47 protein-coding genes and 1 tRNA gene (1 of these 48 running past the window's edge) are annotated in these 57,671 nt (G+C 35.4%); 27 read left to right on the forward strand and 21 right to left on the reverse strand.

The window, feature by feature from the left end:
* The first annotated feature begins 34 nt into the window (after positions 1–34).
* Positions 35–108, forward strand: a tRNA-Met gene (locus A8B35_RS07320).
* A gap of 136 nt (positions 109–244) precedes the next feature.
* Here A8B35_RS07320 and A8B35_RS07325 read toward each other — a convergent pair.
* A complete protein-coding gene (locus A8B35_RS07325) occupies positions 245–2,401 on the reverse strand; it encodes an elongation factor G (protein WP_068471969.1) in 2,157 nt (718 codons plus the stop codon).
* 401 nt (positions 2,402–2,802) lie between these two features.
* On the opposite strand from A8B35_RS07325, the gene A8B35_RS07330 reads away from it, so the two are divergent.
* From A8B35_RS07330 to A8B35_RS07345, 4 genes are all read left to right on the forward strand, one after another.
* Positions 2,803–3,177, forward strand: coding sequence for a DUF190 domain-containing protein (locus tag A8B35_RS07330; protein ID WP_068471971.1), 375 nt, complete (start codon positions 2,803–2,805; stop codon positions 3,175–3,177).
* Positions 3,178–3,266: 89 nt separating this feature from the next.
* Positions 3,267–4,871, forward strand: coding sequence for an alkaline phosphatase family protein (locus A8B35_RS07335; RefSeq protein WP_075602643.1), 1,605 nt, complete (start codon positions 3,267–3,269; stop codon positions 4,869–4,871).
* A 191-nt stretch (positions 4,872–5,062) separates the two neighbouring features.
* Positions 5,063–5,305 carry a Nif11 family protein gene (locus A8B35_RS07340; protein ID WP_075602644.1) on the forward strand — a complete coding sequence of 81 codons (243 nt, stop codon included), beginning with the start codon at positions 5,063–5,065 and terminating at the stop codon, positions 5,303–5,305.
* A 28-nt stretch (positions 5,306–5,333) separates the two neighbouring features.
* Entirely contained in the window at positions 5,334–5,642 is a 309-nt protein-coding gene (locus A8B35_RS07345) for a hypothetical protein (RefSeq protein WP_068471977.1), read from the forward strand.
* A gap of 64 nt (positions 5,643–5,706) precedes the next feature.
* On the opposite strand, the gene A8B35_RS07350 is transcribed toward A8B35_RS07345, so the two are convergent.
* From A8B35_RS07350 to A8B35_RS07365, 4 genes are all read right to left on the reverse strand, one after another.
* On the reverse strand, positions 5,707–7,050 hold the full coding sequence (locus A8B35_RS07350) for a deoxyguanosinetriphosphate triphosphohydrolase (RefSeq protein ID WP_068471979.1): 1,344 nt from the start codon (positions 7,048–7,050) through the stop codon (positions 5,707–5,709).
* A 120-nt stretch (positions 7,051–7,170) separates the two neighbouring features.
* Positions 7,171–7,971: a T9SS type A sorting domain-containing protein gene (locus tag A8B35_RS07355; RefSeq protein WP_068471981.1), complete on the reverse strand. Its 801-nt coding sequence runs from the start codon at positions 7,969–7,971 to the stop codon at positions 7,171–7,173.
* 107 nt (positions 7,972–8,078) lie between these two features.
* A complete protein-coding gene (locus A8B35_RS07360; protein WP_068471983.1) occupies positions 8,079–12,866 on the reverse strand; it encodes an Ig-like domain-containing protein in 4,788 nt (1,595 codons plus the stop codon).
* A 392-nt stretch (positions 12,867–13,258) separates the two neighbouring features.
* Positions 13,259–14,002: a M48 family metallopeptidase gene (locus A8B35_RS07365; RefSeq protein ID WP_245820775.1), complete on the reverse strand. Its 744-nt coding sequence runs from the start codon at positions 14,000–14,002 to the stop codon at positions 13,259–13,261.
* Between the two features lie 130 nt (positions 14,003–14,132).
* On the opposite strand from A8B35_RS07365, the gene A8B35_RS07370 reads away from it, so the two are divergent.
* From A8B35_RS07370 to A8B35_RS07380, 3 genes are all read left to right on the forward strand, one after another.
* Positions 14,133–16,583, forward strand: coding sequence for a CoA-disulfide reductase (locus A8B35_RS07370; protein WP_068471986.1), 2,451 nt, complete (start codon positions 14,133–14,135; stop codon positions 16,581–16,583).
* 407 nt (positions 16,584–16,990) lie between these two features.
* Positions 16,991–18,793: an MXAN_6640 family putative metalloprotease gene (locus tag A8B35_RS07375; protein ID WP_068471988.1), complete on the forward strand. Its 1,803-nt coding sequence runs from the start codon at positions 16,991–16,993 to the stop codon at positions 18,791–18,793.
* A gap of 50 nt (positions 18,794–18,843) precedes the next feature.
* Positions 18,844–19,302 carry a DUF6438 domain-containing protein gene (locus A8B35_RS07380; RefSeq protein WP_068471990.1) on the forward strand — a complete coding sequence of 153 codons (459 nt, stop codon included), beginning with the start codon at positions 18,844–18,846 and terminating at the stop codon, positions 19,300–19,302.
* Positions 19,303–19,364: 62 nt separating this feature from the next.
* Here the strand turns inward: A8B35_RS07380 and A8B35_RS07385 are convergent, their stop codons facing one another.
* The 3 genes from A8B35_RS07385 to A8B35_RS07395 all read right to left on the reverse strand — a co-directional run bounded on the left by A8B35_RS07385 (position 19,365) and on the right by A8B35_RS07395 (position 23,478).
* Positions 19,365–20,135 (reverse strand): TIGR00266 family protein, encoded by a 771-nt coding sequence (locus A8B35_RS07385; RefSeq protein WP_068471992.1) that lies wholly within the window; start codon positions 20,133–20,135, stop codon positions 19,365–19,367.
* 402 nt (positions 20,136–20,537) lie between these two features.
* Positions 20,538–21,785, reverse strand: coding sequence for a gliding motility-associated C-terminal domain-containing protein (locus tag A8B35_RS07390; protein WP_068471994.1), 1,248 nt, complete (start codon positions 21,783–21,785; stop codon positions 20,538–20,540).
* An 82-nt stretch (positions 21,786–21,867) separates the two neighbouring features.
* Complete coding sequence (locus A8B35_RS07395) at positions 21,868–23,478, reverse strand: helix-turn-helix transcriptional regulator (RefSeq protein WP_068471996.1); 1,611 nt, start codon at positions 23,476–23,478, stop codon at positions 21,868–21,870.
* 197 nt (positions 23,479–23,675) lie between these two features.
* Here A8B35_RS07395 and A8B35_RS07400 point away from each other — a divergent pair, with 197 nt between their 5' ends.
* From A8B35_RS07400 to A8B35_RS07445, 10 genes are all read left to right on the forward strand, one after another.
* Positions 23,676–25,697 carry a glycoside hydrolase family 127 protein gene (locus A8B35_RS07400; RefSeq protein WP_068471998.1) on the forward strand — a complete coding sequence of 674 codons (2,022 nt, stop codon included), beginning with the start codon at positions 23,676–23,678 and terminating at the stop codon, positions 25,695–25,697.
* A 427-nt stretch (positions 25,698–26,124) separates the two neighbouring features.
* A complete protein-coding gene (locus tag A8B35_RS07405; RefSeq protein ID WP_068472282.1) occupies positions 26,125–26,688 on the forward strand; it encodes a carboxymuconolactone decarboxylase family protein in 564 nt (187 codons plus the stop codon).
* 9 nt (positions 26,689–26,697) lie between these two features.
* On the forward strand, positions 26,698–27,120 hold the full coding sequence (locus A8B35_RS07410; protein WP_068472000.1) for a DoxX family protein: 423 nt from the start codon (positions 26,698–26,700) through the stop codon (positions 27,118–27,120).
* The gene (locus A8B35_RS07415) at positions 27,113–27,448 is read left to right on the forward strand and encodes a DsrE family protein (protein ID WP_068472002.1); all 336 of its coding nucleotides are present in this window, start codon (positions 27,113–27,115) and stop codon (positions 27,446–27,448) included. The genes A8B35_RS07410 and A8B35_RS07415 overlap by 8 nt, the downstream gene beginning before the upstream one ends.
* 233 nt (positions 27,449–27,681) lie before the next feature.
* A complete protein-coding gene (locus A8B35_RS07420; RefSeq protein ID WP_222844115.1) occupies positions 27,682–28,434 on the forward strand; it encodes a peroxiredoxin-like family protein in 753 nt (250 codons plus the stop codon).
* Between the two features lie 5 nt (positions 28,435–28,439).
* Complete coding sequence (locus A8B35_RS23810) at positions 28,440–29,285, forward strand: helix-turn-helix domain-containing protein (RefSeq protein ID WP_068472004.1); 846 nt, start codon at positions 28,440–28,442, stop codon at positions 29,283–29,285.
* A gap of 352 nt (positions 29,286–29,637) precedes the next feature.
* Positions 29,638–30,717: a bestrophin family protein gene (locus A8B35_RS07430; protein WP_068472006.1), complete on the forward strand. Its 1,080-nt coding sequence runs from the start codon at positions 29,638–29,640 to the stop codon at positions 30,715–30,717.
* A gap of 148 nt (positions 30,718–30,865) precedes the next feature.
* A complete protein-coding gene (locus A8B35_RS07435) occupies positions 30,866–31,816 on the forward strand; it encodes an SDR family oxidoreductase (RefSeq protein ID WP_068472008.1) in 951 nt (316 codons plus the stop codon).
* 46 nt (positions 31,817–31,862) lie between these two features.
* Complete coding sequence (locus A8B35_RS07440) at positions 31,863–32,375, forward strand: hypothetical protein (protein WP_068472010.1); 513 nt, start codon at positions 31,863–31,865, stop codon at positions 32,373–32,375.
* 14 nt (positions 32,376–32,389) lie between these two features.
* A complete protein-coding gene (locus A8B35_RS07445) occupies positions 32,390–33,313 on the forward strand; it encodes a helix-turn-helix domain-containing protein (RefSeq protein ID WP_068472011.1) in 924 nt (307 codons plus the stop codon).
* Positions 33,314–33,325: 12 nt separating this feature from the next.
* On the opposite strand, the gene A8B35_RS07450 is transcribed toward A8B35_RS07445, so the two are convergent.
* Entirely contained in the window at positions 33,326–35,098 is a 1,773-nt protein-coding gene (locus A8B35_RS07450) for an AMP-dependent synthetase/ligase (protein WP_068472013.1), read from the reverse strand.
* Positions 35,099–35,101: 3 nt separating this feature from the next.
* Positions 35,102–35,980 carry a lysophospholipid acyltransferase family protein gene (locus A8B35_RS07455; RefSeq protein ID WP_068472015.1) on the reverse strand — a complete coding sequence of 293 codons (879 nt, stop codon included), beginning with the start codon at positions 35,978–35,980 and terminating at the stop codon, positions 35,102–35,104.
* 545 nt (positions 35,981–36,525) lie between these two features.
* Between A8B35_RS07455 and A8B35_RS07460 the strand changes: the two genes are divergently transcribed.
* Positions 36,526–39,168, forward strand: a complete 2,643-nt coding sequence (locus A8B35_RS07460; RefSeq protein WP_083634361.1) for a T9SS type A sorting domain-containing protein — start codon at positions 36,526–36,528, stop codon at positions 39,166–39,168.
* Positions 39,169–39,413: 245 nt separating this feature from the next.
* Here A8B35_RS07460 and A8B35_RS07465 read toward each other — a convergent pair whose 3' ends face one another.
* From A8B35_RS07465 to A8B35_RS07515, 11 genes are all read right to left on the reverse strand, one after another.
* A complete protein-coding gene (locus A8B35_RS07465) occupies positions 39,414–41,549 on the reverse strand; it encodes a vWA domain-containing protein (RefSeq protein ID WP_068472017.1) in 2,136 nt (711 codons plus the stop codon).
* Positions 41,546–42,601: a vWA domain-containing protein gene (locus tag A8B35_RS07470; protein ID WP_071792526.1), complete on the reverse strand. Its 1,056-nt coding sequence runs from the start codon at positions 42,599–42,601 to the stop codon at positions 41,546–41,548. The genes A8B35_RS07465 and A8B35_RS07470 overlap by 4 nt, the downstream gene beginning before the upstream one ends.
* 216 nt (positions 42,602–42,817) lie before the next feature.
* Complete coding sequence (locus tag A8B35_RS07475) at positions 42,818–43,639, reverse strand: hypothetical protein (protein ID WP_068472019.1); 822 nt, start codon at positions 43,637–43,639, stop codon at positions 42,818–42,820.
* Positions 43,640–43,685: 46 nt separating this feature from the next.
* Complete coding sequence (locus tag A8B35_RS07480; RefSeq protein ID WP_139314841.1) at positions 43,686–44,585, reverse strand: DUF58 domain-containing protein; 900 nt, start codon at positions 44,583–44,585, stop codon at positions 43,686–43,688.
* A complete protein-coding gene (locus A8B35_RS07485) occupies positions 44,572–45,564 on the reverse strand; it encodes an AAA family ATPase (protein WP_068472022.1) in 993 nt (330 codons plus the stop codon). The genes A8B35_RS07480 and A8B35_RS07485 overlap by 14 nt, the downstream gene beginning before the upstream one ends.
* A gap of 29 nt (positions 45,565–45,593) precedes the next feature.
* Entirely contained in the window at positions 45,594–46,394 is an 801-nt protein-coding gene (locus A8B35_RS07490; RefSeq protein ID WP_068472024.1) for an SH3 domain-containing protein, read from the reverse strand.
* The gene (locus A8B35_RS07495; RefSeq protein WP_068472026.1) at positions 46,379–48,151 is read right to left on the reverse strand and encodes a BatD family protein; all 1,773 of its coding nucleotides are present in this window, start codon (positions 48,149–48,151) and stop codon (positions 46,379–46,381) included. Before A8B35_RS07495 ends, A8B35_RS07490 begins: the two co-directional genes overlap by 16 nt.
* Before the next feature lie 108 nt (positions 48,152–48,259).
* Positions 48,260–49,207: a helix-turn-helix transcriptional regulator gene (locus A8B35_RS07500; protein WP_068472028.1), complete on the reverse strand. Its 948-nt coding sequence runs from the start codon at positions 49,205–49,207 to the stop codon at positions 48,260–48,262.
* A gap of 53 nt (positions 49,208–49,260) precedes the next feature.
* Positions 49,261–49,713, reverse strand: a complete 453-nt coding sequence (locus A8B35_RS07505; RefSeq protein WP_068472030.1) for a GyrI-like domain-containing protein — start codon at positions 49,711–49,713, stop codon at positions 49,261–49,263.
* Positions 49,714–49,831: 118 nt separating this feature from the next.
* Entirely contained in the window at positions 49,832–51,382 is a 1,551-nt protein-coding gene (locus A8B35_RS07510; RefSeq protein WP_068472032.1) for an Rne/Rng family ribonuclease, read from the reverse strand.
* Between the two features lie 322 nt (positions 51,383–51,704).
* Positions 51,705–51,989 carry an HU family DNA-binding protein gene (locus tag A8B35_RS07515; protein ID WP_068472034.1) on the reverse strand — a complete coding sequence of 95 codons (285 nt, stop codon included), beginning with the start codon at positions 51,987–51,989 and terminating at the stop codon, positions 51,705–51,707.
* A gap of 123 nt (positions 51,990–52,112) precedes the next feature.
* On the opposite strand from A8B35_RS07515, the gene mutY reads away from it, so the two are divergent.
* The 8 genes from mutY to A8B35_RS07555 all read left to right on the forward strand — a co-directional run.
* Positions 52,113–53,165, forward strand: a complete 1,053-nt coding sequence (mutY, locus tag A8B35_RS07520) for an A/G-specific adenine glycosylase (RefSeq protein WP_068472290.1) — start codon at positions 52,113–52,115, stop codon at positions 53,163–53,165.
* Between the two features lie 80 nt (positions 53,166–53,245).
* Positions 53,246–53,734: a single-stranded DNA-binding protein gene (locus tag A8B35_RS07525; RefSeq protein WP_068472036.1), complete on the forward strand. Its 489-nt coding sequence runs from the start codon at positions 53,246–53,248 to the stop codon at positions 53,732–53,734.
* A 100-nt stretch (positions 53,735–53,834) separates the two neighbouring features.
* Entirely contained in the window at positions 53,835–55,094 is a 1,260-nt protein-coding gene (gene gldE, locus A8B35_RS07530; RefSeq protein ID WP_068472038.1) for a gliding motility-associated protein GldE, read from the forward strand.
* Between the two features lie 24 nt (positions 55,095–55,118).
* Positions 55,119–55,703 carry a gliding motility lipoprotein GldD gene (gene gldD / locus A8B35_RS07535; protein WP_068472040.1) on the forward strand — a complete coding sequence of 195 codons (585 nt, stop codon included), beginning with the start codon at positions 55,119–55,121 and terminating at the stop codon, positions 55,701–55,703.
* Between the two features lie 13 nt (positions 55,704–55,716).
* The gene (locus tag A8B35_RS07540) at positions 55,717–56,343 is read left to right on the forward strand and encodes a 4'-phosphopantetheinyl transferase family protein (RefSeq protein ID WP_068472042.1); all 627 of its coding nucleotides are present in this window, start codon (positions 55,717–55,719) and stop codon (positions 56,341–56,343) included.
* 11 nt (positions 56,344–56,354) lie between these two features.
* On the forward strand, positions 56,355–57,134 hold the full coding sequence (locus A8B35_RS07545; protein ID WP_245820776.1) for a phosphoglycerol geranylgeranyltransferase: 780 nt from the start codon (positions 56,355–56,357) through the stop codon (positions 57,132–57,134).
* 140 nt (positions 57,135–57,274) lie between these two features.
* A complete protein-coding gene (locus A8B35_RS07550) occupies positions 57,275–57,466 on the forward strand; it encodes a cold-shock protein (protein ID WP_068472046.1) in 192 nt (63 codons plus the stop codon).
* Between the two features lie 202 nt (positions 57,467–57,668).
* Positions 57,669–57,671 carry the 5' portion of a DUF6588 family protein gene (locus A8B35_RS07555; RefSeq protein WP_068472048.1) on the forward strand. Its footprint extends 951 nt past the window's final position, so only the first 3 of its 954 coding nucleotides appear in the window; its start codon is at positions 57,669–57,671; its stop codon lies beyond the right edge, outside the window.

Genomic DNA, 57,671 nt, shown 5'->3' on the forward strand with positions numbered 1-57,671 from the left:
TTACTTGATGCTTTTTACTTGATACTAAAAAAATGCCGAGGTAGCTCAGCTGGTTAGAGCGCATGATTCATAATCATGAGGTCGGCGGTTCAAGCCCGCCTCTCGGTACATAGAATACATCAATAATGGTAAAGCCTCACAGATACTCTGTGAGGCTTTTTTTGATTAAAAAAAGGCCCTAAGATAATATCATCCTAGGGCCCAAATTATACTTATTGTTATTTGATCTTACACAGATTCAGATTTAAGCTTCTTCTAGCTCCTTTTCATAGCTTTTTAAGAGCTCTTGCTGCACATCATGAGGTATAATGTCATATTTAGCAAATTTAAGTGTAAAATGAGCTCTTCCACCTGAAATAGAACTTAGTGAGGTTGAGTACTTATCCATTTCCTTTAGAGGAACTTTAGCTGTAATTACTTCAAAGCCTTTTTCACTACTCATACCTTCTATTATGGCTCGCCTACCTTGTAGGTCACTCATAACATCTCCCATTCTATCTGAAGGTACTTTAACCACTACTTCGTATATAGGTTCAAGTATTTTTGGACCTGCGGTTTTAAATGCTGCACTGAAGGCATTTCTGCCTGCTAGTTTAAACGAAATTTCATTTGAGTCTACTGCATGCATTTTACCATCATATACGCAAACTCTAATGTCACGCGCATATGACCCGGTTAACGGACCTTCTTCCATTTTCTCCATGATGCCTTTCATTATCGCTGGTAAGAAACGGGCATCTATTGCGCCACCAACAATACAGTTATAGAAAACCAATTTACCACCCCAAGGAAGCTCAACTTCCTCTTTACCTCGAATAGGCATTTTAAACTCATGCCCATTAAACTTATAGGTTGATGGTTCTGGCATTCCCTCAGTATAAGGCTCAATTACCATGTGTACCTCACCAAATTGTCCTGAACCACCAGATTGTTTTTTATGACGGTAATCTGCTTGTTCTGCTTTTGTGATGGTTTCGCGATAAGGAATTTTTGGACGCTCAAAACCAATGTTTATTTTGTCGTTGTGTTCAATTCTCCACTTTAGTGTATTTAAATGGAATTCACCTTGACCAAATACTAATATCTGTTTCAATTCTTTTGAATATTCAACTATAATTGTAGGATCTTCTTCGTGCATACGGTGAAGAACTTCTCCCAGTTTCTCATCGTCACTATCGTTTATAGGAAATATTGCTGTTCTGTATTTATAATCTGGATAGTGAATTGCCTCAAAAGCGAATTTGCAACCTTTTTCGTTAAGCGTATCGTTCGTTTTTGTTTCTTTTAGCTTTACAGTAGCCCCTATATCTCCTGCCACAAGTTCTGTAATTTTATGTCTATTATGACCAGCAACGCAGAATAATTGCGACAAACGCTCTTTTGTATCTTTCGTCATGTTTATAAGGTCAGAACCTTCCTTTACAGTACCTGAAATTACTTTGAAGAAAGAAACTTCACCTAAGTGTGGTTCTATACTCGTTTTAAATACAAAAACAGAAGCTGGTCCATTAGGATCTGGGTTTACCTCTACTAAGTCCTTAGTTATGGGTTTTGGCATTTCAGATACATAGGGAACGATGTTTCCTAAAAACTCCATCATGCGTCTAACACCCATATCTTTTTCTGCTGAAACACAAAAAACGGGATATAAATCCAATGCCAATAGCCCTTTATGAATGCCGCTTCTCATTTGATCTTCATCGAGAGTTCCTTTATCAAAGAATAGTTCCATCAAATCTTCATCATTCTCAGCGGCAGCCTCAACTAAAGTATTATGTAATTCGTTGGCTTTATCTTTTTCACTGTCAGGTATGTCAAGTATTTGAGGTTCGCCACCATCAGGTCCCCACTGATACATTTTCATTTTAAGTACATCAATCAAAGCATCAAAGCCATTACCAACTGTAATAGGGTATTGTACTATCACTACCTTACCTCCGAAACTATCTTTAGCTTGATCAATTGTTTGTTCAAAATTTGCCTTTTCGTGATCTAGTTTATTTACTATAAATATTACTGGTTTTTTGTATTCTTCAGTATATCTGAAAAGGTTTTGTGTTCCTACTTCAACGCCATGGGAAGCGTCTAAAACCATTAATGCAGTATCTGTAACATTAAGAGAAGTAATGGCTCCTGTTACGAAATCATCAGAGCCAGGGGTATCTATAAAATTAATCTTCTTCCCTAACCATTCTGTAAACATCACTGATGAGAATACTGAGTAACCGTATTCGTGTTCAACAGGATGGTAATCTGATACTGTGGTTTTACTTCCGATATCACCTCTACGGTTGATAACACCACCCTCAAATAACATAGCTTCGGCGAGGGTGGTTTTACCCGAGCCTGAACTTCCGAGAAGGGCTATGTTCTTGATCTCATTTGCTTGATATACCTTCATAAAACTAAATTTAATAGGCTTTCTCAATTACAAATAAGTCGATGACGCATAGCCAAAGGAAGGCTTTTAAGAGCAGTGTTGCGGCAGGAGTATTTGTTGAAGTGAGAGAACCATAAGTTAATAAATAAGGGATTTTATACTCCTAAGCCTAGTTTATAAATGAATTGGATATGACTAAGATTAAGGAGTGTTTCAAATTTAACAAAATTTAAGAAATTATCAAGTGATCAGTGTTTTGATTTACAACATTTTGCTTGTTTGTAAACATTATAAATTAGGTAACCAACTTATTCAAATTTTCAGATATAATAGGGTATTGAATGTGATAATTATTAGTTGTAATTTACCTAATGAGAGATTAACCTAGAAATGAATTTTTAATGCAACTAAAAGGCTAGGGTATGGTGTTAGAAGGAAATGAGAAGAAGTTGAAAATTATAATCTCTGAGTCAGAAGTAATTTATCAGAGAAATTTATATGAAGCCATAATATTTGCTGCTAAAAAGTATACTATGGCAGGTGTAACTGCAACAAAAGGATTTTTGGGATTTGGTGCTGATGGCCCAAAAAATGGAAATAGAGGCATAAATTTTAAAACTGAACCTCCAATTACTATTGAAATTGTAGATAGAGAAGAGCGTATAGAAGATTTTTCAAAGGTTGTATCTAGCTTATTAGATAAGGCCAATGCTTCAGGTATTGTTTATATTGAATCCGTAAATGTTGTATGTTTCAGGAAACAAGAGGATGCAAAGACTTCAGCAAATCACATCTAGCATCTAAGCTTACGCAAATATTTTATCGCACTTATTTCTTGTTGTTGATTTGAGTGTTAAGCTTATATTTGCGTAAACATTTTTTTCATATGATGCGTAACAAGCTTGTTTTACTATTTCTTTTAGTCGGAGTCAATATATTCGCTCAAACCACTTCTGTAAAAGTAGCTCCTAAATTGGTGTTATTTATTAATATTAATGAGTTACAAACGGATCATTTTTTAGCCTTAAAACATAAGTTTGGTAAAAACGGTTTTAATCGTTTATTAGATGAAGGAACCCTATATACTAATGCACAATATGGTACATTTTCTTCTTTTCATGGATCTAAACGAAGCACTTTACTCACCGGAGCTTACCCTTCCGACCATGGTATAATTAGCGATAAGTGGTATAATCGTTATGGAAAGGATTCTGAATCAGCTTTTCAATTTACAGGAACCGATAATATTGCCCATCCCGATTCTGGTGATTTTTCATCCAGTAAGAATAAACTAGCTACTATTTGTGATGAGTTGGAACTGTTTACCCGAAATCAATCAAAGATTGCCTCTATAGGTATTAACCCTGCTGATGTTGTTTTTAATACAGGACATAAATACTCTAATATGTTTTGGTTTGATAGAACAACAGGGGAGATGATTACTCAAGGTAAAGATACATTGCCCGAGTGGGCTAATAAATACAACTCGCATGGTTTTCCTGCAAAGAATATAAATAACTTGTGGGGGCCATCAACCGATATAAGATCCTACCATGAGTATTTAGGAGATCATAAAACTGAAATAAGACACTTTTTATATCAGCTCAAACAAGAAGGGAATACACCATTTGATCGTTTCTCAGGCTCACCTGAAATAAATACTGTTTTGAGAGACTTTTCTGTAGCCATGCTATTAAATGAAGCTTATGGTAAAGATGAATATACAGATTTTGTAAGCATCAATTTTACTTGTAAACCCAAGGTGTTAAAAGGTTCTAAGAATTCCTTATTATGTGCTGAACAAGAAGATATGTTACTGCGTTTGGATCAAGAAATTGCATCACTCTTAAAAGTGATTGAATCACAAATAGGTACAGAGCATACCCTAATTATGCTAACGTCAACGCCTAGCCAGCGTTACATGCCAGAGCAGATGAAAGCCCAGGGAATGGAAGGCGGTTCTTTTAACGGTAAAAAGATATCGGCTTTATTAAATTTATATCTTATGGCTCTACATGGCCAAGGAAAGTGGGTATTGGGGTATCATGATAGGCAGTTTTATTTAAATCATGATTTGATAAAGAAAGAAGGTTTAAAGTCGTCAGATCTGCGCGATGAAGCGTCTGAATTTTTATTAGATGTTGCAGGTATAGATAAAACGATCTCAGGAAGTTTATTAAGGACAAATACCTACACCCACGGTTTGTTTAAAGAGATGCAAGATTCTTATGCTTATAACAGATCAGGTGATATAATGATATCCTTATTATCTGGCTGGAGCGAAGAAGTTGACCTGAGTGGGCAGAAAGTAGAATCAATAAATCATAACATAAAAGTACCGCTAATTTTTTGGGGCAGTGATATTAAGCATGGTGCAATTTATCGTAAAGTTGAGATGGTTGATGTAGCTGCTACATTATCTGCACTAATGCAAATTCCTATTTCAGAAGGTAATATTGGCGAACCTCTTCACGAAGTACTTTCTCATTAGCTATCTGATAAATATTCCAATTTTCCTTTTAAGTTTATGCAGGGGCATAGATATTGTTTTATAATAATATGTAATCGCTAATAAATGAGAAATCTAATGTTTATGGGGCTTCAGGACTAGTAAGTGCACCACATAAATGTAGATTCAATTCTTTTTTATAACAATTATGTAGGATCTTAAAACGAATGCTTATGTCGATACAAAACGCGAAAAAATTTATTCAGTCCGTTCAAACAGATAGTGTTTTTAGAAGCGAACTTTATAAAGTAGATGGATTAGATGGCCTCAATACCTTTATTACAAAAAAGGATTTGCCATTTTCTGAAACAGACTTTGAGGAGGCGCATAGCATGATGATGTTTAAATGTCAGTTTGCTGAAGAACACGATGAATTGGAAAATACAGTTAACTTAATCAAGTTAATTGCAATGTAGAATTGGTAATACTATAAACTTTTATGCTATGAATTACAGACCGCTTGGATATGTTATGGAGATTTTAGAATCGGTGGGTTTACCGGTTTCTTATAGCTACGATGATTTAGTTTTTGTTGAGAATAATAGTGTTTTGGTGCGCTTTAACGATGAAGATGCGAAACAATTATTTTTCTATTTCAATAAAGATTTGGATACAAATGTAGCCACCTCAATAGAGCCACTTTTATTAGAGGCAGCCTACGAAAAAGGATATACTTTTATCAACTCAGGTAGATATGATATTCGCGAAAAAGATAAGGATAACGAAGAATTAGAAGTAGTATTTCTGAACTAAGGGGATATAAAAAAGAACGTTCCAAAAGAAGGGCAATTCAAAATTTGGAACGTTCTTTTATTTTCTAGAATCGTTTATCGGCTAAGCCTATACCATTTATTTTACGGTATAAATCGAGGGCATAAATATCTGTCATACCACTTATATAGTCTAAAACAGATTGCAATTTTTCGTAGGTTGTGGCATCTTCAGCAACCGTAAATTGCTCAGGAATAAATGCCAATAACATTTTTGATAAGGTGTCTTTGGGTGTTAAGATAGCCTGAGAGAATTCGTGTAATAATGAGCCAAGTATTTTAAAGCCAGATATTTCTATTTCCACAACAGAAGGATGCCTATATATTTTCTCAAGTGAAATTTTCTCACAATACTTCATGGCATCTTTGGTACAACCGCTTAAATGATCTGTTAGGCCTTTCTCAAATTCTCCATTCATTATTAAATTATAATTTTCTTTGAAAATTTGCGTACATCTATTAACCAGTTTGCCAATAACAGCTGCTCTTATTGTGGCAATTTGTTCGTTAATATCGCTTACCTCTATACAAGCAGTTTCAATTTTTTGGCAAGTACTAGCATCTTCAGGTTCCTTGAGGAAGGCCATGAGGATATTTTTAGTTTCTTCAGTACTTAATATTTTAAGCTTATGCGCATCTTCAACATCCATTACACCATAACAGATATCATCAGCTGCTTCAACTAAATAAACCAAGGGATGGCGACAATAGACATCAGGTTCCTTTTCAATGATGCCTAACTCTGCCGCTACTTTTTTAAACATCTGTTTTTCCGACTGGAAGAATCCATATTTCTTTTTATCACTAAGGCCTGATGCATAAGGATACTTAACTATTGAAGCTACAGAGCTATAGGTAAGAGAAAAACCACCTTTTCGTCGGCCATTAAATTGATGCGTTAAAATGCGGAATGCATTTGAGTTTCCTTCAAAATCGGTTAAATCATTCCATTGAGCATCAGAAATATCATATTCGGCTTTTAAGTTCTTGCCTTCGCCACTTTTAAAATAATGAGAAAGTGCAGTTTCACCAGAATGGCCAAATGGAGGATTTCCCATATCGTGAGCTAAACATGCCGTAGCTACAATAGAGCCAATTTCGTTAATAAGTTCATTTTTTTCTCCGTATTCATGGAGTAAATATTCACTAATATTGTGTCCCAAAGAGCGTCCGACACTGGCTACCTCTAAACTATGTGTTAGTCGGTTGTGCACAAAAATACTTCCCGGTAACGGAAATACTTGAGTTTTATCTTGCAAACGACGAAATGGAGAAGAGAAAATTAAACGGTCATAATCGCGCTGAAACTGTGTTCTTTGGTGTTTTATATCTGAAACTCTATCTTCTTGACCTGTTCGTTTAGTCGATAGTAATTGATCCCAATTCATCATGTAAATGTTGCTTTTTGTGCTTTGTAAAAATAGTAGATTTATTGCTACAAGAACGCATAAGAAGCACAAAAAAAGAGGACACATACTTGTGCCCTCCGCATATAATATAAATTCGAGCGGTTATTTTTTTACCACTCTTTGAACTTGCGTTCCATTTTTTACAATATAAACCCCATTGGGTTGGTCAGAGATGTCGATAGTTACTTTTGTTGAAATAGCCTCCTGTGTTTTTACCAAATGGCCAGAAGTGTTATAGATATTTATACTGCTATTACTATTAACATTACTGATGTTTATGATATCATTTACAGGGTTTGGATATATTACAAGTTCTTCATCTTTTGTGATATTAACATCCGTACTTGTTGTTTCAGATATATTTATTGAAGATATATACAATTGCGGATTCCCAGTAACTCGGTACACACCTGCTCCAAACGTCATGGTCTCGCTTGTTGCTGTTATCATTATGCTATAGTCAGTCCAAGAACCATGATCAGCTACAACTTCTTCATCTTCAACTGTTACATTCGGAATATTTGTATTATTAGTTTCCCAAGCATACATTGCCATCTTGATATTTGGGTTTTGAACCATTGCATTTATTTTAAGTTCGTAGGTTTTGCCTATTGTTAAGCCGCTAAGCGAATAGGCAAACCAAGCACTTTTATAAAGTGTTGGAACAATACGAAGACCAGGAAGTGTTGCATAAGCTGATGCTTTATACTGTAGTGTTGCACCGTTATCTTCAGAGCTTGCAAGGGTGAACCCTGATGGCAAAGCATCGTCCATTGTGTAAGTTTTTTCAAGTGTCCAACCGTCAGTTCCTTCTGCAGACCATGCTTGATTAAGTAATGAGGTTTGAGCATTTACAGAAAGTGCTACGAAGCTTAGTAGAATTAATAATGTAGAAGTTTTCATAAAATTATTGATTTTTGAGATTAATAATCGTTGATAAAAAGTTCATCTCAGCGCTTTATTTATTCTTGTATGGAGAATATAAAGGCTGAAATGAACTATAAAGGATCTTAGTTTTTAATAAAACTGATACGTTGAGTCTCTGATCCAGAGAGTTTAAGAATGTACATTCCTTTTGGAAGAGCACTTAAATTGATTCGTGCTGTTCCGTTTCTATTTGTTATGTCCTCGTTTAAGATAAGCTGACCTGTGTACGAGAATATCTCAAGTAATTGGAATATGTTCGGATTTTCGATGAAGATATTTAAGTCTGACTTAGTAGGATTTGGGAATATTTTCACCAAGTTTTTATCCTCAGTAGATAAATTCGTACTGATGTAATCACCAATTCTTACTAATTCAATTTTATCTAAATTCCATTGCCAATCGCTACCCGATGCTTCAATTTTGAAGGTGTGTAAACCAACAGATAATTGAGCAGTTGATGATGCTACAATTGGAACATAGGTATCCCATTCTCCTGTACCATTATTCGGAATATTATCAGTACAAATAAAGGCACCATCAACATAGGCAGTTATATTTCCATCGGGTGTTGGGCACGAAATATAATAGGTGATTTTATACGTTCCTGATTCTGCAATATTAAAATTATACTCTGCCCAGTCGCCATTATTTACATGATTTATACCAACTCCAGGGTTTAGATTGACTCCTCCATCTTTTCCATCGGCATAGTCGCCACCATCAGCAATAAAATCTTCAGCTTCAATTACAATTGGGTCAGATAGTTCACCAACGGTAACGTTACAAGATGCGCTTAGATCTGTGTTCTCAGTTGAAGTAGCAGTTATAATTGTTGTTCCTTCAGCTAGTCCTGTAATTACACCATTAACTATACTCACTATTCCATCAACAGAACTGCTCCAAGTTACACTAGTGCTCGAAGCACCGTTAACAGTAATTGTGGGAACAAGTGTTTCCTGATTACCGATGGCTAAATGAAGAAATGAAGTGTTTAATACCATTTTGTCAAAAGGTACACCTACATATTCTAGTTTAAATTTATCAAGGTTCCATTGCCAATCTGAAGTACCCGCCGCATTTAACCTGATGGTTTGTAAACCTTCGCTAAGGCTTACTTTTGTCGTCATCTTGTAATCAGTAAAACTATCCCATGTAGTTGAGGTAAGCTTTACGCTACCTTGGCTTACACCTTCAAGTAATAACTCTATTACACCATCAGCAACCGCTGTGGCAGCCACAAAGGTTACTTCGTATTCTCCTGCTATGGGAGCAATCACATCATACTCTAAATAATCACCTTTCTGAACATTGTTAATGGCTATCCCATTGGTAAAAGTATATTTACCAATGTCGCCAACAGCACCTCCCATAGCTGCCCAATCTTCTGCTTCAATTATTAAAGTTGGCTCAACATTAACAATACATGTTGCAAGTACAGTTTCGTCCTCCACGGATTTGGCCGTAATTGTAGTACTGCCTAAATTAGCATTAGCACTTAATTCTCCATTTGCATCAATAGAGGCAATATTTGGGTTGCTCGATATCCAAGTAAGCCTTTTTAAAGATTCGGGTAAAGTACTTGGGGTATAATCTGCAGTAAATGTATAGTTTGCATTAGGAAAGACACTGATTTCACTCGGTATCATTATTGACTTAGGACCTTGTGTAAATGAACTTACAGCATTAAGTGTAACGGCATCCGATTTGTTTCCATCTTCAGAGCTTACTGTAATTGTAAATTCACCTTCAGTGTGTGCTGTAACTGTTCCATCTGTAGCAATAGATGCAATGGTAGGAGCGCTTGAAGTCCATGTAACGTTCTTATTAAATGCACCTGATGGTTCAATTACAAAGCTTAGTATTGGACTATCGCCATTAATTTCTACTTGATTGAAAACTTCATTTAGTAAAATGCTTTCAACATGAATAATGTCCAAGATTTCAAGATTAGTATTCGTTTCATAAATGCTGTTTTCTCCATCTTTTAGAACCGCTCTTAGCGAATAGTTAGTTCCTATGGCTGGAACACTTGCTAAAGAAAGATTTATTTTAATGTCTGTTTTTCCAAGAGCATTAATATTTGCTGTTTGAGATGCGAGTATAGTTGTCCCATCTTGAATTAACTCAATACTTAGCGAACGAACTCCATTTACATTTACAGGAACATTGATGGTATAATTATCATTACCAACCAATTGATTAGGCAGTGCATCTGAATAAATCGTTTCTTCACCAACAATGCCAACATTTACAGTAATTGATTCTGTAAAAATAGCATCTCCATTATGCTCATCAGCAATGCTAGCTGTTACTATTGCAGATTCACCAATTACCTTGCCTAATACTTTTCCTGTTACAGGATCAACCTCCACAATATCATTATCTGAAGAACTCCAAATTACAGCTTGAGCAGTTGCATCAACAGGAAGGATACTTGCGTGTAAAGGCGTAGTTACATAGTAATCGACCTCTATGGCATTACCTTCGTTAATAGTAATCCCAGTTATCGGAGTACTAAAATATGGTTTGGTATCTACTGTAATAGTAGCTTCCTTATTACCATTATTACTAATTGCTTTAATAACTGTTGATCCGCTTGAGCTTATTGCTGTAACTACGCCCTGTTCATCAACTGTTGCAATATCAGTATCATTCGATTCCCAAGTGATTTTCTTATTCGTAGCATTCTCAGGCGTAAAAGTAAGTGCCAGTGATTCAGTTTGATTTTGCATAAGTGATATATTAGCAGGCAAAGAAATTCCTGTTAATGAAACACCATCATTGTTCACAGAACGCATTGGGTCTGTTGTAAAATTGAAAACTTGCAACATTACAGTAGTGTAGGTTACATTGTTGCCAAATTGGCAGGTAATTGTATTGTTTTCTTGTAAATACTCTTTAGGCACATCTATTTCATACACACCAAACCAATAGTTTCTGCCAGGGTTATCTTCACCTCTCCAATCAAGATCTAAATCTGAGCTAAAACTAGGGTTTGAGTGCAATACATTACCGTTAATGGTAATTGAACCTGGTATTTTACCACTATCCCAAAACTTACCACCAATTCTTATAACTGCTTCAGCTGCTCCGCTAGGAACAATTACATTGTTAACTTGTGCGCTTAAGTCTGTTCGACCATCCACAACCTTTCTGAAAACATCTCCACCCGTTGGCGTATTTCCTGTTCCAAATCGTTCACACATATATTTTACTTCCTTCATTTCATCGGTAATTGAAACCGAATTTTCAAAAGTATAATCTAAAATAATGGTTGCATCTCCATTAAGAACAATTGAACCTGGTGCTGTTTTATATTCAGATACATCGTATATAGCTTCTCCATGTGTACCTAATGATTCATTGAAGTATAGGTTTTTTACATTTACACTTTTGATGGTATTTGTACCTCCTCCAAACAGATTTAAATCTATTGTTTCGGCCTGAGAATGAAGATTATTTAAAATTAAATACACATGGTTACCATTGATATATGCATCAACCTGAACATCTCTATCTGATGATTTGGTCTCTACTCTTGTGCCATCAACATCACTCCACTGTTTATACCATAATAGAAAATCTGTCCATTGCCAATCTCCATTTTCATCTTTATCAAGGAGGGTAGACGGGTATCTTTTGGTTAGATTCCCATCGGCATCATATTCATCACCCCACTCTGCTTTTACAGGAGCAAAAGGCATGGTTAAGGTAATATGAGAAGGGCGTTCTAAAAACTGCATAAACATAGAATTAAAAGGCTTTAGGTTTTCCCAAGCTCTACGTTTAGGACTTACTTCATCAAGGTAACCTGATACAGAACCAAATTCTGAGACAATGAGTTCTTTAGGAGCACCTAACTTGTAGTTATCGTACCACTCAATCATATCAAGAGCAGCTTCAACATTAGGGCCTGCGCGGTTAATGCTATTAGAGGCTTTGGGCCAATCATAAAGGTGAATACTCCAGAAGTCCATGGTAGGGCAGGCATCCATAAACCCTTGAAATAATACATCCCATTGAAACCAATCGTTTTTATAGTATGGTTCTAGGGAAGTATTTACAGCATCAGGATCTATTCCCCAACCTAAGACCTTCTCAACCGATTGTCTGCCTATGCCATCACCCTTCTCAAAATCGTGTTGTCCCCAGGTCATCCCTCCAACTTTAGGAGCTTTTTCACCTAAACGTTCGTCTAAGGCTTTTTTCACTAAATTGTGATATTCCCAAATATGCTCATAGCTTGAGAATAGCAATTTACCAGTCATAAATTCCATGTCAATTTCATTTACAACTTCCCAATAAGTAGGTAGTGGCTCTCCTGGTTGCCCCATGTACTTTCTGAATGCATAGTCTAAATATAGTTCTACCCATTCTGAAGAGGTTTCAACATTTTTAGGTTGCCATCCACTCCATGTGGATCCATTATCATACCACGATAGGGTTGGATATAATGGATGTGGGTTAGTACCCATAATCATGGCTCCTTTGGTTTCATATTGATGCGCTATAGTTTTCTTTGCATATTCATCCTTTAGCCAGCTTCCAAAACCTTTAAACCATAAAGAATCAACATGGTTTCTGTTGTTCTCATCTTCTTCAGATGCTTGAAACTTCCATGTTGAGGAACCATTATCCCTGCCGAAGTACACATCTAAATCATTAATAAAGTAATCTAGTTTATCTTCTTCACCAATCCAGTCAATTTCGGTAGGTGTTGAGTGTACGGTGATGTGTCGTTCTCGACCAAAATCGGAAACGCCGTTTACAGAATGTTTAATGTTTAGATTAACATCAACATTCACCTGTGCAATCATATGCGCCATTGTTATGGACATAACAGCACTAAGTAATAATTTTTTAATTTTCATGATTTCGATTTATTAGTAGATTAACATACTAAATGTATCGATCTATTGTTCAGGCTTTAAGGGGTGTTGTGTTTCAAGTGTGGGTTTATTCGATAACTTGTAACTATAGGGGTTGATATGATAACCAACCGTGATAATATATTAGATTACCGAAATCTAGACTTTAAGGTGTCAGAAATATATTTGATTAAACAGATTATACAATAACATAGTTGGCGCAGTAGCTGCATTATGTTCATCTAACCCTATTGTATTTATATTACTTATATGTAGTAGTATAACTTGTTTTTTCTCATGGTTATATTGAGGAGCATTATTTTAAATACCCCCGACTAAATTTTCATATAATGATGAGATGTAACTCATTTATGTATAGCGGAGTATTAATACGCTTAATAGATTACCGTTCTATAGTGCTTCATTTCTTTATCTAGTACTTTTGCTTTGCCATTGGTTACTTTATCCAATAAAGCCCAAAATCTAGGTCCGTGGTTTTTTTCAACAGTGTGGCAGAGCTCATGTAAAATTACGCTATCAATTAAATTGTTGGGTAAGCGCATTAAATGTAAATTTAAATTGATGTTATTAACATTAGAACAGCTTCCCCAACGCGATTTTAAATTCTTAATAAATACCTTCCGATAACTGAAGCCATGGATTTCAGCCAACTGATGCAAACGTTTTGGCAGATAGTTTTTCGCATACATACGCATAGCTTCTTCTATTCCGTATCTAATATTTTCTTGAATAATAGGCGATTTAACATTCTGATTTTGTGGGTAATAGATTGCGAGTATCCCATTCTTTAATTGCAATTTTACTTGGCTCAGGGCCGATTTTTTAATTAGTACAGAGAAGTCACGTGTTTTAAATTGAGTGTGCTCATCAAAAATGGTCAAATCGCTTTCCTTTTCTTTAACCTTAATCATATTCTGCTTGATCCATGCTGCATTATCATGCACAAATTGTAAGGCTTCTTTTGGGTGCATGTGTTTGGGCACAATTACCTTCACCCCCTCAAAAGGTTTAAGTTTTATCGATAGGCGTTTCGCTCTATTGCTTACCTCAAATAATACAGGACCTACATCCTTTATATTAACCATCTCCATAGCTGCAAAATAAATAAAACTAATCAAGTAAACTTATTTGTTCTGAAAATATTATTATATCTAGAAAGGTAGATAATTAATTATTTCTATATTTGCACATCAATACATATTTAGATGTGTTGATGAATAGTTTGAACAATAGAAAAATATTATATAAATGAAGTACATTATTGTAGGAGGTGTTGCTGGAGGAGCTACCACAGCTGCGCGTTTGCGAAGAGTTGATGAAGAGGCAGAAATAATTATGCTCGAAAAAGGGCCACATATTTCTTATGCCAATTGTGGATTACCTTATTATATTGGAGGTGTAATAAAAGATAGGGATAAACTACTGGTACAAACACCAGAAAGTTTTAATGCCCGGTTTAATATTGATATCCGCACATTTTCTATGCTTACTTCAATTAATACTGAAGCTAAAAGTATTCAAGTGAAAAAGATGCAAACAGGAGAAGTGTACACTGAAACCTACGATAAGTTAATTCTATCCCCAGGAGCTTCGGCTGTAAAGCCTCCAATACCAGGTATTCATTCAGATAATATTTTTACGCTACGTAATGTTGAGGATACTGATAAAATAAAAGCTTTTGTTGATGATGAAGAACCCAAAACAGCTGTAGTTGTAGGTGCCGGATTCATTGGTTTAGAAATGGCTGAGAACCTGCATCACGTTGGTGTTGATGTTACTGTTGTGGAAGCATCAAGCCAGGTTATGAATATGATGGATAGTGAAATCGCCGCTCCACTTCATCAGCATTTTAAAGAGAAAAGTGTAGCCTTATTTTTAGAGGACGCTGTTAAAGAGTTTAAACAAGTTGGAAACATCGTTGAAGTTCACTTAGCTAGTGAGCGTATTATTAAAGCCGATTTTATTATTCTTTCCATTGGGGTTAAGCCAGATGCTAGTATTGCAAAAGAAGCCGGACTAAAAATAGGAGAAACTGGTGGTATTTGGGTTGATGAATATTTACAAGCTTCTCATAAAGATATTTACGCGCTTGGCGATGCCATAGAGTTTCCACATCCAATTACTAATAAACCAAGTTTAGCATTTTTAGCTGGGCCTGCTAATAAGCAAGGACGAATTTTGGCCGATAATATGGTTTATGGTCATAATAGATCTTATAAGGGTTCAATAGGAACAGCTATTGCTAAAGTATTTGATATGACTGCCGGTATTACTGGTATGACGCATCGAGGTCTTAAAGCAGCCGGAATTAAACATGAGAGTACTATTGTAAATGCAGGTTCGCATGCAGGTTACTATCCTGGCTCTATGCAAATGATTCTTAAAATTAGTTTCGATCCAGATAATGGAAAATTACTTGGAGGTCAGATAGTAGGTTATAAGGGAGTTGATAAACGCCTTGATTTATTGGCTACTACCATTAAAAATGGCGGAACAATTTACGATCTACAAGAAATTGAGCATGCTTATGCACCACCTTTTAGTTCAGCAAAAGATCCGGTAAACCAAGCTGGATATAATGCAGAGAATATTATGAAGGGCTTATTTAAACCGTTATCCCCATTTCAGTTTAAAAAGCGTAGTGCTAAAGATTCTTTTGTTTTAGATGTTCGAACAGCTACAGAATATGAAATTGATACCATTGATGGAGCAGTGAATATTGATGTTGATGAGATAAGAGATAATTTAAATAAGATTCCGAAGGATAAAAAAATAATGATCTATTGTGGGGTTGGATTACGAGGTTATGTTGCCGCGAGAATTCTTCGTCAACATGGTTATGAGGATGTTTACAATTTATCAGGAGGATTAAAAGTTTATAAACAAACCATGGCAGAACAATCTAATCCAATATTTTTTGAGCCCGTACTTACGGAAGTAGAAACAGAAGCACCTATTAAAATAGATACCAAATTATTACAAGTAGATGCTTGTGGTTTGCAATGTCCAGGGCCAATTTTAAAACTTAAAGATACCATTGATACAATGGAAGATGGCGACCAGATGGAGGTAGTCGCTACCGATCCTGGTTTTTATAGTGATGTTGAATCATGGTGTAAGGTTACTGGAAATGAATTAGTAAAGCGCGAAAATAAATCGGGCGAAATAACAGCCGTTATCAAAAAGCAGAAGAAATCAGTGGCTCCAAACGGAGCAGCGCCTTCTAAATTGGATCACAAAACAATGGTTGTTTTTAGCGATGATTTAGATAGAGCCCTTGCTTCATTTGTTATTGCCAACGGAGCTGCCAGTATGGGTAAAAAGGTTACCATGTTTTTTACTTTTTGGGGATTAAATGTGATTAAGAATCCTGATAAACCAAAAGTAAAAAAGGATATGATGGGCAGTATGTTTAGTAAAATGATGCCAGGGCATGCAGGCAGACTAAACCTATCCAATATGAATATGGCAGGTATGGGCCGTCGTATGATGAAACTGCGCATGAAGGATAAAAATGTAGATGCCCTTGAAACCATGATTGATAAAGCTAGAGAAAGTGGTATTAACATGATCGCTTGTCAAATGAGTATGGATATTATGGGTGTAGATAAAAAAGAATTAATAAGTGGTGTGAAAATTGGTGGAGTAGCTAATTATTTAGAAGAAGCCGAACAATCTAATTTGAATTTATTTATATAGAGTTTATAGGGACTGAAAGTTAACTTTAACAATATCATTATAATTTTTGTATTGTCTATTGATACCTCACATCAAAACTTGATGTGAGGTATTTGTGTAAATAGAGTAACTCCTCGTTTAAATCCACATTAGTATTATAAAATTTGTTATGCTTAATTTTTTTGTTTCACTCATAGTAATAACCATAGACCTCCTTGCTTTCAAGCCTTATTTTATAGGGTCTTTAATGCATATAACGAAGCTCCAATTCAGAATACGTGCTTAACAAAGCAGTGAGCTTTAGTATTATAATTGTGAGAATTAATGCATTATTTTCGATTTTCCTTTATATAATTGTATCCATAAATCATTATTGTAAGTATACAAGAATGAATTTGTATTAACCTAAATAATAAATAACTCTAATCATGAAGACAACACTTACACTTTTACTACTATTAATTAGTATTGTACATACACAATCTTATGCTCAGGATATTGAATTTTCAAATCAATTAGTAGAACGTTACAATAAGCATTTAAATAATGCACAACTAAAGAGTACAGAACAACAAAGTAAACTTTGGTTAACCCCACTGCTGAAAGAAGCTCAATTAAATTGGGATAAACTTACACCTAAAGCACAAGAAGTCTTCTCGGTTTATAATAATGCACCTAGTTTTAGTGGAACAGAACTTACCTTTGAATCTGGTATTTTTACGTTTCATTATACAATAGATAGTGATGACCCTAGTGAGGATGTGGATCCTACAGATGATGACGATAATGGAGTGCCAGATTATATTGATAACATGGCTTCTGTTTTTGTTGATAAAGTGTTTGATGAATACCATAGCACAATGACTTATACAGTACCTCCCAATGTAGATATTGCTAATGGTACAGGAACCTATCATGTATATGTTAGCGGAAAAGCGGCAGGAGAGTGGGTTTATGGCTATGTATCTTCAGGAGATAAATATACAGATAACCACAATTCAATAGATATTGTAGAGCGGTATTCTTATGGTAGTCATATGGTAATGCGTAACAATTATCAAGGTTTTGGAAATACTGCTACTCAGGAAGAAAATGCGCTTAAGGTAACCGCAGCTCATGAGTATATGCATGCTATTCAGTTTGGTATTGCAGCAACTATGGATGGATGGTTCTTTGAAGCTTGTGCCGCATGGTCTGAAGAAGTTGTTTATCCTGGTATAGATGATAATTTTCAATACATGCCATTTATTTTCTTCTCAACTGATGTTGCCTTAAATTATGAAAATGGTGAGGATCCTGATGATGATACATATGATGGACATTGGTACGGATCATGGTTATTTATTCAGTATTTGTCAGAGCAATTTGGTAACGAAATAGTGAAGAGTATTTACAATACAAGTATAAATTATTATACTTTGAATGCTATTGATATAGAGCTTTCAACAAATTACTCTACCTCGTTGAAAGAAATGTTTATAAAATTCCATGTGGCAAATGCTGTATTAAAAGATAATGCAGATTTTTCACCTTATAATTATAGCAGAGCAGGTGATTATTACTCTTATTTAGCATATTATTCTGGATATTCATTTGCTTCAAAGGCATACGAAAATGGAGCAAATTATCTTAATTTCTCAGGGCAAGAAATAGAATGGATTAGCAACGTTGATGGTAACAATCAATTAATGCGTTTGAGTGCCGACTATTTTAGCCTAGTGGCATCAAAGCCTTTCAAAGTAAAACTGAAGGCTTCAAGTAGTCTCGATAATATGCAATTGGTATTGGTTAAGATACATTATGGGGCCGACCCACAAAAGATAGAGGTGGTTTATGCTGATGAATATAATGAAGTGATTGTAAACGATTACGATTCATGGCAAGGATTTTTTCCTTTGGTGATTCGTATTGATGAGGAGGTAGAAACAATTGAACCATTTAATTATTCTCTGGTAATTAATAGTGATTTACAAAGTTTAGTAAAGTACAATGAGAATTCGGAGATAAAAATTGCGCCTAATCCTATTAATAATTTATTGAATGTATACGGCACAAAAACAACAGATGTAGTTGTTAGTCTTACAAACATGACAGGTGTTGAAGTGCTTCGTAGTAGCCTTATGGATAATAGTATTAATGTTTCAGATTTAAGCAACGGAATGTACTTTTTGTCAGTTTTTGAAAACAGTCAATTGGTAAGCATCAAAAAGGTTATTATCTCACATCATTAAAATCTGCAGATGAAATTACCATCTGACCAATGAATAATAAATTTTAATCAATGAAACACTTAATATATTTATTAGCACTACTGACTGTTCTGATATCAGCTTGTCAAACTACAAAACAAACTGCAGTTAAAAGTAATGAGGTAGTAATTAAGTTATCTAAGTCGCCAGGAAGAAGTATTAACCCTTCATACAGTCTTGAGTTGTATCCTGATGGAAAAGCCGTTTTAAACGGACGAAAGAATATGGAACAGCTAGGGAATCACTCAAAGAATATTGGATTAGAAAGAGTAGACCTTCTAATCAAAGCTTTTGAAAAGGCGAAGTTCTTTGATTTTGAAGATGAATATACAGCAATGATTACTGATTTACCTACTACGTATATCACATACACCTCAAAAGGCGTAAGTAAAAGAATTCGAGATTATCATGGGGCACCCGAAGAATTAAAAGCTCTTGAAAAGCTGCTTGAAGATATTGTAGCCGAAGGAAATTGGCAAAAAATGGAATAATTAAAAAGCTCCAATATGCAAGTGTTCATATTGGAGCTTTTTATTTATATACTATTTGAATATTAACTTTCAAGTAGTGTGTTTAATAAACCACCACTACTTTCTTTTCCTCTATTTCCGCCAGTAGGTGCTATCTGAGCTATTAATTTACGAATTGGCATTGATTGTAGCCAAACCTTACCATGTCCTCTTAGAGTGGCTAAAAATAATCCTTCGCCACCAAATACCATCGATTTTAAGCCCCCAGCACGTTCTATATCAAAGTCAATTCCATCCTGAAAACCCACTACGCAACCAGTATCAACTCTTAAGGTATCACCTTTAAGTTCGTGTTCCACTATAGTGCCACCAGCATGTATAAATGCCATTCCATCACCCTCTAGTTTTTGCAATATAAAACCTTCGCCACCAAAGAAACCTGCAGTCAACTTACGGTTAAAGTGCATACTAATTTTGGTACCTAATGCAGCACATAAAAAAGCATCGCGCTGCACAATAATTTTCCGGTTCATATTTGCCAAATTTACTGGTATAATTGTTCCTGGATAAGGAGCCGCAAAAGCAACATGGCTTTTACCAATACCACGATGTGTAAAGTGCGTAATAAATATCGATTCACCAGTTATGGTTCGGGATACGGCAGAAAATAATTTTCCCATCATCCCCTGATCTGGTGCTGAACCATCGCCCATCTTGGTTTCAAACTGGATGCCTTCTTTCATGTACATCATTGCTCCAGCTTCAGCAATAACAGTTTCATTAGGATCTAATTCAATTTCTACAAACTGAATATCATGTCCTTTAATTTTGTAATCAATTTCGTGCGATTTCATTATTGTGAACTTTAAAAGTTTTTTCAAGAATTTTAATAGCGCTACACTCCTTAGTATATAACGTAAGTAGCCTTACTATTATACAAATTAAGTTATAAATTTTTATTTTTTTTCTGAATAGGCTTGCCATCGGAAAATTTATGTATTATCTTGTATATGAATTCTTTTTATAGATTAGGTTAAAGAAATGTGTTGCTTTTACATTCTATGTAAAAGTGTTTAGTTAGGTTTGGTTAAGTATAGGGGAGGAGTGGTTACCTCCCCTTTTTTTATGCCTAATAATTTCTTCTGTTTTTAGATAAAGTAACAAGAGTAGACCTTGGCATAATTATGACACTATAATGGAAGAAAGAATTTATAATTAAAACAAAGTATTAAGCTTCATTGATAATGTAGAGGTAATTATCTTATCAAGTGAATAGCGCCTTCTAGTTTCTTCTTTTCATCTTTATTAAAGCCTTCTGCAGTGATGTAATAAAAGTAAACGCCTTCTGATGCTTTGCGCCCTTTAATTTTTCCATTCCATCCTTCACCCGGATTATTGGTTTCATACACTTTGCGTCCCCATCTATTCAAGATAACCATTCTAAATTTTTCAATGGATTTGTATTGTACCAAGAAAATATCATGTGTGCCATCATCATTTGGAGTGAAAGCATTGGGTACTTCAATTGACATTTCAATTACTTTTATTTCAGTTCCACTGTATGTATCTGTGCAGCCTGTTGTTCTGTTTAGAATGCTTAGCCTTGCATTATAGGTTCCAGCTTCTGAGAAAACGTAATTGGGTTTAAGAATATCATAATCGGCTCCAATTTCGCCTTCAGGGCCCTCAATTTGCGTATTATAGTATACCCACTCTCTATCATCAATACTGCCTTTTGAGATATCTTCGAAATTTACTAAAACAGGAGCGGAGTAACTATCTGAACTACTTATCTCATTTTCATAATCTCTTTCAGAAACTGTCGCTTTGTATTCTGCCTTCACAGCAATCTCTTCAATTTCTATAGTATTACTGTTAAGCGTATAGAAATTGAATGCTTCAAGGTTTAATGCATAAGATGTTTTTTCAACCGGAGCAGGTAGTGCAGGGTTGGGCTCATCAACATTCTCAAAATCATCGTTGGGAGTTATGGTCCAATTGTAGGTGTATTCATATTCGAGGTTGATAGCCGCTGACGTAGTAATGTCGTAATAAGTTAGATTTTTTGAAACAATATCAGTTTTCATCCGCACATACTCACAACTTGTAGAAGTGGAATCAATATCTACTGATTCAATTACAGGAACAAATACCCAGCAATGGTGTGTTTCAGTTATTGTACCAGTTTCACCACCCTCAAGGATTTCTACTTTATAGCCGCCTTCTTCTATATCCTGATTATAAACAGGGCTATTATTGGAGTATTCCTCTTTCCAAACACCATTTGTATTCGTATACCAAACATAGGTGGGCACTGCTGGCGGGTTAATAGGGCTTACCGATATGACTCCTGCACTAAGATTGGAGTATAAAAAAACGGGATCTTGCGTAGGGTGTGTTGTGTATTTTGTTTCTGTTTCGCTATTGTTTCCTGTGGCTTGCATTTGCGCAGAAAGAAGTGCGGTAGAGAATAATAATATAGCAAGAAGAGTATATAATTTCATTGTTCTTTATTTCAAGCTTATAAATATAATTGTTAAAGATATTTATTTAAACGGAATGCATTTATAATAATTGTATTTCGTATTAAATTGACGAGATGTAACTGGTTAGATTGATACTTCTATCTAAATCCATTTTTTTACGCAAGCGATGCCGTGCTTTATGCACACTATCGGTTGAAATTCCCAATAGATGCGCCATTTCTTTTCCTGAGAAGTTTAATTTGATGAGGGCACATATCTTTAAATCACCATGACTTAGCTTTGGAAACTGTTCTTGTAGTTTGTCGTAAAAATCTTTATTCACAGCAATAAAACGCGTATTAAAATCATCCCACAAAGTATTTTCATTATGTTTTAATGCATTTAGTAGCACTTTTGATTCGCGATTGTCTTTTTGAGATTTCAGATACTCTCGCACAGTAATCATCATTTCCTCTTTCTCAATTAACTGTAATGTAGATGCGGTTAATTCCTTATTTTTTAATTCAAGTAGTTTTTCTGATTCCGTTTGCTTCTGTAAGTTAAGTTGTTTTTCTTTTTTGTGTTTTTTAGCCTGATATCTATTCCTAACAATTAGTCCTCCTATTATTAGCAATAGAAATACGGAATACAATATAGCCCTGAACATGATTATGGATTGACGGTTTTTGGCCAATTCTAAATTCTGCTTTATAATCTCATCATTCTTTTGATTGATATCTTCCATATACCTGCTGCGAATGGTAATGAAGTCATTGTTAGAAATCGCTTTTGTGCTAAAGTAGCGCTCGTTCATATTCTTGGATAATTGCAAATGGGTATATGCCTTTTGATATTGTTTTATTTGATAAAGTAATAGTGCATATTGTTCATGTATAAAAGGACTTAAGTCAATATGTTTTTTCTTTGTCTCTAATAATTGAAGCGCTCGCTCAAAATAATTGATGGATGCAGAATAGTTCTCTAGTTGTTTCTGTACAATACCTAAATACGTGTAAATGATTACCAAATACTCCTTGTCTGATATCTTTTTATCCGTCGGCTTAATTTCCTCAAACACTTTTTTTGCACTATTAAGTGGTATCAAGGCATCTTTGGGTTTATTTAAACTACTAAGGAGTATGCCTTTTTCCACATCTAAATACCCCATATTTACTGGGTTTGTATTAATGGTATCCGAAATAAGATAACAACTATCTAAATACACCAAGGCCTTGTCGTATTCCCTAAAATGCCTGTGAGAGAGGGTAACGCTAAAGTAGGCCGATACTAACCTATGCACGTTTAACTTATGCTTAGGCACTAATTCTTTATGTAATTCTAAAGCACGTTGCAAATAAAAGTTGGCATCGGTCTTTTGATATAGCATATAGTTGAGCACACCAAAAATTTGGCAAGCGCCGGCTAATAATACAGAATCCTTCAGTTCTTCGGCTAGGTATAATGCCTCGCCTGCATACTCAAAGGCAGAGCTGTAATTCTGCGTAGTTTGGTTATACTCACTCAGCTTTAATAGGGCTGTAATTTTTAAAGAATCGTTGCCTTGATTATCCGCAATTGTAAATGCTTTTTCTAAAGCTTGAAGTTCCGGACTCTTCTCTTTTGATACTTGCTCATGGTTTCTAATATCTGTTGAGGCTTGTCCTGATGTTAGTTGAGAGAATATAGTTGCTATTACTAGTATTAATATACTTCTGTATTCTTTAAGTGTCATATTATTAGATTCTTAATGATTTTCAAAAGTAAAACAAATATTTTATATGTCCTGTTAAAATACTGCTAAAAGTATCAGTTGTCCTGTTTTTGTCAGGCCTCGTTATTGTTTTATTTCGTTAATAAGCTCTAAAATTGCAGAAGTATTATTACAAAGATTAACATTCACATCAATCATATTTTAAAACTATAAATACAATGAAAAAGTTAGCTTTATTACTATGTTGTGTTTTTGCTTTGCAGCTTGCCTCTGCACAAGAGCACGGAATTATTAATAACTCAGAGAGTCCGTATGTAAAACTAAAAAGTGTTGACATGGGCGACTGTGTTTGGACTGATGGTTTTTGGGCCGAGAAATTTGATGTAGCAAAAAATAGCATGCTTCCATATATGGAAAGCCTTTTAACTGGTGATACAGGCCATGCGCTTAACAACTTTAAAATTGCTGCTGGTTTAAAAGAAGGAAAGCATAAAGGTATGCGTTGGCACGATGGCGATTTCTATAAATTTATGGAAGCCTACATGTATATGTATGCGCAAACTAAGGATGCAGAAATCTTAAAAAAATTAGATGGTTGGATTTCTATCATCGAGCAAGCCATGCTTGAAGATGGTTACCTACAAACGCAAATTCAGTTAAACGATAAAGTAAATCGTTACGAGAATCGTAAGTACCACGAGATGTATAACACAGGTCACCTTTTAACAAGTGCTTGTATCCATTACCGCATTACTGGGCAAAAAAACTTCTTAGATTTAGCTGTTCGTCATGCCGATTTATTGTACACTTTATTCATGCCAGAAGATAAACATTTTGGTCGCTTCGGGTTTAACCAAACTCAAATTATGGGTTGTGTTGAATTATACCGTACAGTTGGCGATGCGAAGTATTTAAAGTTAGCAGAAAAGTTCATCAATAATCGCGGACAATATAAAGTAGAAGAAACACCAGAAACTCAGGGTTACCCAATTGGTGATATGGTGCAAGAGACTACTCCTCTTCGCGAAGAAGATGAGGCAGTAGGACACGCTGTATTAGCTTTATATTATTACGCAGGTGCTGCTGATGTATATGCCGAAACCGGTGAAAAAGCTTTAATTGATGCTTTAGATAGACTATGGTATAACGTTACACAACAGAAGATGTATGTAACTGGTGCTTTAGGTCAAACACACTACGGAGCATCTTCAAACCGTCAGTTGATCGAAGAGGGATTCTTAGATGCCTACACAATGCCAAACACACATGCTTATAACGAAACTTGCGCGAATATTTGTAACTCAATGTTCTCTAAGCGTATGTTAGATATCAAAGGAGAATCGAAGTATGCCGATATTATGGAACTTGTGGTTTATAACTCTGGTTTATCAGGTATTAGCCTTGAGGGTAAAGACTATTATTACGCCAACCCATTGCGTATGATTAACGGAACAATTGACTATGATAAAATGGTAACTGAGTTTCCTGAGCGTCAGCCTTACTTAGATTGTTTCTGTTGTCCTCCAAACTTGGTTCGTACGGTATGTAAACTTTCAGGTTGGGCTTATAGCAAGCCAGCCAACGGTATTGCAGTGAATCTTTATGGCGGAAATAAACTGAACACAACTTTATTAGATGGTTCTAAATTAGAGCTTGAGCAAGTAACCAAATATCCTTGGGAAGGACGTGTAGATATTACCATCAATAAAGCTAAAAAAGCCGCTTTCGATGTAATGGTGCGTATCCCTAATTGGGCAGAAGGAACCAAAGTTTTGGTTAACGGAAAAGATGCTGGAGTAGCTGTTGAGGCAGGTAAATTTGCCACTATCAAACGCGCATGGAAAAAAGGCGATGTGCTTACTGTTGATATGCCAATGGACGTAAGATATGTTGAGGGTAATACTTTAATTGAGGAAGCTCGTAACCAAGTGGCCATTAAGCGTGGACCAATTGTATATTGTGTTGAGTCGCCTGACTTACCAAAAGATGCCAAAATCATGGACATCTACCTAAGTAGCGATAAAGACTTTAAGCCAGTATACAAAAAAGACTTATTAAGTGGTGTAACTTCAATTGAAACCGAAGTATTGGTACGTAAAAACAACAACGATGCTGATATGTATAAAATGGTTTCAAAACCTGAGTTCGAAGTAGTAAAATCACAATTGGTACCTGTTTACTCATGGAGTAACCGTGGTCGCGCAGAAATGACTGTATTTATGCCAATAATCTGGAAATAACCCTATCACTAATATTTATTAAGAAGCCCGGAGGTACTAAGTATCTTCGGGTTTTTTTATGTCTGTAGCTTTGCAAATAATTTACTATTAATATATATACACCTAATTACAAGCTGTAAGTTCCATTAATAATTTAATAAGGGGCTTCCCCTGCGGGTCACGCTATACGCTGTATCTTTTTGTCCCGAAAAAGGCCAAAAAGGATGCCGCTCCTATCGTTAAGCCGGGCCCTTCTCACCTCATACCATCCTAAATTAGTCAATGCAATATAAAGCCCAATACATTATAATTTTCGCAAAATCGCACCTTGAGCCAATTGTCCATTAGGCTGAACTTATTGTCCGCATACGCCTGCTCATAAGCCCCTACATTTGTAACATAGAAATAAATACAAATAATGAAGCACACGCTTCTTAAAGCTTATAGCATGAAAAATTTAAAAATTCACACAATCGAAACAGCTCCTGCAGCGAGCAAAGAATCTTTAGAGCAATCGTTAAAAGCCTTCGGGATGGTACCAAACTTACATGGTGTTTTAGCCGAGTCGCCAGGTTTATTAGAAGCCTATAAACAATTGCACGAGTGGTTTGTAAATGCATCGTTTAATGCCGATGAGTTAACCGTAGTATGGCAAACCATTAATGTGGAGCACGAGTGTCATTATTGTGTGCCAGCACATACCGGTATTGCAAAAATGATGAAGGTTGATGATGCTATTACAGATGCCTTACGAAACGAAACAGTTCTTCCAAGCGAGAAACTAGAAGTCTTAAGAGAGACAACACTAGAGATTGTCCGTCAGAGAGGAAGACTTACAGGTGCAACACGCGAAAAGTTTTTCAGTGTAGGCTATGAGAATAAACACTTGCTTGATATCATCCTGGGCTTATCGCAAAAGGTGATTAGTAATTACGTAAATCACTTGGCAGAAACACCTGTTGATAATGGCTTTGTGAAGTTCAAGTGGGAAAAATCAGTTGCAACTCATTAATTAGAATTCATGTCAAAATCAGTTAAGATACTAACAGGTATTTTAGGGTTTATTATGTTAGTGCCAGGGTTGGCAAAGTTCGTCAACCCTTTTAAATCCTTCATTTTTCAGCATCTTGTAATTATAGGTTTTCCATTTCCTGAGTTTACACAATATGCCGTTAAGTTTGGCGAAGTAGGAATAGGAGTTCTTCTTTTGTTTCTTGCAATCAAAGGCAATATGCTAAAAAAACAGACTCAGAAAATTACCTTCTGGCTAGCCAATATTGCTGTAATTGCTACTATGGTGGTTGCCATTTATACACACCTGCATCCTGATGTGCCGGCTGAGATTTTACCAATGGAATATAAGCCACCCCTAATGGGAATAGCATATATTTGTTTAACTGTTACAAATATGTATTTGTATAATAAAACTAAGGACAATGGATAAATTAAACATTTTGTGGACGACCACAAACCGCGACACAATTAGTAAAATGATTGTAATGTATGCTTCTAATGCCATTATTAATGCTTGGTGGAAAGAAGTTAATGTTATTATTTGGGGTGCGTCGGCACAGTTGGTCGGAGAAAATAGCGAAGTGCAGCAGGAAGTATTAGACATGATGAAAGCAGGCGTTCATGTAGAGGCTTGTCAGGCCTGTGCTGAGCAATTTGGTGTGGCTGAAAAAATAAAAGCACTCGGCGTAGATGTTTTATACATGGGCGAACCTTTAACCCAATATCTAAAAAACGACGAGAAAGTACTTACACTCTAAAAGTGTACAAGAACAAAACTATCATTTGAGATGTTCGCATTTTAATACCAAATGCATTATTAAAAGATTGATAAATAAATTGAATTATATTGGGTTTTTACGATGCATAAAATAGATGTATAGCCATAGCTACATTGATATTTTATGAAGAAGTTAAAGCTTAATAGAAGTAATTTATATTAATCATTTGATGATGGTTTTGGTATAAACTAACACAATTCAACAAAAAGAATATGAAATTGAATACACGCATCAAATTATTTGTTTTAGTATTACTAACAATAACAGCAAATAGTATTTCGGCTCAAGATAAACAGAGCCCTAAAAACGCAACTCAAATGAAATCACTCGGAGAGCAATTGGATGAACGAGCGCAATGGGCGCAGCAAAATTTTAGTAAAGAGGTAAAAGATATTTATGCCAATGGCGTTGAATCGGTAATAGCTTCGGGTATTTATGAGCGGGTTTTAAAGGTGGGAGACAAGGCACCTAATTTCACCTTAAAGGATCAGATGGGCAAAGAGCTTGCACTATATGATATGCTTAAAGAAACTCCGGTTATATTAACGTGGTATCGCGGTGGATGGTGCCCTTATTGTAACCTTACGCTTCACGCGCTTCAGGATAATTTGGATGAATTTAAAAAAGCAGGTGCTAACTTATTGGCACTAACGCCTGAATTACCGGATAATTCAATGAGCACGGCTGAGAAAAACGAACTCGAATTTAGCATACTAAGTGATTTGGATAATAAGGTGGCCCGAGAATACGGATTGGTATTTAAACTGGCTCCGGATGTGGCTAAAATTTACGATGCCAAGTTCGACCTTAAATCTTACAATGGTAATAATTCCGACGAATTGCCACTTGCAGCCACCTATGTGATTAATAAAGATGGTGTAATTAGTTATGCTTTTATTGATGCCGATTATACCAAACGTGCTGAGCCAAGTGAGATTATAAAAGCCATTGAAGCTATAAAATAAGCAAGATGATTCTGAACCAGTCGAATTTTGAATACAAAGGGCGTGAGCTTATTTCGCGGGTTACCGTAACAGCCCCATTCCGAAAAGAAGGTATTTTTGAGAATGAAGGTTGCTTCCTTTATTTTAAGGAGGCTGGTTTTAAAATGCAGTCTTCAACATTAAAAGACATGCCCATAAAATCGAAAGAAGCGGTGCTGTTACGTTGCGGTACCTACTATTTCGATTTGCTAAATAGTGTTGATAGCGATACGGTTGATGTATTGGCCATTCATTTGGTACCGGAACAACTAAAAGCTATTTATGGCGATGAGCTACCTGCCATTATTGAAAAAAGTAAAACGGCAAAGCAAAGCAAAGTTGTTGCTTCTGAAAATATTATAGCACGCTTTATTGAGTCGCTCGAGTTTTATTTTGAGAATCCAGATTTAGTTAGTGAAGATATACTCGAACTTAAGGTAAAGGAATTGATATTATTGCTAATTCAAACCAAGAATATTGATTCGATTGTTGATTTGATCTCCGATTTGTATGCCCCAAAAACTGCGCAACTCAGAAAGGTGATAGATACGCATTTGTTCTCCAATTTTTCAGCAGATGAATTGGCTAAAATGAGTAACCTGAGTTTATCCTCGTTCAAAAGAGAGTTTAAGAAGGTTTATAACGATAGTCCGCAAAACTATATTAATACCAAACGTATTGAAAAAGCACAAATACTTTTAAAAAGTACAGCGCTTAGTGTGAGTGATATCGCCTATGATATTGGTTTTAACGACCCACAATATTTTACCCGTCTGTTTACAAAACATACTGGTATTACTCCTAGTGAATTCCGTAATCAGAATTCGAATTAAAATACTATAAAACAAAAAAAACAGCGAAGCGTCTCCGCTTCGCTGAACCCATAAGCCGAACATTGCATAAGAATAGTCACTCACAAATTTGTGTCACCTATTCTAAATTCGGGTTTTCGTTATTCTTTTTAGCGCTTCACTTTAATACCTAGCACTTCGAGCAATTGAGGTTGATAGCGATGCATACCTCCTTAATCGTATCCTATTTCAATTCAACTTTAAACAATTTCTATTTCTAATTGTGTTTAGAATGCCTTAATTTTAAGAGAAATGGAAAAATGGCGCGCTTGCAGTCAGTGTTTCTACTTCAGTCATTCAAATTGAATAGCTAGTTAATTAATAAACTCATACTATGTATACAAAAGCAATTTACCCCATTAGCACTGTAGTGCGATGGACAAGGAGGTATCTCTTTTTCTTTGTACTCTTATCACTTGTACCTGTAATATTATACGAAGTAGTAGATTGGAAATGGCTACATCTGCCATGGCTTCCTATCGGATTGGTTGGTATGGCCCTCGCATTTATCAGTGGGTTTAAAAATAATGCCTCCTACGGAAGGCTTTGGGAAGCTCGAAAAATATACGGAGGAATTGTAAATACATCTCGATTATTGGCCACAATGGTTAATGATTTTATTACCAATGAGTATGCCAAGGAAGCCAAAACAGATGAGGAGTTTTTCAAGATTAAAAAAACGATTATTATGCGCCATGTGGCCTGGATGACAGCCCTCAGGCATGCCCTTAGGGTTAAGAAAAACTGGGAAACAACGGTAAGTAACCTATCGGATAAGGAGCATATGAAAGCCATTAAAGTAAGGGAGTATGAGCATACCTTAAAGGAGGAGTTAGCCGGTTATTTATCTGATGAAGAAAGAGACCAAATATTAAGTAAAACCAATAAACAAACTGCTTGTCTTAACCTTCAGTCCAGTCATTTTAAACAATTAAAACTGAACGGATATATCGACAATTTTAGGCATGTGGAGTTTAAAAACATCATTGGCGAGCTACTTACTTTGCAGGGGCAAGCAGAGCGGATTAAAAATTTTCCTTACCCCCGACAGTTTGCCACTCTGAATCTGTTTTTTGTTTGGATTTTTATATTTCTATTGCCATTAGGGCTTATGCATGAATTCGATAAGATTGGCTATGCATTACTCGAACACGAAAATGTTAATGTATTGCACCTGTTCTTTGCTAAAAACTTTGTGTGGTTAACCATTCCCTTTAGTATCGTTATTTCGTGGATTTTCATGTTAATGGAAAGAGTAGGCGATGTTTCTGAAAATCCGTTTGAAGGAATGAGTAACGACATACCAATTACAACGATATCCCGAGCAATTGAAATTGATATACGCGAAATGATAAGGGATGATAAAAATGAAATTCCGAAAGCACATCCTGAATATTCAAATACACAGATGTAAGATGCTTTGAGGTAAATTGCGCTAAGTTTATAGTAATTTGGGTGTTAATACCAAAAAGTATACAACTACTACCAAAATGTTTAAGTGCTAAATGCCTTTGATGAACGACCTTTGTACCATAATATTTTAGTAACTAAAAGTTTGAATGATGACTGATAGCAGATTTGGAAGAAAAGGATGGACACCAGAGTTAATGAAATCGCAAGAGGGGAAAATATTTGTTATTACCGGAACCACTAGCGGAACTGGATTTGAAGCAGCAAAAATTCTTCTATCGAAAGGTGCCAAAGTAGTGATGTTGAATCGTAACCCTAAAAAGTCAGAAGATGTAATTGCAAGCTATAAAAACGAATTAGGAAATGCTATTGATGTATCCTATATAACTTTGGATTTAGGTAAGTTGGCCTCTGTTAAAAAAGCAGCTAAAGAGGTGCTTGAAACCGTGCCACGCATTGATGCTTTAATGCTAAATGCCGCCATTGCACAAGTGCCCAAGCAAGTGCTCACCGAAGATGGTTTTGAAAGCCAATTAGGAACCAATCATTACGGAAATTTTTTACTACAAGGATTATTATTCCCTTTAATTGAAAAATCAAAAGGACGCATTGTAACCGTGGGTAGTTTGGGTTATAATATGGGCATTAAAGCCATAAAATTTGATGATATGAATTGGGATAAGGATTACACCGGTAATAATGCTTATAGCCAAAGTAAGCTGGCTCAAATTATGTCGGTTTACCAATTACAAGATAGATTAAAACAAGCCGGCAAAACTGATGTGAAAGCTTATGCCTGTCACCCGGGCTCTTCACGAACTTCGCTTATTAAAACCAGTGGTAGTTTAATGCTTAGAATTACCTTTGGATTGATGAAACTATCGCCCTTAACACAATCAGCTGAAAAAGGAGCTTACCCTGAGTTAATGTGTGCCACCGAAGATGATTTGGATGAAAAAGGCTTTTACGGTCCTACAGGCCGAAGCAATTGGGTTGGGCCTGTGGGAGCACATAAAATAGAAGCTCACGCTAAGGATATGAACGTTGCAAAAAAGTTATGGGATTTATCAGAAAAAGAAACGGGTTTAAAGTGGGCTATATAGCTATTAAAGCAGCTCATCAATTTTAAATATTAAAATCAATAACGCTATGGATATTTTAAAAACTGCAACAGATTGGGCTAAAGCCGAGGTTTTTTCAACCGCATTTTTTATCGTTTTCGGATTTGCTTTTGTATTAGCAAGCATCGGTTTTTGGCAGCTAGGAAAAACAGACATGGCCAAGGCATATATTATTCCAACATTGGTTGCCGGAGCAATGCTTTTAACAATAGGTTTTGGTTTGTTTTTTACCAACATATCCCGAATTTCGAGTTTTGCAGCAGATTACAACACGGATGCCTCAGCCTTTGTAGAAGCAGAAATAGTACGTGTAGATAAAGCGATTAACGAATATAAAACGATAGTTTTTAAAGCTATTCCCATAATTATAGCAGTATGTGCTTTGCTTATTATTTTTATGAATTCGCCAGTATGGCGCGCTAGCATGATTACAACCATTGCCATGTTAGTAGTTATTTTATTGATTGATGGTACTGCTCGCGATAGAATTGAGGTATATAAAGCTGAATTAATTTCACTTGAAATGCCTTTAAATAAATAGTTTGATTTGTAGTGATGAGAGAGATAAACTTTAAAAATATTACCGAGTTCAACTTGGCGCAGAATTTACCTGAGCCAGAGAATCCGCTTTTCAGTATTGGTCAGAAAACCATGAGTACCGATGAGATAAATAATTGCATCTCCTCAAAGGAGGAAGCCAGTTATACCAATCAGTTTTATATCATCAGTTTAAAAAACATTGTATCTGGCGAAATTATTTATGGCCGCACAAAGTACGATTGTAGCACAGGAACACTACTATTCTCTGCACCCAATCAAACCTATACGGTAAAAGATATTGTAATTAGTTCTGAATCGTGGTTTTTGGCTTTTCACGATGATTTTATTCAAGGATTGGATATTCGTAAAAGGATTAAGAATTACAATTTCTTTAATTACAATGTTAACGAGGCGCTACATCTTTCGCCCAAAGAGGAACAAACCATAAAAACAATCTTTAGGAATATTGAATCGGAATACCAAAACAATCAGGATGAGTTTAGTAAAGAGATTATCATCTCTCACCTTGAAACACTTTTAAAATATGCCGATCGTTTTTACAAGCGTCAATTTTTAAATAGAAAAGAGATTAATAAGAATTTAATGACGCGGTTTACCGAAATTTTAGATGCCTATTTTGAAAGTGGACAGCTATCAGAAAATGGAATTCCAAGCGTGCAATGGTTGGCATCTCAGTTAGAAGTAAGCCATCGCTATTTGAGTGATAGTATTAAAGCAGAGACCGGGAAAACTGCTGTTGATCAGATTAACTTGTATTTAATTGAGGAAGCAAAAAACCTATTATTAGATCCCGCCACCTCAATATCCGAAACTGCTTACAAGTTGGGTTTTGAATATCCGCAATACTTCTCTCGTTTATTTAAAAAGAAAACCGGACTGAGCCCCAAAGAGTATATTGAGTCAGCTTCGTTGAATTAGTTATTAAAGCAGTTAATACATAGCTTCAATTGTTGATTTATAATTTATATTTACCTGCTTACGACGTACCTTCATGGAGTTGGTAAGCATGTTGTTGGATATGCAGAAAGGCTCCTCAACTAAATTAAACTTAATAACTCTTTCGTGCGATGGTAATAGTTTCTGTAATTCTTCAAACTCACTAGTGATCCATTTAATAATCTCAGATTCTTCGAGTAAGCTACCTATGTTATCGTAAGCTATTTTTAATTCATCGGCATGTTTTATAACGGCATCGTAAACCGGAACTACGAGTGCAGTAAGGTATTTACGGTTGTCGCCAATAACACAAATTTGCTCCACAAGAGTTGATTGGCTTAATACCAACTCCACCTTTTGAGGTGAGATATATTTACCGGTAGAAGTTTTAATAATATCTTTAATTCGCTCCGTCATGTGTAGTTTGCCAGGCTTGGGAATATATCCTTGATCGCCTGTATGGTACCAACCATCCTTTAATACTTCGGCGGTTTCTTCGGGTTTGTTGTAATAACCCTTAAATACTGTTTCTCCTTTTACCAGAATCATATTATCCTCTGATATTTTCACCTCTACACCAGGTAAAATATCGCCAGTATAATCAAAATCGTAGTTAGTAAAAGCCATGTTAGATACTGTTGCCGAGGTTTCAGTAGCACCATAACCATAAGTAATAAACATACCAATGGCATGGAAACATTTTAGTATATGTGGGCTCAAGGCCGAACCAGCACAAGGTAACATACGAAAGTTCCCCCCAAATACAGCACGTACTTTTTTATACACAAGTGTATCGGCTAACTTTTGTTTTATGGCAAGGCTTTGTGGTACTTTTTTGCCATCTTTTTGATATTCGATATATCGTAAGCCAACGTTTAATGCCCAACGAAAAATAGCTCGTTGGGGTGCGCTCCAAGTAGCTGCCTTCTGGTGAATGGCATCATAGGTTTTCTCAAAAAACCTTGGAACGGCACACATTACTGTAGGCTTTACTTTTGGCAACACTTCTATAATTTTTTTAGGATTATAGTTGTACACATTGGTAGCACCACTGTAAAGCAATAAGTAGGTCCACATGCGCTCAAAAACATGACTTAGAGGCAAAAAAGCAATGGATACATCATCTTCGCGAAGCTGAAGTCTTTCGTTGTTTCTTTTAAAGGCACACATAAAGTTTTTATGCGTTAGCATAGCCCCTTTAGGTTCGCCAGTGGTGCCCGAGGTATAAATAATGGTTGCTAAATCGTCGGTACTTACATTATTTAGCCTTTCATTAAAGCTGGTATCATCAGCTACAGCCTTTGAGGCTGCTACATCAATAAAACGCACAATTCTTGGATCGTCGCTGTCCTCACAATTAAAGGTAATAATCAACTCCAATGAGTCACAGCTATCTAGAGCCTTTTTGGCATGTTTAAGCTTTTCAGCATCGCCCACAAATAAAACACGCATATTGGTTTCATCAACAATGTAACTCAGTTGTGAATAAACAGCAGTTGAATAAATTGGTACCACAGCTGCGCGTATTGAAAGAATGGCCAAATCACTAATAGTCCACTCGGGCATATTAGGACTGTAAATACCAATATTACTGTTTTCTGCAATATCTTGGTGCAGTAAATATTTTGATATTTGTTCTGCTATCTGCTTAAATCGTTGCCACGATATTGTATTGTAATCGTCCCCTTGCTCGTATTTAAAAACCGTTTTACTTCCGTATTTATCGGCTCTATTACGGAGCATGTGTGCTATATGTATATCAATCATTGTTTACGCTTTTGTATGCTTCCATCGCTTGTGCGACCACAACCAGTTTTCTGGTTTCTTTCTGATAATTTCTTCTAACTTGTTTTTGTACAAATCGGTTATCTCGCCGTCCTTGCATTTCGAAGGATCTTCAACAAGAACAGATAATTCTAGTTCGTAAAAACCGCGTTTCACTCTTTGTATGTCAATATAAATTACCGGATAGTTATTGATTTTAGCATGTCTTTCGATACCAGAAAGAAAGGCCGTTTCAATACCTAAAAATGATGTCCAGTGTGCATATTTTAACTGGTTTCCTTTGGAAGGACTTTGATCGGCAGCCATTAAAAATACATAATTCTGATCTTTATATTTTTCAAAGGTAGCAGCTGTTTGTTTTATCGAAGCCAATTCAGTACCACATTTACTGCGACTATCGCGCAGTATCTTATCCATATACTTGTTTCGAACCGGTTTGTAGAAAGCCACAAAATTATTATCGCACTGCAGGCTTCCTGATAAGCTTCCCCATTCCCAATTGGCATAATGACCCGTGGCACCAATAATTCCTTTGTGTTTCTTAAAGATATCTTGTAAAAGCTCAGGGTTCTTTATTTTATGGCGTTTTACTACTGTTGACTTACGTATGGTGAAAGTTTTAAAGCTCTCAACAAAATTGTCGCATAAGTTTCGGTAAAACAGTTTGCGAAGAAGTTTTAATTCGTCATCTGTTTTTTCGGGGAAAGCCTTTTTTAGATTAGAAGAAACTACCTCAACTCTGTACTTTGCTACATTGAGCATTATAAAACTGGCAAAGTTAGAAAACCAATATAATGCCCTAAATGGCATTACACTCACTATAAGCACTAAGAGGTAGAAAATACCTGTCAAAAATAATTTCATTCTAAAATGTTCTATTGTTTATAAACTCTCACACCACTATCAACCTCCTTCAAAACAATACAGATGAATGTTTTAACTTTTGAGGACTTAAATGCATTAAAAGAAAAGTCGTCTCTTAGATACTTATTCTGTTAAGAAAGGTTACAAAGTATTGTAACTGCTAGCCTTTAGCATAAATATAAAATAGTAACCGTATTACCTATTGTTTTGTTGTATTGTGTTTTAGATAATACTTGTTATTAAATATTTATTGGTAATAATTTTATTCAGGTAATCCGATACTATAATTAACTCTTTGCAATAACAGCTCAAAATACATGCCGTAAATTAGGGAGTAATGACTTTGGGGTATATTAAAATACGCATGCGCTACTTCATACCATTAATCTGGCTTAGTGTTAATTGCGAGCTGTTATCTATATGTCTCAATTCGATCTTGGTGTGTTTTTTACCATTCATCTATAGAAACAAGTTACTCGTCTATGGATGTTCTAAATTAATGCTTATTTAAGTATATTTAATGTAAACTTCTAAAACATAGCGAAATGTATAATATTTTAACTACACTGATGATTCTTGCATCGCTAAGTATATTTGAAATAGCGAGAGGCGAAGAGAACCCAAGTTCAACACCATTTAATTGTGATTACAATGCCTATTTATTTCAGAAAAAAGATGTATTTGCTATTGACCTGGCCTCAGGAAGCGCTTATTTGGTTGCTGTAGATGTTGTTAAAAATGGCAACATAAATGCAGCGGGGTATAATCCAGTTGACGGATTTATATGGGCTTCTGTAACAACACCTCAAAAAACGATTATCCGAATAGGAAAAGACTTTGGTGTTACTGAATTTGAAGTGCCTGAGTTACCTAACACCAATCGTTATATTGGAGACGTTAGTAATACAGGTATTTATTATGCTAAAGGTGGCGGCACAGAATTACACCTTATTGATTTGAATATTGAGAACTACGATGGTGATGTTAGTCATCTGAAGACTATGAATTTATCTCAGGATATATCTATTCATGATTGGGCCTTTAATGCGGTAGATGGATTCTTATATACGGTGGAGAAGAAAACTAATATTTTATATCGTGTTAGTCCAGAATCAGGTGATGTAATAGCCCTAGGTGAGGTTCCAATTTTAAGTGGTGTTAATTATACCTATGGAGCAGTTTATTTTGATAGTGAAGGTAGGTTTTATGTATCCTCAAATAATACCGGTACAATTTATATTATTTATGATGTACAAGACATAGAGCCCAATGGTGTAATAAATTCAAATTTGTTTGCTTATGGTCCATCAAGCAGTAGTAACGATGGAGCTCGTTGTCCAACTGCTCCTGTGCCACAAGAAGATTGTTTAAATGGAATTGATGATGATGGCGATGGCCTAATTGATTGCGATGATCCATCTTGTTCAGGTGTTGCAGAATGCCCAGTAATTACGATTACCAGCTCAGGTAATGATGGTGGCTTAGAAAGTAATAATCGTCTAGGGGAGAAAATCAATCAGCGTAATTTCAATAGGGTTAAGAACAATGTAAAATTTGACAAATTAAAAGCAGCCAAATTTACAGGAGTACCTTCGTTAAAAGCCTCAACAAATGGTGTTCCTGAAATTGGTTCAATGATTCCCGTAGAGTCACCTATACCTGGTTTAATAGGAGTTACATCCACACCGGGAGATTTAATAGATATAACTAATGCAGTTGAGATTCATTCAATTGATTACCTTGATGAAGAAGACACGCGCGCTGCTTTAATAGCTATTAAAACAGAGAATGGTGTTTATGAGCATACAAAGTATATATGCGATAGAATGAGTGGGTCTGAAATATTATCTGTTAATAATATTATTATTGGTGGTGATAGTGATAGTGATAGTGATGATATTGGTGGTCATCACTTTATAAAAACCGAAATAAAAACCCCTGAAGGAGCTAAAGAACATGTTATAAGTTTTGCAGCACGTTTGCAAGATGATCAGTTTGTTATTGAATCTCATTGGAATTTAGATCAGTTTACTGCTGATAGTGATTATTATAACTTCCAAATTTGGGCTAACAATGCAGATGATTTGGTTACAATTGCGAATAGCATTCTAGAATTAATAGAAGCTCAAAAAACAATTGGTTCTTACAATTTATCTGCAGAGCCTCCTGTTTTTGTAAAAAGTGGTGCTTATAAGAATGGTGTTTTAAATCTTCAAATAATTAATACCCTTTATCAGGTAGATGGTTTAGGATATCAGATTGATGGGGGTATGTCGCCAACAGAAACAAGTGCTGAAATCGATAAAGAAGAGACTCTTACCTTAGATGAATATCTTAATGATGTTAATATAGAGATTGGGCAGATGTTTGATTTTGGTTTCAGGTTGAGTAATAGTAAAGATATGTCACCTGATGATCTGTTTTTCTCTGATGGTGCTTATGGAGTTGATACTAATGACGGAGCAACAACAATATTAGATTATTCAGTTACAAATAATAGTTTCTTATATGAAGGTGAGGGGCAAAGAATTGAACGAAATGCTAATTTAGAAATTAGTACAGATAGTTATGGCGTACTATATCGTTCTTTAACCCCCCGATTCATATCAAGCGATTTCTCAGCGTTTAATAGTTTGAGTTTTAATGCCTCCGGCAATGGCGAATTAATAGTTTCATTATTTAAAACGAGTGTTGAGGACTGGAGTAATCAATTTAAAACTCAAATAACACTCACAGATTCTGATGAAAGGTATAATTTATTATTCTCAGATTTTGTTGGTGGAGAACCAGAGTTTAATGCAACAGACTTAACAACATTAGTATTTATTATGGAGGCCTCCAATCAAGGAGTTGAAGAGAATAGGCGTTTAAATATTAGCGATATAGAGTTTTTATCTGTGCCTACTGATATTGATGGTATTCCTGCAGATGAAATTGAATTATCAATTATTCCTAATCCAATAAGAACTTCTGGTGTTATTCAATTCTATTCAGATTCAGGAGAAAATTATAAACTTGAACTATTATCAAGTACAGGGGTAAATGTAAGGACCTACGAAGGAGTGGCATACCAAGGTCTTAACGAAATACAAATTGATAAAGACGATATTAAAAGTGGGGTTTACATATATAGATTAATCACTCCAAATGGGAAAAGAAATAAAGGTAAGGTAGTTTTCATAGATTAATTAGAAGTTTTAGATTGTTTAGTTTTCTAGGTAGTCGCTTATGCGGCTACCTTTTTTTTGCTTAATGCAGTTAGCATAGTGACTTATATCAAAAATATCGTCATATGATTGATGTAAATTATTCCTTAAGTGCCTCTTTTTCTTCATGAAGCATCAATGTGGCTATGGCTATATATCTGTTTTATTCATAGCAGAAGCTTTAAATTATTCAATTTCTCATCAATTATTTAATAAGGTATTTGGTATTACCAATCCATATCAGTCGACTTATATTTTGAAGGCTTTTTACTGCGCGATTCATTATTTTTTTGCTCTTGCTTTAATACATCTTGCGCATTATCGTTAGGCGGGGGAAATCCTTCTACTTCATCCATGCTACTTAATTCTGCTGAGGCTTCGCTTTGTGCTTCGGCAAAATCAGATTCACTCTCTTGGTCACTTTCCTCACTTTCGCCTTCTTCATCAGATTCTTGCTGTCCCTCGGGCATGTTAGGATCCTGATTATACTGGCTGTTAAAATAGTCAATAGTTTCCTGAATTAGCTTAGCTGCATTGCGTTGGTGACTTGATAAATTATGCTGTTTTTTTGAGGTAATCAATTTAGCTGCTTTTTGTTGAAACATAAAAGTAGAATCCATTTTATTGATGGCTATTTTATGTATCGTATCTTGCTCAAACTGTATTTGTAATACATTGTGAATCGAATCAAGCGCAGTCTCTAAATTCCAAATTAGTTGTAATGCAAGGCGCGTAGTATCACTATATTGTAACTGTGTTTGTGCAAACTGCTGTAACTTTTCGGTACGATTATCCTGAGTGAAATTTTGTTTCTTATTTAGTTTCTTACGTAGGAACCAAGTTACATTGTTATTATGCTTCTGCTGCAATTGCAATTCGTTGGTCAACACTTTTAATATCTCCTTTACAGGATCATTCATTTGATCTTGCAACTGATTTTGCTTTTCAATTTCTGCCAATAATTCATTCTCACTTTGCTTAACAACTTCGTAGTTGAATATGGCATCTTTTAGTTTTGGGTTTAGTTCTAAGGCAATTTTGTAATAGCTTAAACTTTCGTTGTAGAGTTGCAGTTTTAATTCATCAATATCAAATTCCTCGTCCTCTTCAATATCTATTTCTATATGAAAAGTTTGTTGGTACAAACAATTAGCAACATTATATGCCAAAGCAGCTTTTGTTTCCCGATGTGTACTTTGTTCGTAAGCTGTTTTGTAATCGTTTGTAGCCAATATATAGGCTTCTTGATTGGTACTTAATTGTGCACTTTTGTTTAGTTGTTTAATCTTATTTTGCTCATTATTACAACTGAGCAATGATAATATGAAAAACGGAATAAGAACCTTAGTGATTTGATGTCCCTTTCTTTTAGAGATGGCTAGTGTGATAAAAACTAATAATAAAGCCAATGCTATAAACCATTGAAACTGCTCTTTAAAGCTGCTAATGTCAGATTCTATTTCACTTTTGAGTTGTGCATTGTTTTTATGTTGCTGATAGATATTAATTAAGTTAATGGTTTTGCCAACCGTTTCTTCATAAGCTCCTTTGGTAATTTTGGCTATTTGTTTGAGGGCTTCAGGTTCTAATGCTGTTTTTACGGGTTCTCCATGATGTTGTACATAAGGGGATGTTTGCATTTTATCAGCATCTGTTTCTGGTATTAAGCTCTCAATATTGGCATTCCCAATACCAATGCTTACCAAGTTAATTTGGTTCTTTAGGAAGTATTGGCCCAATGAATCTAATTTGCCCATATCACCGCCATCCGATAATAGTAATACATCAACTAAAGCCTGTTTTTGCGTTTCAAGCAAATCGTTACAAACCCGTTCCATGCCTGTTGAGATATAGGTGCCACCTACATTAGCCGATTGCCAATCCACATCTTGCACTACACTCTTAAAAAAGTTATAATCGTAAGTAAGAGGACAAGCAATTTGCGATGCACCAGCAAAAACCACCAATGCAATTCGGTCACCTTCCAAGCTCTCAGCAAACTCTATAATAGCTTGCTTTGAAGCTTCAAGTCTGTTGGGTTTCAAATCCTCAGCCAACATACTTCTGGATACATCAAGCAGAATTACAATATCTTTTCCTTGGCGGATGGAGGTGTCTGTTTTTAAATTCCAAGCGGGTTGTGCCAATGCAAAAATCAGTAAAGCACAAGCAGATAACATTAAAGAAATTTTTAGGTTGCGCAGCTTTTTTGGTCGCTCAAAAGCACTATCTTTTCTATGTGGAAATAATATTTTTAAAGCCTTACTACGTTTTACCGATGCACGCAAATAAAGAAACAGCAATATGCCAACCAATGGCATAAAGCTTAAATATATGGGTTTATATAGTACTAATGCTATCATGGAATTTTGCGTAATAAGGTGTTGCGAAGTATTATTTCGGAGCAAAGTGTCAGTAAGGCCAATAGTGCAAAAATGTAAAACACATCCTTTTTTTCTATCACCGATATGGTTTTGATATCGCTCTTTTCAAGTTCATCAATTTCTTTATACACTTTGTTAAGCGTACCAAAATCGTGTGCACGCCAAAACTTGCCTCCTGTTAAGTTCGACATTTGCTGTAAGGTATAGTCTGTTTGGCTTAAATCTTCGGGCAACTCAATAGTTTGTCCTTCGTGTTCTATTTCTTGTGTATCGGGTTCGTCTTGTAACGAGATGGTATAAATTTTAATGCCCCATTTATTGGCCAATGCTGCTGCTGCCATGGGTTGGTATTTACCACAGTTATTTTCGCCATCTGTTAACAGGATGATGATTTTACTTTTTACAGAAGTATCATCTGTTTTTTGTACGTTTTGCTGATCGTAAATATCATCCATGCGTTCAAGGCGCGCTGCAGCAAGGGCAGTTGCATCGCCATAAGCAGTTCCATCTTCGTTGGGGCGATCTTCAATTTCAAGTTTATCCACAAAGTGCACCAATACATCAGGCCCCATAATAAACGGACAAATGGTATTGGCAAATCGTGCAAATGAAATGATACCTATAACATCGTGTGTGCGTCCCATAAAAGTAGAATCGTTACCCTTTATAAAACCAGCTATAACATGTTTGGCTACTTCCATTCGAGTAGCAGAACTATCTGCAATTTGAACATTCTGATCCATACTACTCGAGATATCCACCACCAGTTGCATGGCAATCCCCTTTGATTTTCGTTCAGACTTTGCATTTGTAGTTACCGGGCGTGCTAGGGCAAATATTAGAAAAAAGGCAGTTGCTATCTGCAATATATAAGGCAGCTTATAATACCATTGCTGACGTTTATTTATGAGTTGCATTGCAGCATCATTCGACATGGAAATACCACTAGCCGTATTTTTGCGCTTGCGGTAAATCACAATTGCAAGCAATAGCGGAAGTAAAAATAATGCTATGGGTGATTCAAATTGCATTGACTATATGTATATTTTATATTTCGTATTATATCATTTAATTGCTCAAGCCGCAAGGGCTTTTACTTTCTCCCTGCAGTCGCAGAAAGTAAACAAAGAGGACCGTGGCTGCAGCACTCGCTTACCCACTTTTGTTTCATTGCTGAGACAAAAAATAACTCGCTGCGCTCAAACAGCTTTTTGTCTTTTCATCAATTTCAACAAGTGGGTCCCAAGCTACGTCACTGAGGCCAACCCACGATGCATATTTTTCAGTTTAGTTATTAAAAAATCTATTAACTTGTTCCGACGTTCTGATTCAGCTTGATTATTAGCAAAACTTTGTTCTTTATAATAGCTATCATATTCGTTAATAAGTTTGATATATTCTGTAGGTTGAAGATGTGCCTTAAAACTAATTAAGAGCCTTTGTAAATGGCTATCGAATTTCATTGGGCTTGTCGGCTTAAGCCTTAATGATTCTATTTCTTTTAATAAGTATGCCTTTTCATCACGATCAATAATAGGTGTCTCAACTTTAGTTTGAAGCCTTCTCTTATAGATGTAAAATCCTCCTGCCGATAGCAGAATAATGATTGTTATAAATACAAATGGGAAACGAAAGGGTAATTTTGTAATGATTGGTTTTGGCTCGGCATTTTTATCATTCAGCACTGAGTTTATAAATATCTGTATGCTATCAGTTTTTACCTCAGCCCCATTATTGAATTGCACATTAAAGCCAGAAAACCATATTGTATCGGCTTGCTTAGCAGAGAAAATAAATTGGTATTGATGCAATAATCTATCTGCACTTGAAGCAACAACGATGTTCTTATTGAAATGCGCTAATTGCAAATGCTTCTTGTATTGTTTATCTATGGAAACCTTAGGCGTAAGTTCTTCATTACTCTCAATATTTAAACTAAAATTAATATAATCAGGTAAATGATATTGCGTTTTTTGTAATCGAAGCTCAACAGAGCTTTCTTCTAATGAATAATGCTGTCTTAGGCTAGTATCTTCTTTCTTATTGCAAGCTAATAATACTACTCCCATGAGGGAAGCAAACATTAATTGGTAGAATAAATTGTATGTATGATTTCTATGCGCCCACATGATTCCGTCCTTTTTTGCGTTGACTAAAAAAATGCTTTAAACTAATTACTGCGTCATCATTTGCATTAAGCTTGAGATGTTCGCAATTTACATCGAGCAGCATACGATGTAATTTGCCTTGTTGCTCACGGAGTGATGCATTTATTTTTTTAAGTAGCTTTCGGTTAGATGTGTTAATAATGCCTGAGGTGCCACTTTCAATAGCATTCATTTCAATTAAGCCCACATTTGGTAATGCTTCGTCTAAAGGGTCGCTTACTTGCAAACAAATTAAATCGTGCAATTCCGATACCAACTCCAATTCCTCTTGATAATTAGAATCCATAAAATCGGAAAGAAGAAATACCAAGGCATTTTTCTTTTCTAAGGAAATTAATTGTTGTAAGGCTGTTTTGATGCTCGTTTTTTTAGAATGGGTAGCTTCTTTATATAGTAAGTTGATGGCTTTTATACTTTGCGATGCCGTTTTTGAAGGAGGTAAATATCCCTCTATTTCATCTGTAAATTTAATAATAGAAACCTGATCGCGGTTACGCACGCAAAGCATGGTAAGTAAGGTAGCTAGTTTGGTAATAACACTTTGCTTGCTCGACTCTAAACTATGCACCAAACCAGAAGCAGAAGCATCTACCAATATAAAAACAGATAATTCTTTATCCTCTAAATTCTGGCGGATATATAAATCACCGGTTCGTGCAGTCACATTCCAATCAATCATTCGAATCTCATCACCCGGGGCATACTTTCGTATTTCAGCCAATTCGTAGCCGTGGCCTTTAAAGGCACTGCGGAATAAGCCTGCTAACTGTTCATCAACAATTTTAAGAAATTGCAGGTGAATATCGTGAATGTCGGTTTCGTGTACTGACATATTAGGCTTCTTCAAGAGCTACGTTTTTAAGTATGGTATCAATAACCTTTTCGATGCTAATTCCGCGCGACTGAGCTTTGTAATTTACTACCACGCGATGGCGTAAAATATCGGGAGCCACAGCATGGATATCTTCAGGAGTAACATAGGTGCGCTGTTGTAAAAAAGCTTTTGCTTTTGCCGCCTTTGCCATAAATATGGTAGCCCTAGGCGATGCACCAATCTTAATATATTCGGCCACCTCGCTAACGTACTTTTTAGGTTCTCGGGTGGCAAAAATTAAGCGAATAATATATTTTTCTAAGCGCTCGTGTAAGAATATTTCATCAAGCGAAAGCTGAATACCTTGTATCTCGGCTATGTCAACCACTGGTTCTAACTTCACATCAGCCTTGGCTTTCGACATGGCTTGTAGTATTTGATGTTCTTCTTCAAAACTTGGGTATTCCACATTTAGTTTGAACATGAATCTGTCAACCTGCGCTTCCGGTAACTCATAGGTTCCCTCTTGTTCCAAAGGATTCTGTGTAGCCAAAACAAAAAAAGGTTTTGGTAACTGAAGCGTTTCTTTACCAATGGTTACTTGCTTTTCTTGCATGGCTTCTAACAAAGCCGACTGTACTTTAGCAGGAGCACGGTTTATTTCATCGGCTAATACAATATTGGCAAAAACAGGTCCTCGCTGGGTTTCAAAACTACCGTCTTTCGGACTATAAATTAAAGTACCCGTTAAATCTCCAGGTAATAAATCGGGAGTAAACTGTAAACGTTTAAATGATGCATGTAAAGTATCGGCCAGGCTGTTAATAGTTAGGGTTTTTGCCAAGCCAGGGACCCCCTCTATAAGAACGTGACCATTACATAATAGGGCCATGAGTAATTTATCAATTAAATCACTTTGCCCAATGATTACTTTACTGATTTCTGTTTTAATTTTATCAAAAAGCAGTGCTTTCGCTAATAATGCTTCGTTTTCAGTTTTTATATCGTTCATTATAATAGGTCTTTATACTTACTAATATCTTATTTTATAATTTTGGCACCATCTTCTTGTATCCAAGCTTCTTTGCCATCGATTAACTTTATTTTAATCCATTCATTACGTTGCTCTAACAAGGTAAACTCACAGCCTTTGTTTAGTCCACTCATTAGTGCATCCTCGTAAACCAAGCTGTTTCCTTTTTTAGCAATGATGCTATCTTTTATGATGATACCCTTTGTAGATTCAATGCTGCTTAAGGCCAATAATATGGTTATGGGCAGCAGTACCGCAAAGCCAATCCATCTGTAGAAAACCGGGAAACGTTTTTTTATTGGGGTGATGAAAAGGAGCAATACTATGATATACAATGGAATAAATAGTAACACTTTAATTGGGGTAGCGATGCTTCGGATATACTCCATAGTTAGGGCATACCGCGATGAGGTATTTTCTTCGGTAGCATCAGTCACTAACGATTGTGCATATTGTAGGTTATGACTCACATCCTTGTGATAGGGCAAATATTTCTGAGCCATTCTATAGTTATATATGGCTAAGCCTAGTTCGTCCATTCTAAAATAGGTATTCCCTAAATTGTAATGTAGCCATCCGTTTTTGATGTTCGATTTTTGTATTAAGTACTCTAATCTATTGGCAGCTTTTTGATAGTTCGCTTTTGCAGAATCAGGATTTGCAGCTTGTAATTCATCTGCCTGTTCAAATAGTTGAAGTGCTTGTTGATAGCTTTCATAATTTTTATCGGCATAAGCCGAAATCCCAAAACAGAGCATCAATATGGCCAAATGGTATCTTATCAAGTATTTTTTTATTTCTGTAAGCATATTTTAGCAAGTTTATTGATGCACATTTTAACCTCTTTAGTATTGGCTAAAGTTGATTTATCAGTTTGAGAAAAGCTATTGCTGAAGTAAACTGCATAGAAATCTTTAATTGGTTGTAAATCGATATTTACAGAGTAAAAAGAACATACTTCAGTTATTTTATTGGGCAGTAAAACTTCATCTGTAACCGCAAAAGCATCCTGAAAGAAAATTTGTATTGCATTCTGGGTTTCCTCAATAGTATTGCGTGGACTGTTATTAAATACTCTTGTTGCTTTACGAATGTTTCTTTTCTGAGTGGCGGATTGGCTGGTGAAAGATACATACGCTTTATTGCCTAAAAATATGGCGATAGGCAAGAGGATTAATGACCACCAAAACCAATGGTTTCCTTTTTGTTTCTGTTGCTTCAGGGCATCTTTTTGTGTGTATAACTGGAGTATCCCGTAAGGATTAGATGTTAATGCATTTTTTTTAACAGCAGTTTGTGTAGAATCAGCAATATCACTTGTGTTTGCTTTATTGGGTAGTACTTGTATATTTATGGCATTGGTATTGATAAATGCATAGCTGTTTTTAGATGTATCAAAGTAAGGAATGCGAATTTCAGGTAACGCCTTCGTTTTTACGCTATTAATACGGATTAATTTATCGATGGTAATTAACGAATCATTATACGAAACTACAGGGTTTGCCTTAGTAAATGAGAAATCATTATTCAGAAGGGTATTAAGTTCTGGTAAAGCAAATGTCTCGGGAAACGGATAGTCTTTAATTATGAATTGCATTTTTAAAGCTTCGCCTGCTTCAATTTGTGCTTCGCTTAAATTAGCCTCGGCATTGAAAGCACCGAATAAGCCACTAAAATTTGCAGGTTTGTTTTTCCTAGGGAGTTCTTTAACATGTAGTTTTATGGTTTTGGATTGACAAACCAATCGCTTGTATTTATTTGAGGTTTCTGTATCGAATAGGTTATTATCGAAGTAAGCAGGGTAGGCATTGAAGGAAGTATTTTGCTTTAGGTACGAGCATAAAACAGTAGATGGTTCTATCTCGAAAATACCTGCTTGCTGGGGTACGATGGTTAGCTGAAATTCGATGCCTTTATATGGTGTGTTATTAATATCAACATCGTGTATGCTTGCAATTATACGCTTGCCCGAAACGGGTAGACCAATATCGTGCTTTGAGAATTGTGCTGTTTTACTAGGTGTGTATACTTTAAAATATTTGTTTTTGTAAATGGGTAAATCAATATTTACGGCCTTTAGGTTATTAAGAGGAATAGCCGATTGCCAATTAAAGTACAGCGTAATAGGCTGAAATTGATAACAGTTGTTTTCTGAAACAGTTACCTCAAGCCGTAAATTAGGATTACGCTCAGGAGCTTGCACTATTAAAGGAAAGTTATCAGTTTTAAGATTTCCTATAGCTGCTTGTGGTAGTAAAAGCGAACCTGCTTTAACAGGAATAAACTTATATCTGAAGATGGTTGTGGTTTGATCTTCGGCTTCTACTTTCTTTTTTTCAAGTAATTGGTAACTGAAAGCTTCAGAACTCGCTAGTTTGGGTTGTTTTTTAACATCAGAACCAGCTATTATTAAAGAAGCCACAAAATAATCGCCTACAAAATAGCTTTCGTTGCTGCTTTTCCAAAATGCAGTTTGTGCTTCCGTTGAAATTATAGAAATTAACAAACAGAATAATACCAACAGTCGTTTTCCAAATTGTGATTTGTGTATTGGATGTTTAATCATGATTCAAAAATACATAATGCAGTTGGCTTTTGTGTACTTGTGCGTATCAAGATTAGTACTTCGGGGAGTGTTTAATAGATTAAATATTGAGGGGTACATTGTTTGTTTCTACTCATGGTAACTATAGAGTTCTTTTACTAACAGAATGATTTCTTCCTGAAGTTCTGGCGGACTGATCACTTTAACTTCAGTTCCAAAACTAATAATCCATTTAGCAAAATAGATGAGGTTACCATAGGCAAAATCCATTGTATAATTATTACCATCAAATTGCTCATTTAGCAAACCATAAAAATACTTTGCAAGGGATACCTGAGTGTAGATGCTTTTATCAATTTGGAGGGTAATTTTTTTCAGGTCATTTTGTGGCGAAAGGGTATTAAAATAATCTTCAATATTAATTAAGTTCTCATCACCATAGTGTTCATCTAATACTTTAAGCGAACAGATGCGATCTAACCTAAAATCGCGATAGCTATTTCTTAGTCTGCAATATGAAATTAGGTGCCACGTTTGCCAATAATTACAAAGGCACATGGGTTCAATTACTCTAGAACTTATTTTACCATTATAATTTGCTTCATATTCAATCTCTAATAACTTTTTATTTACAAGCGCATGCTGAATATCATTTAGGAATAGGTCAGTGTCATGATTGTTAGTGTTATTAATATTGTAAACACTTATTTTTTGATCTAATGATTCTAGATAATCCTTTTCGTTTGAGCGTAATACTGATTTAAGTTTAAATAGAGCAGTGCTGAAGGCTTCTTGAATTTTTATATCGCTCATTTTTGACATGAGCTTTTCTGCTAATATAAAAGCACTGGCTTCATCTTGCGTAAACATGATAGGAGGCAAATTGTATCCAGAGCATAAGGAATACCCCTTACCGGCTTCGCTAGCAATGGGTACACCACCTTCTTCGAGGGCTCTAATATCTCTATAAACAGTTCGTAAGCTAATATTGAAACGATCAGCAATTTCGGCAGCTGTAATACAGCTTTTACTTTGAAGTTGTATAAGTATGGCACTTAATCTATCTATTCTATTCATTGTTATAGAGGCATATTCTAACTCATAAAAATAAGTTAGAATATGCAATTTACTTATTCTACTTCAATAAATATTTCAGTAACACAATTAGATTGGTCCTCAAAATCGCAGTTGAGGTAAACTTCACGATTTCGTCCACTTGGTTTAAGTTTATTCTTAACCACATCTTGTATTAGCTTACCATATACATTACCAAATTCACTCCAAGGGCCATTGTGGGTATACGAAATGCCTTTCATCTCGGAAAGGGTAAGAAATTGAATAAACTCAGTATCGGTACCCGCTTTGGCAACAGGCACGCAAATATTAAGGTCGAATATGGTATCAAGCTTATCGTCGCAGCCATTATAATCCCAGATTTGTGCTCCCGTAGGTTCAATTCCTTGGGTGCTGAGTTCTTTGTAAATTGCCTCTGGCGTAACGCCAACTTCATCCGTTATGGTATTAAGAGATGTTTTAATACTGTGGCATGCTACTAATGTTTCATTCATCTTAGTTGTCTTCATAATATTATCGTTTTAGATGTTTATTAGTACAAATAAAACAAGGGGGAGTGACAACAGTATGTCAGTAGCTTTTATGTGGGGAGTTAATTTTTTAAAAAAAGGCAAAAAAAAGGTTGACCTATTGGTCAACCTCTTTATTATCTTCATCTGTGATCTTGAACTCTAAAAAACTTAACGAAGCGGAAGGTATCAATTTCAATCCGAATGTATATTTAAACTTCCACTTAAGGAAGATTGAAGGAAAGCCTTTCGTTAAATAAGCTCCCAAATACGGATGAACCTTCAGGGTCAATTTCTTTTTCTTGTGTCCTTCAACAGCTTTTCTAATGCTGCTCTCCAGTTTTTCTTCCAGTAGGATAGCTGGTGCAATTTTACCTGTTCCATAGCAGGATGGGCAAGACTCATTAGTCTCTATTTCCATTTCAGGTCTAACACGTTGACGTGTAATTTGCATTAATCCGAATTTACTCAGCGGCAGAATATTATGCTTTGTTCTGTCGGGGCCCATAGCCTCTTTCATGCGCTCATACACTTTGTGCCTGTGTTCGGCCTTTTGCATATCAATAAAATCAACAACAATAATTCCACCCATATCGCGCAAACGCAATTGGCGTGCAATTTCATCGGCAGCCGCTAAATTAACATCAAGAGCATTGTTCTCTTGTGTGTTTGCGCTTTTTGACCTGTTACCACTATTAACGTCGATAACATGAAGTGCTTCCGTGTGTTCAATAATAAGATATGCGCCACTTCTAAAGGATACTGTTTTCCCAAAAAGTGCTTTAATCTGTTTCTCAATTCCAAATTGATCAAAGATAGGGACGTTTCCCTTGTACTCTTTCACAATCTTTTCTCTGTCGGGTGCAATTAGCCCAACATATTCTTTTACCTCGTTATACATATCTTTATCTGATACGTAAACGCTGTTGAAAGAAGGATTCATTATATCCCTAAGAATGGCCGAGGTGCGTCCAATCTCTCCAACAACAAGAGCTCTAGGCTTTAAATGGAATAATTTAGCCGTTGACTCTTCCCAACGTCGAAACAGCGTGCTTAATTCTTTATCAAGCTCTGCAACGCGTTTACCCTCTGCTACGGTACGTACAATTACACCGAAGTTTTGGGGTTTAATACTTTGTATTAGTCTTTTCAAACGGTTACGTTCTTCAGAAGATTTAATTTTCTGACTAACGGATACCTTATCTGAAAAAGGCATTAATACAAGGTTTCTTCCTGCAATGGATAATTCAGAAGTTAGCCGTGGCCCCTTTGTTGAAATGGGCTCCTTTGCTATTTGCACCAATACTTCCTGACCTACTGTAAGAACATCTGAGATTGAACCGTGTTTATCAATATCCGGTTCAGCTTTAAGCTTGTTTAAGGCAACTCCTCCCTTTTTGGTAGTGGCAGCTATATTAAGAAACTTTTTGAGGGTACGAAATTGGGGTCCAAGATCCAAATAATGCAAAAAAGCATCCTTTTCGTAACCAACATCAACAAAAGCAGCATTTAAGCCTGGCATTATTCTTTTTATCTTACCCAGATAAATATCGCCAACCGTAAATTTTACGTTGCTTTTCTCTCTTCTTAATTCAACCAACCTTCTATCCTCGAGCAATGCAATCGAAAGCTCGTCGGGAGATACATCTACAAATAGTTCTGCACTCAAAATGGTAGGTATTTCAATAATTTAAGAACGATGCCTTAGTATTATGTCATCAATAAATTTTGATGAGATGTTACTTATTTGTAACATCAATATTAAGGTCTTTTTTTTAATGTCTACATACAACAAAGAACAGACTGGTAAGACAAATGTCTTTTTAGTCTGTTCTTTATTATGTTTTTTACCACAATGTGGAGAAGATTACTTCTTCTTCTTGTGTCTGTTTTTTCTAAGACGCTTCTTACGCTTGTGCGTAGCCATCTTATGTCTTTTTCTTTTTTTTCCGCTTGGCATAACCTAACTTTTAAACTTATTAATAACCAAATTAATTTACGTTGTTTTTCACTTTTGTTACAAAGCTCTTAGAAGGCTTAAATGCAGGAATAAAGTGCTTTGGAATAATGATCGTAGTATTTTTTGAAATATTACGAGCAGTTTTCTCAGCTCTTTCTTTTACAATAAAGCTACCGAAACCACGTAAATATACATTTTTTCCATCCACTAAAGACCCCTTAATAGTCTCCATAAAAGCCTCAATAGTCTTTTGCACTGTAACTTTCTCTATCCCTGTATCTTTAGAAATCTCGTTTACAATATCAGCCTTTGTCATCTTTCTATAAAATTATTTAATAATCAAGTAATTACAATGTTTTTCAAAATTTGAGACTGCAAAGATAGAATGATATTCGAAATAAAAAAAAACAAAAAGCTTATTTTTGCTAAAAAATATACAATGAGAGATTTCAGTAGTGAATTGATTTTGTGGTACAAAGCGCATAAGCGTTCCTTGCCATGGCGCAAAACAAAGGATCCGTACCATATATGGATTTCTGAAATAATATTACAGCAAACGCGTGTTATACAGGGGATTTCGTATTACGATAAATTCACAAATACCTTTCCAACAGTAGGAGATTTGGCACTTGCTACTGAGGATCAAGTACTAAAATTATGGGAAGGATTGGGTTATTATTCTAGAGCCAGAAATATGCATGCGGCAGCAAAAAAAATTTACTTTGAACTAGATGGAGTATTTCCGAGTACATATAACGACTTGATAGAATTAAAAGGTGTCGGTCCGTATACAGCCGCCGCTATTAGTTCAATATGTTATAATGAGCACAAAACGGTTGTTGATGGTAATGTGTTTCGTGTATTATCCAGGTTATTTGGTATCGATACAGCTATTAATAGTACCATTGGTAAAAAGCAGTTTGAAAAGCTCGCCCATAGTTTAAATACCGGAAGTGAGCATGGTTTATTTAATCAAGCTCTTATGGAGTTTGGGGCCTTACATTGTACACCTAAACTTGCCAAGTGTGAAACTTGTATTTTTCAAGATACTTGCGAAGCGCTTAGGAGTGATAAAGTAGATGTTCTTCCTGTTAAAGAGAAGAAGTTAAAAGTGAGAAATAGGTATTTATCATTTCTTTGCATTATTGATGCCAATGACAATACATTAATCCAAAGGCGCGAAGGTAAAGGAATATGGGAGGGCTTGTATCAGTTTCCTTTATATGAATCAGATGAAGAGGTTTCAATTGAGAATTTCCTCAATTCTGATTTTGTTAAAGAGTTGGTTTTAGTTGCTAAAAAAGAAATAGTTTATACAAATCAGGTAAAGCATAAATTAACCCATCAAACTCTTTATATCAATAAAGTAATTTTAAAAATTGATCAGTTACTCAAAACAAATATCTTTGACATTGAGAGTATAAGTAATCTTAAAGAATATGCTTTTCCAAAACCTTTAACAGATATAGTGGCTCGCTTTAGCAAAGAGTAGAGTAATTTCTGTATTTTTGCAAATCTTACTTATTTAAGTATTTTTAGAAAAGTAAGTTTAATCCAATAACTAAATAAGAAATGTCGGTAAATAAAGTAATCCTAGTAGGGAATGTGGGTAAAGACCCTGAAGTTAGATATTTTGAAAATGACAGAGCTGTTGCTAATTTTCCGATAGCAACTACAGAGCGTGGTTTTAAAACGGCATCAGGGCAAGAGGTTCCTGAAAGAACAGAATGGCATAATGTTGTTATTTGGGGTGGATTAGCAAAAGTAGCCGAAAACTACGTTAGAAAGGGTACTCAAATTTATGTTGAGGGAAAACTCCGTACACGTTCGTGGGATGATAAAGATGGAAACAAAAGATATACAACAGAAGTTTATGTTGATAACCTACAGTTATTAGGAAGAAAATCAGATAATCCGGGTGGAAATACGCAAGTCTCAACAGGATCTCAAGGATATAAAGAGCCTACTATTACGGAGCCTCCACAAGCTGGATTTACATCTAATACACCTAACGAACAATCTTTTAATGACTCGGATGAAACCGATGATTTACCTTTTTAATGTTTAACTTAGCCAATTAATTTTAACTACAGTATTGATTTACTCACATATAAATACAACAATTTTAGCTATTGAGTTATTGCCCCTAACCACTGGTGTAATGACTGCTATAGTAGCGCTTTTTATTTTGCTTTTATTGTCAGGTATGCTATCTGGTTCAGAAGTAGCGTTTTTCTCACTAACACCAAGTGATTTACACAATATTGAAGATGGAGAAAATAAGAGTGCAGCATTAATTCAACAGCATTTAAACGATCCCGAAACTTTATTGGCGACTATATTGATAGGCAATAACTTTGTAAATGTAGGTATTGTAATATTATCAGCCTTTATTTCTAATTCATTAATAAGCTTCGGTGAAACAGCTTGGGTTAAGTTTGCCATCGAACTTGTTGGAATTACGAGTTTAATATTATTCTTTGGTGAGATTTTCCCCAAGGTTTATGCCAGCAGATTTGCAGTTAGGTTTGCGGAGTTTATGGCTTATCCATTGACTTTATTAAAAACTCTTTTTCGACCATTTAGTTATATTTTGGTAAAATCATCAGGCTTTGTAAATAGGCGCGTTGCTAAAAAACAAAGCTCTATATCAATGGATGATATCTCACATGCTTTGGAGTTAACAAGTAAGGAAATTACTGACGAAAAAGATATACTAGAAAGTATCGTAAAGTTTGGTAATATTAGTGCTGCTGAAATTGCTACTCCTAGGGTAAATGTTGTTGATGTTGAAATATCGAGTTTATTTACCAAAGTGCTTGAGATTATTGTTGAATCAGGCTTTAGCCGTATTCCAATATTCGAAAATACTCCAGATAATGTAAAAGGTGTTTTATACGTAAAAGATGTATTGCCTTATTTAGAGAAAGGCGATGATTTTAATTGGCAAGAACTCATCCGAGAACCTTATTTTATTCCAGAAACAAAAAAAATAAACGATTTACTAGAAGAATTCAAACTTAATAAAATTCATATGGCCATTGTGGTTGATGAATATGGAGGTACTTCTGGGATTGTTAGTTTAGAGGATATATTAGAAGAGATTGTTGGCGAAATATCTGATGAGCAAGATGATGAGGAAGCTACTTATACTATTCTGCCGGATGGAACCATTCTATTTGAAGGACAAACCTTACTAAACGATTTTCATAAGGTAACTAATATCGATGAGGATTATTTTGATGAAGTAAAAGGAGAAGCAGAAACCTTGGCGGGATTATTACTGGAACTGAAAGGAGAGATACCTGATAAAACAGAGATCATCAAATATAAAAAATGTGAGTTTACGATTGTCGATGTTGATTCACGTAGAATTATTCAAATTAAATTTGAGGAAAAACGAATCGGACGTGTTCGTTAAACAATTGCCTTAAAAAGCTATATAATGAAAGGGAAATTAAATAAACAGCTAGGCTTAATTATAGCTTTAATTATAATAATCACTGCTTGTACACATTCAACAACCCCAAAACCACGTGGATACTTCCGAATCACTTTTCCTGAACACGAGTATTCATTATATCAAGATGGTAAACCCTATACGTTTGAAGCTTCAAAACATGCTAATGTAATAGCGGACCCGTCTCCACATGCAGAGCAATACTGGTTAAATATTCGTTACCCACAGCACAAAGGCGTAATTCATTTCAGTTACAAGCCCGTTGAAGATAATCTTGCTGTGATACTTGAAGATAGTAGGGGATTAGCCTATAAACATTCCATTAAAGCAGATGCCATTGGAGAACGTGTTTTTGCTTCAGATGAAAACAAAACCTATGGTATTTTATATGATATTAAAGGAGATGCAGCTTCATCTTTACAGTTCTTTTTAACGGATAGTGTAAAGCACTTTGTACGTGGATCCTTATATTTCGATGTTATTCCTAACAAAGATTCATTGGCTCCAGTTGTTGATTTTATAAAAGAGGATGTAATGCACTTAATGGAAACATTAAAGTGGGAAGATTAAAGACTTTATAATCATGCCTCCAATTAATACTATAAATCACAATAACGGTTTTGTAAAGGTTTGGAAGATTGAAGAAACGGTTGATGAAATATTAGCAGAACTTCAAGTTTCAGATGATGATTTGCAAAAAGTAAATTCGTTTAAGCTTGTTAAGCGAAAGCTTGAGTTTCTCTGCACACGTTGTCTTATAAGCGAAGTTATCGGTGTATATCCAAAAATAAGCTATTTAGAATCGGGTAAGCCAATACTTGAGAATAGTGATTATACCATAAGTATTAGTCATACTAATGGCTTTGTTGCTGTTGCTTTTACCACAAATGGTGTTCCGGGTGTAGATATCGAATACCCTTCTGATAGAGTGATGAAAATAGCACAACGATTTATTTCAGCAGATGAGGATCTATTTATTCCTGTTGCAGATAGCAATAAATACTACTCCTTAATATGGTGTATTAAAGAGGCTTTGTATAAGCTATTAGATACAGAAGGTGTAATTTTCAATGAAGACTTACTTTGTAAACCATTTGTAATTAGCAATCAAGGTATAGTTAATACTTCTGTTTTTGTAAATGATAGTACAGAATATATAAATATTCACTACTTAATCACTCCTGAATATTATTTGGCTTATAAGGTTTAGCATTGTTTATTATGCGAACTCTAGCTAGCTTTACCCATACGCATATCAATACAAAAAGAATGATACTTGAGTTAATTAAAGATAAGCAGAAAGCAGGTAAGAAATTACTTGCCATGCTCATTGACCCTGAAAAATATCCTCAGAATAACCTAATTAAAGTAATAACTGCAATAGAATCGGCTATGCCAGACCTTATATTGGTGGGAGGTAGTTTAGTTTCGGTGAAGACAGATAAGGTAATTAAATCTCTTAAGCAACACCTTGATATCCCAGTAGTGCTTTTTCCAGGAAGTTTATTACAGGTTACCCCTGAGGCAGATGCTTTGCTTTTTATATCGCTTATTTCAGGGCGTAACTCAGATTTATTAATAGGCAACCATGTTGTAGTTGCTCCTTTTCTAAAAGAATCTAATTTAGAAGTGCTTAGTACGGGGTATATCCTTGTTGAAAGCGGTAAAAGAACTTCAGTTGAATACATGAGTCAAACGGCTCCTATACCTGCTGATAAATCAGATATTGCTGCCGCAACCGCTATTGCCGGAGAAATGTTAGGGCATAAACTAATTTATCTTGAAGGAGGGAGTGGAGCAGAGGTGCCGATTCCGCAAGAATTGATACAAAAAGTGAAGCTTAGTATTGACATTCCTCTTATAGTAGGAGGGGGTTTAAATACCGCAGAAAAAGTAAAAAATGCATGCGACGCTGGAGCAGATGTTATTGTTGTTGGAAATGCATTTGAAAAGGATATTTCTTTACTATCCGAATTTCGAAAAATTATTAAGTCTTATTAGGGTTTTATAATGGTCAAACTATCAGATAATTGAGGGTGTGTAAAGTGAATAATAAATTTTTTGTACTTTTTTGTTTTTTTTTATTGATATACAACTTTTAATCATACATTTGTAATAGTTAGTTTTTATTTACATTTATTATGAAAGAAGGAAAAGTAAAATTTTTTAATGAATCAAAAGGTTTTGGTTTTATTAAAGACAATGAATCAGACAACGAGTATTTCGTTCACGTAACTGGTCTAATCGATGAAATCAAAGAGGACGACGACGTTACTTTTGAATTAAAAGAAGGAAAAAAAGGATTAAATGCGGTTAACGTAAAGTTAGCATAGATTAAGATATTTCGATATATAATTTATATTACGCAAATCCAAGCCCTCACATTTATAATGTGAGGGCTTTTGTTTTTTATAGGTAATCGAAATGTATTATTCATAGATGTTATTGGTCAATAAGTTAACTTCAATCAATTAGGACTTGAAATACAAATAAAATATCCCTAAATTGGATTAATACTACTTAATAATCACTACTATG

Origin of the sequence: Saccharicrinis aurantiacus (genome assembly GCF_001660705.2) — a bacterium.
Lineage (GTDB): Bacteria > Bacteroidota > Bacteroidia > Bacteroidales > Marinilabiliaceae > Saccharicrinis > Saccharicrinis aurantiacus.

Bases quoted from the DNA above. Each gene is read 5' to 3' on its own strand.
- A8B35_RS07515 (WP_068472034.1), bottom strand. From the start codon at position 51,989: ATGACAAAGGCTGATATTGTAAACGAGATTTCTAAAGATACAGGGATA.
- A8B35_RS07490 (WP_068472024.1), bottom strand. From the start codon at position 46,394: ATGCTTACAGAAATAAAAAAATACTTGATAAGATACCATTTGGCCATA.
- A8B35_RS07375 (WP_068471988.1), top strand. From the start codon at position 16,991: ATGAAGACAACACTTACACTTTTACTACTATTAATTAGTATTGTACAT.
- A8B35_RS07350 (WP_068471979.1), bottom strand. From the start codon at position 7,050: ATGATGAATTGGGATCAATTACTATCGACTAAACGAACAGGTCAAGAA.
- A8B35_RS07360 (WP_068471983.1), bottom strand. From the start codon at position 12,866: ATGAAAATTAAAAAATTATTACTTAGTGCTGTTATGTCCATAACAATG.
- A8B35_RS07325 (WP_068471969.1), bottom strand. From the start codon at position 2,401: ATGAAGGTATATCAAGCAAATGAGATCAAGAACATAGCCCTTCTCGGA.
- A8B35_RS07400 (WP_068471998.1), top strand. From the start codon at position 23,676: ATGAAAAAGTTAGCTTTATTACTATGTTGTGTTTTTGCTTTGCAGCTT.
- A8B35_RS07540 (WP_068472042.1), top strand. From the start codon at position 55,717: ATGCCTCCAATTAATACTATAAATCACAATAACGGTTTTGTAAAGGTT.
- A8B35_RS07550 (WP_068472046.1), top strand. From the start codon at position 57,275: ATGAAAGAAGGAAAAGTAAAATTTTTTAATGAATCAAAAGGTTTTGGT.
- A8B35_RS07410 (WP_068472000.1), top strand. From the start codon at position 26,698: ATGTCAAAATCAGTTAAGATACTAACAGGTATTTTAGGGTTTATTATG.
- A8B35_RS07465 (WP_068472017.1), bottom strand. From the start codon at position 41,549: ATGATAGCATTAGTACTATATAAACCCATATATTTAAGCTTTATGCCA.
- A8B35_RS07415 (WP_068472002.1), top strand. From the start codon at position 27,113: ATGGATAAATTAAACATTTTGTGGACGACCACAAACCGCGACACAATT.
- A8B35_RS07545 (WP_245820776.1), top strand. From the start codon at position 56,355: ATGCGAACTCTAGCTAGCTTTACCCATACGCATATCAATACAAAAAGA.
- A8B35_RS07485 (WP_068472022.1), bottom strand. From the start codon at position 45,564: ATGAACGATATAAAAACTGAAAACGAAGCATTATTAGCGAAAGCACTG.
- A8B35_RS07370 (WP_068471986.1), top strand. From the start codon at position 14,133: ATGAAGTACATTATTGTAGGAGGTGTTGCTGGAGGAGCTACCACAGCT.
- A8B35_RS07500 (WP_068472028.1), bottom strand. From the start codon at position 49,207: ATGAATAGAATAGATAGATTAAGTGCCATACTTATACAACTTCAAAGT.
- A8B35_RS07525 (WP_068472036.1), top strand. From the start codon at position 53,246: ATGTCGGTAAATAAAGTAATCCTAGTAGGGAATGTGGGTAAAGACCCT.
- A8B35_RS07505 (WP_068472030.1), bottom strand. From the start codon at position 49,713: ATGAAGACAACTAAGATGAATGAAACATTAGTAGCATGCCACAGTATT.
- A8B35_RS07385 (WP_068471992.1), bottom strand. From the start codon at position 20,135: ATGAAATCGCACGAAATTGATTACAAAATTAAAGGACATGATATTCAG.
- A8B35_RS23810 (WP_068472004.1), top strand. From the start codon at position 28,440: ATGATTCTGAACCAGTCGAATTTTGAATACAAAGGGCGTGAGCTTATT.
- A8B35_RS07435 (WP_068472008.1), top strand. From the start codon at position 30,866: ATGACTGATAGCAGATTTGGAAGAAAAGGATGGACACCAGAGTTAATG.
- A8B35_RS07355 (WP_068471981.1), bottom strand. From the start codon at position 7,971: ATGAAAACTTCTACATTATTAATTCTACTAAGCTTCGTAGCACTTTCT.
- A8B35_RS07470 (WP_071792526.1), bottom strand. From the start codon at position 42,601: ATGCAATTTGAATCACCCATAGCATTATTTTTACTTCCGCTATTGCTT.
- A8B35_RS07335 (WP_075602643.1), top strand. From the start codon at position 3,267: ATGATGCGTAACAAGCTTGTTTTACTATTTCTTTTAGTCGGAGTCAAT.
- A8B35_RS07430 (WP_068472006.1), top strand. From the start codon at position 29,638: ATGTATACAAAAGCAATTTACCCCATTAGCACTGTAGTGCGATGGACA.
- A8B35_RS07440 (WP_068472010.1), top strand. From the start codon at position 31,863: ATGGATATTTTAAAAACTGCAACAGATTGGGCTAAAGCCGAGGTTTTT.
- A8B35_RS07450 (WP_068472013.1), bottom strand. From the start codon at position 35,098: ATGATTGATATACATATAGCACACATGCTCCGTAATAGAGCCGATAAA.
- gldD (WP_068472040.1), top strand. From the start codon at position 55,119: ATGAAAGGGAAATTAAATAAACAGCTAGGCTTAATTATAGCTTTAATT.
- A8B35_RS07390 (WP_068471994.1), bottom strand. From the start codon at position 21,785: ATGAAATTATATACTCTTCTTGCTATATTATTATTCTCTACCGCACTT.
- A8B35_RS07495 (WP_068472026.1), bottom strand. From the start codon at position 48,151: ATGATTAAACATCCAATACACAAATCACAATTTGGAAAACGACTGTTG.
- A8B35_RS07345 (WP_068471977.1), top strand. From the start codon at position 5,334: ATGAATTACAGACCGCTTGGATATGTTATGGAGATTTTAGAATCGGTG.
- mutY (WP_068472290.1), top strand. From the start codon at position 52,113: ATGAGAGATTTCAGTAGTGAATTGATTTTGTGGTACAAAGCGCATAAG.
- A8B35_RS07330 (WP_068471971.1), top strand. From the start codon at position 2,803: ATGGTGTTAGAAGGAAATGAGAAGAAGTTGAAAATTATAATCTCTGAG.
- A8B35_RS07420 (WP_222844115.1), top strand. From the start codon at position 27,682: ATGAAATTGAATACACGCATCAAATTATTTGTTTTAGTATTACTAACA.
- A8B35_RS07380 (WP_068471990.1), top strand. From the start codon at position 18,844: ATGAAACACTTAATATATTTATTAGCACTACTGACTGTTCTGATATCA.
- A8B35_RS07395 (WP_068471996.1), bottom strand. From the start codon at position 23,478: ATGACACTTAAAGAATACAGAAGTATATTAATACTAGTAATAGCAACT.
- A8B35_RS07445 (WP_068472011.1), top strand. From the start codon at position 32,390: ATGAGAGAGATAAACTTTAAAAATATTACCGAGTTCAACTTGGCGCAG.
- A8B35_RS07405 (WP_068472282.1), top strand. From the start codon at position 26,125: ATGAAAAATTTAAAAATTCACACAATCGAAACAGCTCCTGCAGCGAGC.
- A8B35_RS07340 (WP_075602644.1), top strand. From the start codon at position 5,063: ATGTCGATACAAAACGCGAAAAAATTTATTCAGTCCGTTCAAACAGAT.
- A8B35_RS07475 (WP_068472019.1), bottom strand. From the start codon at position 43,639: ATGGGAGTAGTATTATTAGCTTGCAATAAGAAAGAAGATACTAGCCTA.
- A8B35_RS07455 (WP_068472015.1), bottom strand. From the start codon at position 35,980: ATGAAATTATTTTTGACAGGTATTTTCTACCTCTTAGTGCTTATAGTG.
- gldE (WP_068472038.1), top strand. From the start codon at position 53,835: ATGACTGCTATAGTAGCGCTTTTTATTTTGCTTTTATTGTCAGGTATG.
- A8B35_RS07460 (WP_083634361.1), top strand. From the start codon at position 36,526: ATGTATAATATTTTAACTACACTGATGATTCTTGCATCGCTAAGTATA.